This window comes from Synechococcus sp. R50.1 (assembly GCF_047462115.1).
Taxonomy (GTDB): Bacteria; Cyanobacteriota; Cyanobacteriia; order Thermostichales; family Thermostichaceae; genus Thermostichus.
Genome location: NZ_JANSIN010000007.1, coordinates 1 through 55934 on the forward strand (window position 1 = coordinate 1; position 55934 = coordinate 55934).

General features: G+C 59.0%; 55 protein-coding genes, 1 tRNA gene and 1 pseudogene (1 of these 57 running past the window's edge). 32 read left to right on the forward strand and 25 right to left on the reverse strand.

Going from position 1 to position 55934, the window contains the following annotated elements; all coding sequences use genetic code 11:
* The 3 genes and pseudogenes from NW870_RS03220 to NW870_RS03230 all read right to left on the reverse strand — a co-directional run.
* Window positions 1-134 (reverse strand): transposase (locus tag NW870_RS03220; RefSeq protein WP_414373953.1); only part of this gene is annotated, 134 nt, incomplete at its 3' end.
* A 734-nt stretch (window positions 135-868) separates the two neighbouring features.
* Window positions 869-1435: pseudogene (locus NW870_RS03225) on the reverse strand (IS607 family transposase); the annotation flags it as partial.
* 73 nt (window positions 1436-1508) lie between these two features.
* Complete coding sequence (locus NW870_RS03230) at window positions 1509-2891, reverse strand: nicotinate phosphoribosyltransferase (RefSeq protein WP_414373876.1); 1383 nt, start codon at window positions 2889-2891, stop codon at window positions 1509-1511.
* A gap of 318 nt (window positions 2892-3209) precedes the next feature.
* Between NW870_RS03230 and NW870_RS03235 the strand changes: the two genes are divergently transcribed.
* Window positions 3210-4280: an isochorismatase gene (locus NW870_RS03235; RefSeq protein WP_414373878.1), complete on the forward strand. Its 1071-nt coding sequence runs from the start codon at window positions 3210-3212 to the stop codon at window positions 4278-4280.
* A 49-nt stretch (window positions 4281-4329) separates the two neighbouring features.
* Window positions 4330-5667, forward strand: a complete 1338-nt coding sequence (locus NW870_RS03240) for an ATP phosphoribosyltransferase regulatory subunit (protein WP_414373879.1) — start codon at window positions 4330-4332, stop codon at window positions 5665-5667.
* Here the strand turns inward: NW870_RS03240 and NW870_RS03245 are convergent.
* The 5 genes from NW870_RS03245 to tsaB form a co-directional block, all read right to left on the reverse strand.
* Window positions 5642-6745 (reverse strand): DNA polymerase III subunit delta', encoded by a 1104-nt coding sequence (locus tag NW870_RS03245; RefSeq protein WP_414373880.1) that lies wholly within the window; start codon window positions 6743-6745, stop codon window positions 5642-5644. The genes NW870_RS03240 and NW870_RS03245 overlap by 26 nt on opposite strands.
* A 255-nt stretch (window positions 6746-7000) precedes the next feature.
* Window positions 7001-9349 carry a hypothetical protein gene (locus tag NW870_RS03250; RefSeq protein ID WP_414373881.1) on the reverse strand — a complete coding sequence of 783 codons (2349 nt, stop codon included), beginning with the start codon at window positions 9347-9349 and terminating at the stop codon, window positions 7001-7003.
* Window positions 9350-9800: 451 nt separating this feature from the next.
* Window positions 9801-10277, reverse strand: a complete 477-nt coding sequence (accB, locus tag NW870_RS03255; protein ID WP_414357898.1) for an acetyl-CoA carboxylase biotin carboxyl carrier protein — start codon at window positions 10275-10277, stop codon at window positions 9801-9803.
* A gap of 70 nt (window positions 10278-10347) precedes the next feature.
* On the reverse strand, window positions 10348-10905 hold the full coding sequence (gene efp, locus NW870_RS03260) for an elongation factor P (RefSeq protein ID WP_414335241.1): 558 nt from the start codon (window positions 10903-10905) through the stop codon (window positions 10348-10350).
* Window positions 10906-10941: 36 nt separating this feature from the next.
* A complete protein-coding gene (gene tsaB / locus NW870_RS03265) occupies window positions 10942-11649 on the reverse strand; it encodes a tRNA (adenosine(37)-N6)-threonylcarbamoyltransferase complex dimerization subunit type 1 TsaB (RefSeq protein WP_414357897.1) in 708 nt (235 codons plus the stop codon).
* 102 nt (window positions 11650-11751) lie between these two features.
* Here tsaB and psbA point away from each other — a divergent pair, with 102 nt between their 5' ends.
* Window positions 11752-12816: a photosystem II q(b) protein gene (gene psbA, locus NW870_RS03270; RefSeq protein ID WP_414351839.1), complete on the forward strand. Its 1065-nt coding sequence runs from the start codon at window positions 11752-11754 to the stop codon at window positions 12814-12816.
* Window positions 12817-12954: 138 nt separating this feature from the next.
* Window positions 12955-14091 carry a Holliday junction branch migration DNA helicase RuvB gene (ruvB, locus tag NW870_RS03275; RefSeq protein WP_414355682.1) on the forward strand — a complete coding sequence of 379 codons (1137 nt, stop codon included), beginning with the start codon at window positions 12955-12957 and terminating at the stop codon, window positions 14089-14091.
* 62 nt (window positions 14092-14153) lie between these two features.
* Here the strand turns inward: ruvB and NW870_RS03280 are convergent, their stop codons facing one another.
* Entirely contained in the window at window positions 14154-16847 is a 2694-nt protein-coding gene (locus NW870_RS03280; RefSeq protein ID WP_414373883.1) for a phycobilisome rod-core linker polypeptide, read from the reverse strand.
* A gap of 193 nt (window positions 16848-17040) precedes the next feature.
* Here NW870_RS03280 and NW870_RS03285 point away from each other — a divergent pair, with 193 nt between their 5' ends.
* Window positions 17041-19233 (forward strand): glycosyltransferase 61 family protein, encoded by a 2193-nt coding sequence (locus NW870_RS03285; RefSeq protein WP_414373885.1) that lies wholly within the window; start codon window positions 17041-17043, stop codon window positions 19231-19233.
* On the opposite strand, the gene NW870_RS03290 is transcribed toward NW870_RS03285, so the two are convergent.
* The 13 genes from NW870_RS03290 to nifB all read right to left on the reverse strand — a co-directional run bounded on the left by NW870_RS03290 (window position 19234) and on the right by nifB (window position 31121).
* A tRNA-Leu gene (locus tag NW870_RS03290) sits at window positions 19234-19317 on the reverse strand.
* A 156-nt stretch (window positions 19318-19473) separates the two neighbouring features.
* A complete protein-coding gene (locus NW870_RS03295) occupies window positions 19474-20628 on the reverse strand; it encodes an OFA family MFS transporter (protein WP_414373887.1) in 1155 nt (384 codons plus the stop codon).
* 184 nt (window positions 20629-20812) lie between these two features.
* Window positions 20813-21013 carry a putative nitrogen fixation protein NifT gene (gene nifT, locus NW870_RS03300; protein WP_414373889.1) on the reverse strand — a complete coding sequence of 67 codons (201 nt, stop codon included), beginning with the start codon at window positions 21011-21013 and terminating at the stop codon, window positions 20813-20815.
* Window positions 21010-21273: a nitrogen fixation protein NifZ gene (locus NW870_RS03305; protein ID WP_011430646.1), complete on the reverse strand. Its 264-nt coding sequence runs from the start codon at window positions 21271-21273 to the stop codon at window positions 21010-21012. The genes nifT and NW870_RS03305 overlap by 4 nt, the downstream gene beginning before the upstream one ends.
* Entirely contained in the window at window positions 21270-21419 is a 150-nt protein-coding gene (locus tag NW870_RS03310) for a hypothetical protein (protein WP_011432085.1), read from the reverse strand. The genes NW870_RS03305 and NW870_RS03310 overlap by 4 nt, the downstream gene beginning before the upstream one ends.
* Window positions 21409-22596 carry a homocitrate synthase gene (nifV, locus tag NW870_RS03315; RefSeq protein WP_414373890.1) on the reverse strand — a complete coding sequence of 396 codons (1188 nt, stop codon included), beginning with the start codon at window positions 22594-22596 and terminating at the stop codon, window positions 21409-21411. The genes NW870_RS03310 and nifV overlap by 11 nt, the downstream gene beginning before the upstream one ends.
* Window positions 22597-22849: 253 nt before the next feature.
* The gene (gene nifK / locus NW870_RS03320) at window positions 22850-24385 is read right to left on the reverse strand and encodes a nitrogenase molybdenum-iron protein subunit beta (RefSeq protein ID WP_414373892.1); all 1536 of its coding nucleotides are present in this window, start codon (window positions 24383-24385) and stop codon (window positions 22850-22852) included.
* Between the two features lie 65 nt (window positions 24386-24450).
* Complete coding sequence (nifD, locus tag NW870_RS03325) at window positions 24451-25914, reverse strand: nitrogenase molybdenum-iron protein alpha chain (RefSeq protein WP_414373894.1); 1464 nt, start codon at window positions 25912-25914, stop codon at window positions 24451-24453.
* Window positions 25915-26009: 95 nt separating this feature from the next.
* Complete coding sequence (gene nifH / locus NW870_RS03330; RefSeq protein WP_011430651.1) at window positions 26010-26888, reverse strand: nitrogenase iron protein; 879 nt, start codon at window positions 26886-26888, stop codon at window positions 26010-26012.
* Between the two features lie 277 nt (window positions 26889-27165).
* The gene (gene nifU / locus NW870_RS03335) at window positions 27166-28077 is read right to left on the reverse strand and encodes a Fe-S cluster assembly protein NifU (protein WP_414355673.1); all 912 of its coding nucleotides are present in this window, start codon (window positions 28075-28077) and stop codon (window positions 27166-27168) included.
* A 56-nt stretch (window positions 28078-28133) separates the two neighbouring features.
* A complete protein-coding gene (gene nifS, locus NW870_RS03340; protein ID WP_414373896.1) occupies window positions 28134-29333 on the reverse strand; it encodes a cysteine desulfurase NifS in 1200 nt (399 codons plus the stop codon).
* A 34-nt stretch (window positions 29334-29367) separates the two neighbouring features.
* The gene (fdxB, locus tag NW870_RS03345) at window positions 29368-29661 is read right to left on the reverse strand and encodes a ferredoxin III, nif-specific (RefSeq protein ID WP_414373898.1); all 294 of its coding nucleotides are present in this window, start codon (window positions 29659-29661) and stop codon (window positions 29368-29370) included.
* A gap of 23 nt (window positions 29662-29684) precedes the next feature.
* Window positions 29685-31121: a nitrogenase cofactor biosynthesis protein NifB gene (nifB, locus tag NW870_RS03350; protein WP_414373899.1), complete on the reverse strand. Its 1437-nt coding sequence runs from the start codon at window positions 31119-31121 to the stop codon at window positions 29685-29687.
* Between the two features lie 760 nt (window positions 31122-31881).
* Here nifB and NW870_RS03355 point away from each other — a divergent pair.
* The 14 genes from NW870_RS03355 to NW870_RS03420 all read left to right on the forward strand — a co-directional run bounded on the left by NW870_RS03355 (window position 31882) and on the right by NW870_RS03420 (window position 40851).
* Window positions 31882-32175 carry an Asr1405/Asl0597 family protein gene (locus NW870_RS03355; RefSeq protein WP_414355670.1) on the forward strand — a complete coding sequence of 98 codons (294 nt, stop codon included), beginning with the start codon at window positions 31882-31884 and terminating at the stop codon, window positions 32173-32175.
* Window positions 32176-32229: 54 nt separating this feature from the next.
* A complete protein-coding gene (locus NW870_RS03360; protein WP_414355669.1) occupies window positions 32230-32775 on the forward strand; it encodes a ferritin-like domain-containing protein in 546 nt (181 codons plus the stop codon).
* Between the two features lie 42 nt (window positions 32776-32817).
* Window positions 32818-33042 (forward strand): DUF2949 domain-containing protein, encoded by a 225-nt coding sequence (locus tag NW870_RS03365; protein WP_414373900.1) that lies wholly within the window; start codon window positions 32818-32820, stop codon window positions 33040-33042.
* A 3-nt stretch (window positions 33043-33045) separates the two neighbouring features.
* A complete protein-coding gene (locus tag NW870_RS03370) occupies window positions 33046-33405 on the forward strand; it encodes a Mo-dependent nitrogenase C-terminal domain-containing protein (protein WP_414355667.1) in 360 nt (119 codons plus the stop codon).
* Entirely contained in the window at window positions 33396-34802 is a 1407-nt protein-coding gene (nifE, locus tag NW870_RS03375; RefSeq protein ID WP_414373902.1) for a nitrogenase iron-molybdenum cofactor biosynthesis protein NifE, read from the forward strand. The genes NW870_RS03370 and nifE overlap by 10 nt, the downstream gene beginning before the upstream one ends.
* Window positions 34790-36127, forward strand: coding sequence for a nitrogenase iron-molybdenum cofactor biosynthesis protein NifN (nifN, locus tag NW870_RS03380; RefSeq protein WP_011432072.1), 1338 nt, complete (start codon window positions 34790-34792; stop codon window positions 36125-36127). The genes nifE and nifN overlap by 13 nt, the downstream gene beginning before the upstream one ends.
* 74 nt (window positions 36128-36201) lie before the next feature.
* Window positions 36202-36618: a nitrogen fixation protein NifX gene (gene nifX, locus NW870_RS03385; RefSeq protein WP_414373904.1), complete on the forward strand. Its 417-nt coding sequence runs from the start codon at window positions 36202-36204 to the stop codon at window positions 36616-36618.
* Entirely contained in the window at window positions 36615-37070 is a 456-nt protein-coding gene (locus tag NW870_RS03390; protein WP_414373906.1) for a NifX-associated nitrogen fixation protein, read from the forward strand. The genes nifX and NW870_RS03390 overlap by 4 nt, the downstream gene beginning before the upstream one ends.
* A 60-nt stretch (window positions 37071-37130) precedes the next feature.
* Window positions 37131-37394 (forward strand): CCE_0567 family metalloprotein, encoded by a 264-nt coding sequence (locus NW870_RS03395; RefSeq protein WP_011432070.1) that lies wholly within the window; start codon window positions 37131-37133, stop codon window positions 37392-37394.
* Window positions 37391-37756, forward strand: coding sequence for a nitrogenase-stabilizing/protective protein NifW (gene nifW / locus NW870_RS03400; protein WP_414355663.1), 366 nt, complete (start codon window positions 37391-37393; stop codon window positions 37754-37756). Before NW870_RS03395 ends, nifW begins: the two co-directional genes overlap by 4 nt.
* 42 nt (window positions 37757-37798) lie before the next feature.
* Window positions 37799-38098, forward strand: a complete 300-nt coding sequence (locus NW870_RS03405) for a 2Fe-2S iron-sulfur cluster-binding protein (RefSeq protein WP_414373907.1) — start codon at window positions 37799-37801, stop codon at window positions 38096-38098.
* Window positions 38099-38234: 136 nt separating this feature from the next.
* Window positions 38235-38504, forward strand: coding sequence for a ferrous iron transport protein A (locus tag NW870_RS03410; RefSeq protein ID WP_414373955.1), 270 nt, complete (start codon window positions 38235-38237; stop codon window positions 38502-38504).
* A 99-nt stretch (window positions 38505-38603) separates the two neighbouring features.
* Complete coding sequence (locus NW870_RS03415) at window positions 38604-38861, forward strand: hypothetical protein (RefSeq protein WP_011430669.1); 258 nt, start codon at window positions 38604-38606, stop codon at window positions 38859-38861.
* A 337-nt stretch (window positions 38862-39198) separates the two neighbouring features.
* The gene (locus NW870_RS03420; protein ID WP_414373909.1) at window positions 39199-40851 is read left to right on the forward strand and encodes a helix-turn-helix domain-containing protein; all 1653 of its coding nucleotides are present in this window, start codon (window positions 39199-39201) and stop codon (window positions 40849-40851) included.
* 28 nt (window positions 40852-40879) lie between these two features.
* Here the strand turns inward: NW870_RS03420 and NW870_RS03425 are convergent, their stop codons facing one another.
* A complete protein-coding gene (locus NW870_RS03425; RefSeq protein WP_414373910.1) occupies window positions 40880-41089 on the reverse strand; it encodes a TOBE domain-containing protein in 210 nt (69 codons plus the stop codon).
* Window positions 41090-41344: 255 nt separating this feature from the next.
* Here NW870_RS03425 and modA point away from each other — a divergent pair, with 255 nt between their 5' ends.
* Both modA and modB read left to right on the forward strand, forming a co-directional pair.
* Window positions 41345-42106: a molybdate ABC transporter substrate-binding protein gene (modA, locus tag NW870_RS03430; protein ID WP_414373912.1), complete on the forward strand. Its 762-nt coding sequence runs from the start codon at window positions 41345-41347 to the stop codon at window positions 42104-42106.
* A gap of 37 nt (window positions 42107-42143) precedes the next feature.
* Window positions 42144-43931 carry a molybdate ABC transporter permease subunit gene (gene modB / locus NW870_RS03435; RefSeq protein ID WP_414373914.1) on the forward strand — a complete coding sequence of 596 codons (1788 nt, stop codon included), beginning with the start codon at window positions 42144-42146 and terminating at the stop codon, window positions 43929-43931.
* 18 nt (window positions 43932-43949) lie between these two features.
* On the opposite strand, the gene cobJ is transcribed toward modB, so the two are convergent.
* Entirely contained in the window at window positions 43950-45848 is a 1899-nt protein-coding gene (gene cobJ, locus NW870_RS03440) for a precorrin-3B C(17)-methyltransferase (RefSeq protein ID WP_414373915.1), read from the reverse strand.
* Between the two features lie 76 nt (window positions 45849-45924).
* Here cobJ and NW870_RS03445 point away from each other — a divergent pair, with 76 nt between their 5' ends.
* Genes NW870_RS03445 through NW870_RS03460 form a run of 4 tightly spaced genes read left to right on the forward strand, consistent with a single transcriptional unit; the run spans window position 45925 to window position 48290 of the window.
* Window positions 45925-46605 carry a hypothetical protein gene (locus NW870_RS03445; protein WP_011432060.1) on the forward strand — a complete coding sequence of 227 codons (681 nt, stop codon included), beginning with the start codon at window positions 45925-45927 and terminating at the stop codon, window positions 46603-46605.
* Window positions 46606-46664: 59 nt separating this feature from the next.
* Window positions 46665-47129, forward strand: a complete 465-nt coding sequence (locus tag NW870_RS03450) for an FKBP-type peptidyl-prolyl cis-trans isomerase (RefSeq protein ID WP_414373917.1) — start codon at window positions 46665-46667, stop codon at window positions 47127-47129.
* 44 nt (window positions 47130-47173) lie between these two features.
* Window positions 47174-47800, forward strand: coding sequence for a 5-formyltetrahydrofolate cyclo-ligase (locus NW870_RS03455; RefSeq protein WP_414355657.1), 627 nt, complete (start codon window positions 47174-47176; stop codon window positions 47798-47800).
* A 31-nt stretch (window positions 47801-47831) separates the two neighbouring features.
* Window positions 47832-48290 (forward strand): FxLYD domain-containing protein, encoded by a 459-nt coding sequence (locus tag NW870_RS03460; RefSeq protein ID WP_414332474.1) that lies wholly within the window; start codon window positions 47832-47834, stop codon window positions 48288-48290.
* A gap of 3 nt (window positions 48291-48293) precedes the next feature.
* Here NW870_RS03460 and NW870_RS03465 read toward each other — a convergent pair whose 3' ends face one another.
* Window positions 48294-49568: an amidohydrolase family protein gene (locus NW870_RS03465; protein ID WP_414373919.1), complete on the reverse strand. Its 1275-nt coding sequence runs from the start codon at window positions 49566-49568 to the stop codon at window positions 48294-48296.
* A 401-nt stretch (window positions 49569-49969) separates the two neighbouring features.
* On the opposite strand from NW870_RS03465, the gene NW870_RS03470 reads away from it, so the two are divergent.
* The 7 genes from NW870_RS03470 to NW870_RS03500 form a co-directional block, all read left to right on the forward strand.
* A complete protein-coding gene (locus NW870_RS03470) occupies window positions 49970-50998 on the forward strand; it encodes a BMP family protein (protein WP_414373920.1) in 1029 nt (342 codons plus the stop codon).
* Entirely contained in the window at window positions 50970-52532 is a 1563-nt protein-coding gene (locus NW870_RS03475) for an ABC transporter ATP-binding protein (protein WP_414373922.1), read from the forward strand. The genes NW870_RS03470 and NW870_RS03475 overlap by 29 nt, the downstream gene beginning before the upstream one ends.
* Complete coding sequence (locus tag NW870_RS03480; protein WP_414373924.1) at window positions 52522-53571, forward strand: ABC transporter permease; 1050 nt, start codon at window positions 52522-52524, stop codon at window positions 53569-53571. The genes NW870_RS03475 and NW870_RS03480 overlap by 11 nt, the downstream gene beginning before the upstream one ends.
* A gap of 6 nt (window positions 53572-53577) precedes the next feature.
* Window positions 53578-54534, forward strand: coding sequence for an ABC transporter permease (locus tag NW870_RS03485; RefSeq protein ID WP_414373925.1), 957 nt, complete (start codon window positions 53578-53580; stop codon window positions 54532-54534).
* Window positions 54535-54600: 66 nt separating this feature from the next.
* Window positions 54601-55284, forward strand: a complete 684-nt coding sequence (locus NW870_RS03490) for a dual OB domain-containing protein (RefSeq protein ID WP_011432051.1) — start codon at window positions 54601-54603, stop codon at window positions 55282-55284.
* The gene (locus NW870_RS03495; protein ID WP_414373927.1) at window positions 55281-55898 is read left to right on the forward strand and encodes a DUF488 family protein; all 618 of its coding nucleotides are present in this window, start codon (window positions 55281-55283) and stop codon (window positions 55896-55898) included. The genes NW870_RS03490 and NW870_RS03495 overlap by 4 nt, the downstream gene beginning before the upstream one ends.
* Window positions 55895-55934, forward strand: partial view of a DUF488 family protein gene (locus NW870_RS03500; protein WP_414373928.1) — the 5' end (the start) only. 392 nt of this gene lie beyond the right edge of the window; the window shows 40 of its 432 coding nt (coding positions 1-40); it begins with the start codon at window positions 55895-55897; its stop codon lies beyond the right edge, outside the window. Before NW870_RS03495 ends, NW870_RS03500 begins: the two co-directional genes overlap by 4 nt.

The following is a 55934-nucleotide window of genomic DNA, read 5'->3' on the forward strand; positions in this document are numbered from 1 at the left end:
TTGCCATATCCTTCTGGGAGGTAGCGCCAAGGAGCACCGGAACGGGCTATCCAAAGAACTGCTTCAATAAACTGTTTACAGTTTGCTTCTTTCCCAATGTTAACTCTCTCTTCTGTCCGTAAAAAAGCCAATATCTTCTGCCGTTTGTTTTCATCTAAAAAACTAACTTCATCCTCTTTCCACCATAAATTATTCTCTCTATCTTAACATAAGATCAACACGACCTAAGTTCCTGATTTTTTGACGCAAGCGAAACGCTGCTTGCCGCATTCGCCTACGCTTTTGCCTCAGTGCCTGGCTCAGCCTCGATTGCAACTCATCCAGGTAGTGGCACAGCCGTGTTATCCGGCCAAAGTCGCCTTTGGCAATATCCACAAAACCTTCCCCATCAAACCCGGTGAGGAAAGTTCTCACCCCAGGGTCAAGCGCTATGATTCCCGTTGCCAACGAGCACTGCTCGTTCACAGGTTCAGGGAAGATGGCATACCACCTGTCTTTCACCCGCACTAGCTCAGTTCCATGTGCCCATTCTCTGGGCATCTCCTCGGATGCACGAAACGCCAAACCTCGGGTGAGTTTCGGATACCACGTCCCATTGCGAAAGTTGCCGGCGTTGAATTGCAGCGTATGCGACCTGTCCCGCACACTGCGAAACTTCGCGTCTTTGCTCCGGCGAAACGCCAACCACGCCTCGATGACCGCGTTCTGCTTGATGTGGCAGGGGGCGTCCTTCACCCACCGGGGCAGGTCGGAGTGCAGGATGATGTCCCGCAGCTTTCTGGCCGTTTTTGGGGCACCGTGCTGGCACTGATGGGCAATCGCTTGGTTGTAGCAATACCGGCACGCTGCTTGCCAGTGTTTCCACACCTTAGCCAGAGCGGGTTCGGGATAAATCCTGATCTTCCTGGATTGCGGTTATGACTACGTCACGCTTACGCGATCGGTACTTCCTGAGTCCGCTGAGCCGATGACTGAAGCCGTGCAAAATGGCAAGAATATCCTCAACCCATTCCTGTTGGGGAGAGTGGTCTTGGTGATTGAGAACCACGTTTGCGTCAGCGGAGCGGAGCTCTTTCTCGAACCCGTGTTGACGGCAGTACCAGGCAACAAGCTCAAATCCAAAGCGGCAGAGGCGGTCTTTATAGGCGACCACAAGTGTGCCGACATCTCCTGCACCGATTCGTTCCAGTAGGGCAAGGAACCGTGGTCTTTGGAAGTGGAGACCGCCGCCAATGTCTCCGACCCCTTCGGCTCCAGAATGGAGGCTAACCAATCGAGCAATCTGTCGCTCCAAGTCGGGTTTTTGCGCTCGGCTGATAACTCTGGCGTAGAGAACAATGTGCTTCTGCTTTCCGGGTAACTTGATGTAGCTATCGAGGTCATATCGCCTTGCTCGTCCTGAAGGTGTTCGTACTGCCGACGAGCAACTTCTTTGGGATTTACATATCGCGCCATGCTGAATACTATGTTCAGCATGGTTCAATGTTGCTTGGATTAGAATCCGCTCCTCAGGCAGTGCCCGCCGAGGCACAGTCCTGACCGAGGGTGTGGTCTTTCAACCGCTGCAAAGCGGCAGTCAGGGCTGTGGGCCAGGGATCCGGCTGGCGCAGTTGTCGCACCCCCTGGGGCAGGCGCAGCACAGAAGCGCGGCTGGTGCGGGCAATGGCTTCCAAATCCGGCAAGGGATCCAGCAGCAGCCCTTTTTCCATAACTTTGCGCAAGAGCGGTTCGTAGCCAGGAGGCGGGGGCTCGTCAGCATGGCCCAACAAGTCTCCTTCAGGGCCGCGAAAGATCTGCTTGCGACCGGGAAGGGTGGCTTTGGCAAAGGAAGCTTTGGCCACTGGGATCCCATTGATTTCCACCAATTTGTACACCCCGTTTACGCCTTCTCCAGTTACCAGGCGGGTGCCCACCCCATAACCGCTGATGGGGGCTTGGGAGCGATGCAGGCGCTCGATCTCGTATTCGTCCAAATCCCCACTGACGAACACCGGGGCGCCTTGAGGCAAAATTTGTTTCACCCGGCGAGAGAGATCTTCCAAATCTCCTGAGTCGATGCGCACCCCGCCGATTTCCCCGCGGGATCCCAGTTGATCCGGGCTTCCGGCTGCAAAAAGCTGGGCTGCCGTGCGCGCCCCTTGGATGGGGTCGTAGGTATCGATCAGCAGCGCAGCCTGGGGAAAGTAGCGCCGAAAGGACTGAAAAGCGCGGGTCTCATCTCCCGAAAGAGCGGCAATGGCCATCACCAGGGAATGGGCCATGGTTCCTGCCGGCTTGCGCCCCAATTTCAGGGCTGCCAAGACGTTGGAGGTGGCATTGAACCCTGCCGCCAGAGCCGCCCGGGCTGCCCACAGCCCCGCCTGGGGCCCAAAAGCTCGCCGGGTGCCGAACTCCAGCAAGATGGCCTCATCCCCTGCTGCATCGCGCATACGGGCCGCCTTGGTGGCAATCAGGGTCTGGTAGTTAAAGGTGGACAGCAGATAGGTCTCCACCAGTTGGGCTTGCCAGAGGGGGGCTTCCACCCGCAATAGGGGCTGGTTGGCGAAAATGGCCGTTCCTTCCGGCACCGCCCACATATCCCCCTCAAACCGGCAGCGGGCCAGCAGATCCCAAAAGCGCTCCGGCGCATCGGCGAAAATGCCCGTTTCCCGCAGTGCTCGCAAAGCCTCGGGGGCGAAGCTGAGCTGCTGCAGGTATTCCACCGCCTGGGTGAGCCCCATGGCAATCAGATAGCCATAGTCGGTGGGCAGCCGCCGCACGAACAGCTCAAAGGCAGCGGGCTGAGCCTCTAGCCCTTCCCCCACATAGCAAGCGGCCATGGTGAACTGGTACAGATCGGTTAGCAAGCCATAGTCTTGGGGCTGCAACGACGAGAAATCAGGGCTCAACATGAAAAAACCTCAAGGCAGAAGCCGATGGGGAGCGATGGGATCGAGCAGAGAGCTGTCGCCAAGGTTATAGTGAAACTTACCATAAGTAAGCCTGCCTGTCCGGGATCCACCAGAAGCACCGCAACCCCCGAAAAGCTCGAAAAATCGGTCTCAACAAGACGCCAAATCCAAACTTAGCCGAGAACACAGGCGGCCATCTGGACAAAACCTCTTCCCCAACTTATAGTGAAACCAACCATAAGTACCAGCCCGACTTCCTTTAACCTTAGATCAAGCTTGTGCAAGCCTGGTCAATCCAGCCCCCACCGGGAGAACGCCATGAATGCCACTCTACAGGAGCTAACGGTTGCGGCTCCAGCGGGCCTTCCCCCCCACTTTGATCCGGAGCGGGTGGGAGAGATTTGGCGCGTGCCCTACCAACAGCGGGCAGCAGAAGCCGAGCGCTGGGCCAAGGAGCAAGGGATCCCGCCGGCAGAGGCGGATCGGGTGCGGGTGGGCTTGTTGCTCATTGATGTGCAGAACACCTTTTGCATTCCCGGCTTTGAGCTGTTTGTGGCCGGTTCCAGCGGGTTGGGAGCGGTGGAAGATAATCGCCGGCTTTGTCAGTTCATCTACCGCAATTTGGCTTGCCTCACCCAGATCATTGCCACTCTTGACACCCACACGGCCATGCAGATCTTCCACCCCGTCTTTTGGGTGGACGCACAGGGATCCCATCCTGAGCCGGCCACGGCCATTTCGGCAGCCGATATCCGCTGCGGGCGGTGGCGGGTGAACCCGGCTGTAGCCGCCAGCCTGACCCAAGGGGATCTAACCCGGTTGCAGGTCTACGCTCTGCACTACGCCGAGCAGTTGGAGCAGGGGGGAAAATATCCCCTCATCGTCTGGCCCTACCACTCCATGCTGGGGGGGATTGGCCATGCCCTGGTGCCAGCGGTGGAGGAGGCGATTTTCTTTCACGGCATGGCCCGCTGCAGCCAGCCCAGCCTGCAGCTCAAGGGAGCCAACCCCTTGACGGAGAATTATTCCGTACTCAGCCCGGAGGTCTTGACCGGGCCGGAAGGGGATCCCATCGACGAGAAAAATGAGCTCCTCATCCACCACCTGCTGCAGTTTGATGCGCTGATCGTGGCTGGCCAAGCCAAAAGCCATTGCGTGGCCTGGACGGTGAGCGACCTGCTGCAAGAGATCCAGGCCACGGATCCCAGCTTGGCCAAGAAAGTCTACCTTCTGGAGGACTGCACCTCGCCGGTGGTGATTCCCGGCGTTGTGGATTTCAGCGAACAGGCGGAGGCCGCCTTCGCCCGCTTTGCGGAAGCAGGAATGCACCGAGTGCGCTCCACGGATCCCATCTGGGAGTGGCCTGAGTTTCCCCGGGATCCCAGCTGACCTCCAACATCCGGTATGATGCAGCAGGATCTTCTGCTGGAGCAGCCCTGTGTACGGTCGCGGTAGCGGTGCGGAGCACTCTCACGTCAGCGGTGCGGAGCGCCCTGAAGCCAGTTCTACCGTCTCCAGCAGCCTGCGCCCCCCCAGCGGTGCCCGGGATCTCCTGCCGCGGGAAGTACAACGGCGAGAGAAGCTGGAGGCTCAGCTGACCCGGGTTTTCCGGCGCCATGGCTACCAGCGCATCATCACTCCCACCCTAGAGCGGCTGGAAACGCTGCTGGCGGGGGGATCCATCCGCGCTGAGTCGGTGCTGCAACTGCGGGATGGCGAAGGGACGATGCTGGGGCTGCGCCCCGAGTTCACTGCTTCCATTGTGCGGGCGGCAGCCACCCGTCTAGCCGGTGGGCCTTTGCCGTTGCGGCTCTACTACCACGGCAGCGTTTTTCGCAACAGCCGGCGGGAGGAGGGATCCTACAGTAGCCAGGAGTTTTTTCAGTCCGGAGTGGAGCTGATCGGGGCAGGGGGATGGCTGGCAGATGCCGAGATTCTGCTGCTGCTGGCCGATTGCATTCGCTCGATCGGCATCTCTTCTTGTGTAAACGGGACGGAGGCCGCCTGGACGCTGCTGCTGGGAGATGTCAGCCTCACCGAGAGTTTGCTCAGCGCCGTTGCCCCCACGGCTCAAGCGGCAGTGCGCCGTGCCATTGCCCAGCTCGACTACGTTTACCTGGAATCGGCCCCTCTGCCGGAAGCCGCCCGCCAGATTGGCTTGCAGATTCTGGGGCTGCGGGGCCAGCCCGGCTCAGTTCTTTCTGACCTGGCTCAGTTGCCTGTGCCGCCTGAGCGGCTGCGGGATCTGCGGCAGCTCTGCCAGGTGCTGGAGGAACATGGGGTGCGGGTGGTGCTGGATCTGAGCTTGTTGCAAACCCTGGCCTACTACACCGGTATCGTTTTTCAGGCGGTGGCGAGCGGGGAGGTCATTGCTCTGGGGGGGCGCTACGACCGGCTGTACGCCCTCTACAGCCCTCAGCAGGCCAGTCGCGCTGGCGGCGGCACGGAATCCTCGCAGCCGGGGATTGGCTTTACCCTCCTGCCGGATACGCTGCTGCGGCTCTTGCCCCCCGATCCCCAAACCGAGGAGATGGGCTGCAAACGGTTGGTGGTGCCCCTGGTGCCGGCAGGGATCCCGGCGGCGCTGGCCTTGGCCGCCCGCTGGCGAGAAGAGTGCACCGCACCGCTGACGCGAACGGAGGCGGTGGAGCTGGAATTGCTGGATCGGGCCCCTGAAGAGATCGAAGCCTATGCCCGCCAATGTCGGATCCCGGAGATCGCCTGGGTACAGGCTGACGGCAGCTACCACATCACCCACCCAGACTGTTCGCGCTAGCGGGACGGAGTCCTTCGTTGGCCAGGTTGACTTCCCAACAGAGGCGTGGCTGCACCGATTGCAGCAGTTGTTGGCGAATGCGTTCCAATTGCCGGATGGCACCCCGTACCCCTGACGCGAGCGGCTGACGGGATCCCTGTGCCCAGAAATGCTGCTGCAAATAATCGATCAGCCACAGTTGGGTCGGCAGCTCCAAACCGGCCACCGCCCTGCCCAATTCCAACGCCTGCTGGAGAGAAGAGTGCCAGGGCCAACGTTTGAGTTCCTCAAGGAGCGACGGCGGGATCTGCCGTAGGTGCTGGTGGGCCAGCAGTGCCAAGCCGGGGCTGCCCTGGGCCAAGGCAATCAGCTCGGATCGAGGGATCCCTGCCAGATCTGGGCAACCCAACCCACTCAGCACCCGGTCGACCTCTTCTGGGCTGAGGCGGCGAAAAGGCACCATCTGGCAGCGGGACAACAGCGTCGGCAACAGCGAGGCCGCCTGGGGGGCGATGAGAACAATGTGGGCCGGGCCGGGCTCTTCCAGAGTTTTCAACAAAGCATTGGCAGCGCTTTCCGCCAAGGTTTCGGCTCCCTCCAGCACCACCACCGCTCCCGATAGCGGGGCGGAGCCCTTTCGCTGGGCTCGAATCGGCTTGCGGGCACAGAAGCGGGATACCCCCTGCACCTGCTCCAGGCGAATTTGGGGCGGCGCGCGCCGTTGCAAGGTTTGCGCCTCCGGGGAGTCTGCCGCGATCAGGCGGCCTTGGTGCAGGTAGGTGGGGCTGACCCAGTGGAGATTGGGATGGTTGCCCGCCAGCAGCCAATGGCAGTGGGAGCACTTGCCGCAAGGGATCCCGGAGCTGGATTCGCACAAGAGGGCCTGGGCAAACCAACGGGCCATCAGCTTCCGCCCCACCCCTTGGGGGCCCAAGAAGCAGTAGCTGGAAGTCACCCGCCCCTTCTCCAGGGCCGCCACGAGCAGCCGTGCCGCCATCTCCTGTCCGACAATGTGCTGCGGAGGCAAGACCTTCACCCGGTCAGCGGTCTCGGCGGCTGCAACTCCATTCGCGCTACTCGGACAGAGTCGTTGCATCATCTCAGCAGGAGAGGACGAGTTGACCTTCTTCCTGCCCTAAAGGGCAAGAATTCCTTCTAGGTCGCAGGATGATTCCTACTTCCTGGGCTACACCGCCCTTGCCAATGATGAGGGATGCCATGACCCCAACCACTGGGATGAACTCCCAGATACTTTCCCTGCTGACACTGCGCCCTATTCAAGTTGGCGGAGTTCAACCGGCACCATAACACAAAGCCGCCCTCAAGGGCGGAGCGCTAAACCCAGTTTTTTTGGTCAACCGTTGGCAGAAGCTGGCAGAAAATGTTTGCGAAAATACTGCAGCGTCTCCGGTCGCAATAACCCCCGCTCCACCAAGGGATCCCCCCAGTGGGGCGAAGATTCATCCATCGGTGGCAAGGACTCCAGCACTTCAGCAGCCAACAAGTCGGCAGCCTTGAGGAACTCTCCCACCGTGCGGCACCCCGACAAACGGGCAGAATACCCCCCATCCGCAAAGAACTTGATCGTGGTTGCCTTCAGGCCGGTACACTCGCCGATGACCGCGGTCAGCTTGCCCCCCGACTGTTGCCAGCGGCTGAGGATGTCTTGGATCTGGGGCCGATCCAGCAGGCCCGCCGCCTGTAAGTTTTGGAACAGATGCCTGGCCCATGGGGTGAGTTCTGCCAACAAGGGATCCGTCGGCGTATCCTCAGGAGTGTCGGCGTCGGTCTCGGGTTCCTCCGGTCTCCCCGTAAGGACTGCGTTTCGCTCACGCAAGCGTGCTGGCCCATCTTTGGCGGTTGAGCCAGAGAAGTTGGCTGCTCTCAACTGAGCCTGCGCTGCCTCGGCGATCAGCTTTTGCTGTTCGTAACTCACCTGCAGCAGACGGTTGCGATTCTGCTCAATCTTGAGATTCTCTTGCAGGGACTCCAGGCTCTGCCGATAGGCCGCCAGCAGCTCTCGCGCGTCTCGCAGTTCCACCGTCAAGTTGGCCTGCTGCTGTTGAAGGGCGCTGAGGCGGGATCCCGTGGTTTTCAGTTGTTGTTGAGCTTGCTCCAAGGCTTCTTGGCGGGCTTGCAGGGATCCCTCCAGTTGGACAATGCGCTGGTCGGCTTCGGCCTGTTCTGTCCTGAGCTGAAGGATCAGGGCTTGGCTCTGCTGTAGTTGCTCCTCCAGTTGGGCAATGTGCGCTTCGTAGTCACGGTTGGCTGCCATCAGCCGCGCCATTTCCGCTTGCAGTTGTTGTAGCTGCACCTGTAAGCTTTCCACCTGCTCTGGGGGAACATAGCCGGAAAGCCGCGCCATTTGGGCCTCGTGCTCTTGCTGTAACTGAGCGTAGCGCTCTTGCCACATCTGCAAAGCGGCCCTCAGCTCCGCAATCTGTTGCTCCAAGGCGGCAACCTGCTCTGGCCAGAAGGAATCCAGATGCCGGGATAGAGCAGCCTCTGACTCTGCAGCTTGCTGGGCAAGTTGGGCCTGCAACTGATCCCGCTCCGATCGGAGCTGCTGGATTTGATGAAGCGCTGCCTCCAATTGGGCGCGTAGGTCAGCCACAACGCTGCTGGGCACCGAGTCCAACTGGCGTTTCTGCAGAATCTGGATTTGCTCTTGCAACTGCTCCAGTTCCGACTGATAGCAATCTCGCTGGGTTTGCAACTGCCGCTGCGCCTTCTGCTCGGCAGCGCGGGCAAGGGCCAGCTCCGTTTCTAGACGTTGCAGTTGTTCCCGCCAAACCCGCAAATCCTGCTGCAGCGTAGCCTGGTGCTGGAGCTCCGCCTGCTGGAGACGAATGGTGGCTTCCAGTTTTTGAATGCGCTGCTGATACTGGTTTTGAAAATCGGCAATCTGCTGGTTCATGTTGGCCAGGATCCGATCCCATTCCTGTTCCTGGAGCTCGATTTGTAGCTGCAAGGCTTCCACTTGCTTGCGGTAGTCGGCCAAGGTGGCCGGTTGAGGCTCATCGGCAAAGGGATCCGAGGCCGCCGCAGCCAATGTTCCAGGGATGGGATCTCCCCCAACTGCGGATTCGAGACTCGATGGCTGAATTGTTCCCTCGCAAGGGATCTTGGCCTCTTCGGGTACAGCCAAATCCTGGGCCAGAGCTTCTCGGCCAGGAGTTGCCGCTCTTTGGGGGGTAAGCTGAACCTCGGGTTTGGGATCCCTGGCCAAAAAAGGCTGCAGCGCCTCCCACGCATTGGGGGAAGCCATCCGCTGCAGTTGCACCTGGACATCCAAGGCGCGATCCAAAATGGCGGGCTGTACCCAACCTTTCCAGGTGAGGATTTCCCCCAATTTCCGCCCATAGCGACGCTGTTGAGCCAGAGCAACCCGCAATTGCTCGAAATCCAAATGGCCCAGCGCCACCAAAATCTCTCCTAGAGAAAGGGACTGGCTGGGCAGGAAGCGGTAGAGATCAGCCAGAGTGAGCCAGCCGCGCTCGAGACACACTTCTCCCAACTTGAGGTGGTTTTGCTGTTGCTCTCGCAGAGCCTGAGCCAACTGGGATTGGGAGATCAGACCCGCCCGCAGCAAACGCTGTCCCAGCGGTAAGCTCGACTCAGCCCAGTCGGCAGCAGCACCCTTCCCTTCCAGAAAGGGGAATGGGGTAGAACCGCTCTGGGAGGAAGAGGAGCGCGGAGGCATCAGAAAGGTTCCCAGCTCAGGACTATATTTGTTGTTGCTGTACTCTAGCCTATTGCTCCACAGGATAGAGCATAAAGAGATGACAACGCCACATTGCCGTATTGGCATTGTGGTCGTTTCAGGTTAGGGTGAGATGCCTGGGCTGTTGAGAAAAGCCTTTGGCCGGGGGCATTATGGCTCCGCAACGCTGACGCGACAACGCGACCGACGTTTTAGGCGTGGGCGCAGTGTCCTAGTTTGAATTGATGATTTGAATTGATGAATTGAAATGGCCATAATCGGAATGGCCATAATTGTGGACATAACTGACAGACATCAATGTTGGCTCTAAAGCCAACTCACTTTCTTCCTGCTTGAGAGAGAAGTCAAGCTCACCTGGCCCCTCTCGGGAGCGCTGCACCGGCAAGGCAAAGGAAATTGGGTCGCCAAAATCCGGCTTCTCCCTTGCCCACTAACCCGTGGGATCCAACCGCATCAACACCTGCCCAAACTCCACCGATTGCCCATTGCTCACCAAAATCTCGGTCACCACACCTGCCGTTTCAGCCTCGATTTCGTTCATCAGCTTCATGGCTTCGATGATGCACAGGGTTTGGCCCTTGTTCACCCGTTGGCCGACCCGCACAAAGTCAGGTTCACCTGGAGCCGGGGCACTGTAGAAGGTGCCCACCATCGGCGCCGTCACGTCTATCCAATGGCTGGGGGTGGATTTAGGGGCAGCGGGAGGAGAGGGTGCTTCTACAGGAGCGGGAGGGGGAGGTGCGGGGGAGACAGCAGCCGGACTGGTGGGGGTGGGGGAAAGCTCAGCCGGGATCCCTTTGCGCAAGGTGAGGCGAAAATCTTTGAACTCCAGAGTTAGCTCGGTAACATCGCTCTCTTGCAGAGCGGCCAGAAGAAGCCGAATTTCCTGCCAATTGACGACATCCAAGGGAAAGTTCACTCCTGATGCATCACCTGTCCACAACGGAAATCCATAACCGGATAAGGAGAAGGAGAACTTACTCCCGGCCCAGATAGGTGTCGGTGCGGGTATCGACCCGAATCCGTTCCCCCACCTTGATGAACAAAGGCACCTGGATCTCGGCACCGGTCTCCAGCTTGGCCGGCTTGGTTCCCCCGGTTGCGGTATCTCCCTTCACCCCTGGATCTGTTTCCACCACTTCTAGAACGACCGTGTTGGGCAATTCCACATCGATCACCTGCCCATTCCAGCGCAGGATTGACACTTGCATGTTTTCTTTCAGATATTTCACGGCGGAGCCAATTTGGGCGGCGGTAATTGGAGCCTGCTCATAGGTCTCCATGTCCATAAACACCAAGTTGTCCCCTTCCGCGTAGAGATACTGCATCTCGACTTTTTCGATGGTGGCTGCGGGCAGGGTTTCACCGGCGCGGAAGGTTTTCTCCACAACGTTGCCAGTCTGCATGTTTTTGAGCTTAGTGCGCACAAAGGCTGCCCCCTTGCCGGGTTTCACATGCAGGAACTCGATCACCTTGTAGGGAGCTCCGTCAATTTCTACAGAGACGCCAGGGCGCAAATCGTTGCTTGAGATCATGTCAGCAGAGGGATCCGTTGCTTAGACTTCCCAATCTTACCGTGACGATGGGGCACTCCGTTCGCGCTGGGGAGGCGGAGTCCGATTCAGCCCTCTGAGATCAATCGGGGGCTGGCGACCGTAGAGGGGCAGCACCTCCTGCCACTGAGGGCGCAATCCGGCCCGAAAATCGGCGCGGGCCAATTCTGCCAACGCCACCACAGGTGCAGGATCCACAAAATCGGCGGCATTCACGGATAGAGCTTGCGGCCACTGTCGGAGAGTTGCCTGCCAAGCCTCTTCCTCCCAGAGCCGATCGGCCACTTCTGCAGCGACACCCTCTTCTGTCACCCGATACACGCCGCCATACCACTCTTCTCGTTTGGCGTCCATCTGCACCGCCACCGTCAAGGGCTGTGCCGGGGATCCCTGCCAGATCCACACATGGCGGGCTAGGACGGCCAAAGCCGAGTAGCCGAACACGGGGATGCGCAGTTGCTGGCCCAGCAGGCGGGCTACACTCACCCCCAAACGGCTGCCCGTAAAGCTGCCCGGCCCCAAAGCCACAGCGATCCCGGCTACCTGTGACCAAGCCTGACGGGCCAAGAAGTCTCTCAAGCAGGGGTGCAACTGCGCTGCCATCTCCCGATCCAGCCACCAGCTCTGGCTGCGGGGTTCTCCCAGCCCCGGCTCCAACGGCAGCAGGGCCAGGCCCAAAACGGGTGTGGTGGTGTGGATCCCTAACATCCACCGAGGGGCGGACACGATCTTTCTCCCTCCTTTTTGTATTGGGTGGTTGACGAAACTTAACGGATGTTTTAAGGTTAGGGTGTCAATCTTCGCACTTCCTCAGGGAAGTTTGTTCTCATGACTACTGTTATCCAACGTCGCTCAACCAGCAACGTGTGGGAGCAGTTCTGCGAGTGGGTCACCTCCACCGACAACCGCCTTTACATTGGCTGGTTCGGGGTGCTGATGATTCCCACCCTGCTGACTGCCACCACCTGCTTCATCATCGCCTTCATCGGGGCTCCGCCTGTGGACATCGACGGGATTCGCGAGCCTGTTTCTGGTTCTTTGCTGTACGGCAACAACATCATTTCTGGGGCTGTGGTGCCCTCTTCAGCAGCCATTGGCCTGCACTTTTATCCGATTTGGGAAGCCGCCTCACTGGACGAGTGGCTGTACAACGGCGGCCCCTACCAACTGATTGTGCTGCACTTTTTGATTGGGGTGTTCTGCTACATGGGCCGCGAGTGGGAGCTGAGCTACCGGCTGGGGATGCGTCCCTGGATTGCGGTGGCCTACTCGGCGCCGGTGGCAGCGGCCACAGCAGTGTTTTTGATTTACCCGATTGGGCAGGGGTCGTTTTCGGACGGGATGCCCTTGGGGATTTCGGGCACCTTCAACTTCATGCTGGTGTTTCAAGCGGAGCACAACATCCTGATGCACCCGTTCCACCAGTTGGGGGTGGCCGGCGTGTTTGGTGGGGCGTTGTTTAGCGCCATGCACGGGTCGCTGGTGACCTCCACCCTGATTCGGGAGACCTCGGAAGAGGAGTCCCAGAACCTGGGGTACAAGTTTGGGCAAGAGGAAGAGACCTACAACATTGTGGCGGCGCACGGGTATTTTGGCCGGTTGATTTTCCAGTATGCGTCGTTCAACAACAGCCGGAGCCTGCACTTTTTCCTGGCGGCGTGGCCGGTGGTGGGGATCTGGTTTACGGCGCTGGGGATCAGCATTATGGCGTTCAACCTGAACGGGTTCAACTTCAACCAATCGATTGTGGACAGCAACGGTCGAGTGGTGGGGACCTGGGCAGACGTGTTGAACCGTGCCAACCTGGGGATGGAAGTGATGCACGAGCGGAATGCGCACAATTTCCCGCTGGACTTGGCGGCGGTGGAAGTGGCGCCTGCGGTGCGTGGCTGATGGTCTGACCTGACGGCTTGACAAAAGCAGACGATCCCCTGGCCAATGCCGGGGGGTCTTTTTCTTTTTTTCTGCAGCAATCTTGCCTGGAGCTTTTCTGGGGTTAAATTGGGGCCATTGCCTCTGTGACTTAGGAACATGGCAATTATTTCTTCTCGAGATGCAGGCCAGAACGCTGAGAGCCCCAAGCGGCGGCAGCAAAAGTCTTCAGCCTGGAGAAAAGAAAGCGAGGAGTTGAGCCTTGCCGGGGAAAGGGAAGCGGATCCCTCTGCCCTGTTGCAGCCGCAAGCCCACCTCGGTGAAGCCCAGGAAGAATCGCTTCGCCCGCGCACTCTGGCGGAATACATCGGCCAGACGGAACTTAAGGAAGTGCTTTCCATTGCCATTGCAGCGGCCCGCGCTCGCCAAGAGCCCTTGGATCACCTGCTGTTCTACGGCCCGCCCGGCTTAGGCAAAACCACGGTGGCGGCAGTGCTGGCGGCAGAAATGGGATCCCAGTTCTACATGACCACCGCGCCGGCTTTGGAGAGCCCCCGCGACATTGCCGGGTATTTGGTGCGCTTGAAGCGGGGGGATGTGTTGTTTATTGACGAGATCCACCGCCTGCCCAAGGTTACAGAAGAATTGCTCTATCCGGCGATGGAGGATTTTCGTCTTGATATCACCATTGGCAAAGGTCGCTCTGCCCGCATCACCTCTCTGCCCTTGGAACGCTTTACCCTCATCGGGGCCACAACCCGCATTGGCGCCCTCACTTCTCCGCTGCGGGATCGCTTTGGCCATGTGCAACGGCTGCGCTTTTACGAGCCTCACGAGCTGGTGCAGATCGTGCTGCGCACGGCTCGCCTCTTGAATGTCTCCACCGATCCAGAAGGGGCTGCAGAGATCGCCCGCCGTTCTCGGGGCACACCCCGCATTGCCAACCGCCTGTTCAAGCGGGTGCGAGATTACGCCCAGGTGCGAGGGGACGGCCACATTAGCCGAGAAGTGGCAGCAGCCGCTCTGGAGCTGTTCCAGGTGGATCCTATGGGGCTGGATTGGACAGATCGCAAGCTTCTGACGGTGCTGGTGGAGCAGTTCGGTGGAGGGCCGGTTGGCTTGGAGACGATGGCCGCGGTGACGGGTGAGGATCCCCAAACCATTGAAGAAGTGTATGAGCCTTATCTGTTGCAGATCGGCTACTTGCAGCGTACACCCCGTGGCCGAGTGGTCACTCCCGCTGCGCTACGGCATTTGGGCTATGAAGCCCAATCCCCCCTGCCTTTGTGGAGCTAACTCGTCTCTCCCCTCACCCCCGACCCCTCTCTCACAAGAAAGAGAGCAGTTGAGAGCCCCATCTAGCTACGGTCATTGCCCACAGGGCTGAAGCTGGGCACCACCAGCTCGCGGTTTTGCTTGGTGAGACGACCGTACAGCTCCTGGGTGTTGGGGAAGTTGGCCGCCGGCAAGGTGGGGAAGCGGCGATAGGGCACCGTGTCTTCGCCGAAGAGATCCCGATATTCCTGGGTGTTCAGCAAAGCGCGCACAAAGGCTTTCACCCCCTGGGTGGCCAAGATCTGGTTGTACTTGCGGATCTCCTGCTGATTGAGGGGCGCACGGCCCAGAAAGTGCTTGGTGCCCAGCTCGATCACCTTGGTATTGGGATAGGGGGCATAGAACTCGGAGCGGTACAGCTCTGAACACCCCAGCGCCTCGATGAACTCCTTGACGGTGATCTCGCCGTTGCGCAGCTTGGACTCGGCGGAGCTGAGCTCGGCACTGATGTTGTAGATGTCCATATCCCGCTCGAAGACCTGCCGATAGGCGGCGCGGATGAGGTTGTTCACTTCCGCTTTGTTGGCCAGGCTGGTGAGCTTGAAGATGGGGATCTCTTGGCGTACCTTGGGCACCCCCTGCTGAGCCCGCCGCTGGATTTCCAGCTCGCCGGAAGGCATGTCCTGGGGCTGGCCCAACTTGACAAATAGCGGAATGTCCTCGTCGGTGCGAATGGGCTTGGTCACTGCCATGTCGGTGGAGCCGGGGCGCATCCGCCGCAGCGCCAGGCCGCCGGGGGTGAGGTAGCGCTCGTAGGGCACGATATCTTCCCCGAAGACCCGCTGGTACTCCTCGCCGTCCAAGATGGCATCCACCACCGCGTAGAACCCCTGCTTGGAGGCAATGTCAAACAGGCGGTTCATCTCTTGCCGTCCGTAGGTGGGTCGGCCCAGTAGCTTGCGGTGGATGAACTCGATGGCTTTGCAGACATACAAGCTGGACCAGTACTTGTTGCGGAAGAGATCCGACTTGGCCAGTTGGCGCACAAACTCTTTGACGGGAATTTCCCCCGACTCCAGCTTGATCTCCCAGCGGGTCAGCCGTTGGCCTTCGTAGGGCACATAGCCGTATACCTGTTGGTAGCAGGCGCGGATCACCGCCTGGGTGGATCCCTCGCTGCCGACAATGCCGGCCCGCACCCCCAGCCGTCGGCTGCGATCTCCCGGAGTCTGGGTGAGCTTGAAAACCTTCGGGCCAAGGCTGCCGGGATCCCCTGCTGCTCTGGGATTGGTGCGCTCGTTGGTGAGGGCAAAGCCGCGCCGGATGAGGATGCGCTTGACATCTTTGTTGAAGGGAGCAGGGCGGGCGCTGAGGGAACGGGTTTCCTTGGGGAAGATGGCCCCAAATTGGATCTCTAGCGGGTCATTGCCGGAGCCATAGGCATGCTGATCCGGCAGGGGCCGGTTGTAGCGGGCAAAGAGGGTAATGAACTGGGGCACCTTGCGGCGGGGGGCAGCGTAGTTGTAGAGGTCGAATTTGGCCCCCCAGTTGGCGCTGGTTTGCGCTTCTACCCCCAGCTTGCGCAGGTAGGGTACCGTCTCTTCGCCGAAGTAGTCTCCGTACTCGCGGCTATCCACCAGGGCGTCCACCAGGCCGGCCAGGCCCTTGCTGGAGATGATGGAGAAGTAGGTCTGCACTTCCTCGCGGGTTTCGGGAGCCCGCCCCAGGAAGTGGCGGAAGGCCAGCTCCACGACGCGGCTGTTGATGTAAGGCTCGTAGAACTGCTTGCGATACAGCTCCGATTTGCCCAGGCGGCGAATGAACTCCTTCATGGAGATCTCGCCGTTTTTCACCTTCGACTCCAGGTCGGAAAGCTTGAGGCCGTAGGCGCGGCGGATATCCCGCTCAAACACCTGTCGATAGGCGGCCTTGATGACTTCTTCTTTCTCGGCGTTGGACAGCCCCGGCTTCATGGCAAAAACGGGAACTTTTTCGGCAGCCAAGTTGTAAACCTGGGGTAGCTGCAGCCCTTGCAGAGGGATCCCGTCGGCGGTGCTGGCATTGCGCTGCCGCAGCTTGTCGGAAGGGGCGGGGGCGATGAACTCGCTCAGCAAGACATCGAAATATTGGTTGATGACGGCAACTGCTTCGGCATCTTTGCGGAAGTAGCCAGCCGCCGCCCGTTTCATCTCTTGAATGGCGACAATGGTGGCCTCGGCGGAGCAGGCATTTTCGATGATCTCCCGCAGGCCGCGCGTGTTGACGGCGATGATACTGGGATCCCCGGCCACCAAAGCGTAGGTGACGTAGCGCAAAAACCAGCTCAGATCCCGCAGCGATTTGCGCATGTTGGCAGCCCCGTAGCGGGAGATGTTGATGGGGCGGAAGTTGGGGGGAATCTCCACGCCGCTGGCGCTGAAGATGTTGCGGATGGCCTCGATGAATCCGCCGGTGGATTCCACATAGAAGGCAGTGCCCAGCTTGAAGGCTTCCTTCTCATCTTGAGTAACTTCGGGCCGCTCCAGATAGGCCATGGGCGAGCCCCCCGTGAAGATGCGGTTGGCGGCGCGACTGACGATGATTTCGGAGTTGGCTGCAATCACCTGGGCAATGTCCAGCCGTTTCAGGCCGCTGGAGAAAAAATCCTCGAGGCGATCCAACTCGGTGCGTCCCAGATAGCGATCCTGCTGTTCCGCTTGGGAGATGGTCGATACAGGCACGGTTTGGTACAGACGGGGGCTGGAAACGACTGCGCCAGCGGATACGTTGATACCCATCGATCTCTTAAACTCCGTTTTGATCGAAAAAACTGCCGACAAAGGCCGAGGACAGTGCCATCGAAGGGGATGAAGAGGCTGACCCGCGACCGGACAAGTATCCCTCTTTGAGCTGAGAAGGATCGCTGTCCGATCCCTGAATGGGAGGCCAAGCCTAGAATACTAGGGGCATGGGCCCAGAGGGGGAGGATTGTTGCAGTTTGTAACACTGTTTCTCATCCACAAAGACATGGCTCCCAACCCAGCTCTACCCTCCCATCTGTTGTCTTCCGCTTTTCTCCTTGAGGATTGGGAGCAGGGACATTACGAACGCGTTACCCAGGTTTTACAGCAACAGCTCGAGCAGGGATCCCCCTCTCCAGAGCTGTATTGGGAGCTGGGAGCCGCCTATCTCCTGCTGGGTCGGGAACTGGAGGCGCAGCTGGTGTGGCAAGAGGGCTTGGCGATGCTGCAAGCGGGGGGGGTGGCCGAATCCGAGGCCGTCTACCACCTGCTGAGGAGCTTGCAGGCTTTGGCGGAAAGCCTGTGGGAGAAGGGCCATTGGCCGCAGGCAGCAGCTCTGTATCGGCAGCTTCTGGAGTTGGGGGATGGACAGCTGGAGCTGTCTTCTGGCCAGGCTTTGGCTGCTCACCGCATTGGCCTGACCCAAGAGCGGAGCCGGCTGTGGGCTGCGGCAGCGGAGTGGTTTGAGCGGGCTTGCCAGCAGGATCCGACAGCGGCAGAGAGTTTTTGGCGCTGGGGCTTGGCCCTGATGAAGCTGGGCCGTTTGCGAGAGGCGATTTCCCCTCTGCAGGAGGCTGCGCGGCTGCGCCCTGAGTGGGGGGATCCCTGGGTACAGATGGGCTTGGCGTGGCTGGATCTGCGGGATCCAGTTCAGGCTGTGGGGTGTTTCCAGGAGGCTGAGGCGCGGGGCACCGGGACAGCGCAGCTCTACAGCTACTGGGCGGAAGCGGAAGTGCGGTTGGCTCACCCTGAGGCGGCTTGGGAGAAGGTTTGCCGAGCGGTGGCAGCGGAACGGAATTGGGTGCAGGCGTGGTGCGAGGGCAGTGGCAGAGAAAGCCCTCTGCGGTCTGGACTGGAGCAGGCATGCAGGGGAGAGGGATCTGCGAGGATCCCCGATTTCCTGTACTCGGCTTGGCGGCAGCGTTGGGCTCCAGAAGGCGTTGCCCTTCAAGCGGACTCTTTTTCCCAGAACACCCCCCCTACAACCGACTTCTGGCCGGTGCCAACCCAGGGTTACCTCACCACCCGGCAGTGGCATCAGGCCACGGGCGAAGGGGACTACCAACCCCTGGATCCGGTGGGGGTTCTCTGTCTGAAAGCGCCCCCTGCGGCTGATCCCGCCATTTTGCAAAAGTTGCGCCCGCAGCGGATCCCCTTGGCAGAGACCTTTGTCGCCCAGATCCCCCGAGGATCCGTCCACGTGGGCCACTATCCCCGCCACCTCTACGCCAGCTTTGCCAGCGGGGTGCTCACCCGCCGGGGAGAATTGCTCGCCGATCTATCCCTGAGCTTGCCGCCGCCGGAGTTCCTCGACTGGGACTACAGGCCAGATCACCTGCGACACCACCCCCTGCTGGGCTTGCCCCATCTCCCCCCACCGATCCCACTGGATGGCCCCGTTGCCCTTTTGCCCTTGGGGGCAGTTAATTACTTTCACTGGATGGTGGATATTCTGCCGGCCCTCGATATCCTGCAGCGGTCGGGCGCCCTGGAAAAGGACATCCCCATCTTGATCCACGGGTATCAAAGAAAGCCCTTTCAGGTGCAGAGCTTGGCTGCTTTGGGGATCCCAGCCGAGCGCATCCTCAGCTTTGAGCAGTTGGGGGGATCCCATCTGCAAGCCCAAAACCTGATCGTGCCCTCGGCAGGCGCTCCGGTGGGGTGTTTGACGCCTAGGGGATTGGAGGTGCTGCGGCAACTGGCCCAGCCGAGTTTATCCATTGACCCCTTACAACCGCGGCGAATTTACATCTGCCGTCGCTCTGCCCGCTGGCGGCGGGTGATCAACGAAGCGGAGGTGCTAGCCTGTTTGCACCCTTGGGGATTTGCACCGGTGCAAATGGAAACCCTTTCTCTTCAAGAGCAAATAGCCCTAATGCAAGGGGCAGAGGCGGTGATCGGGATCCACGGGGCGGGCCTAACCAACCTCGCCTTTTGTCAACCCGGCACCACCGTCATCGAGATCTTGCCCAGCAATGCAGTGCTTCCCTATTTTTGGAGTATTGCTCAGGTGGCAGGGTTAAGGTATTTCCCCTTGGTGGCGCCTGTTTGCGATCCGGCTTTGGTGGCTCTTCTTTCCAGCCCCGATTTGGATCGAGAAGATGCCTGGGTTCGGATCCCGGACTTGCTGAATGTGCTGGAACAGACAGGGATCAAGGGATGATGGGATCGGAGGGACTCGAACCCTCACGTTCTTGAGGAACAACGGATTTTAAGTCCGTAGCGTCTACCATTCCGCCACGATCCCAATCTGTCGGCAATAGCCGTACTACTCTACCAAACTGCTTGCCTTGGGGGGGCAAGTCTTTAAGTTGGTTCACCCAGCCCTGCAGTGGAGGGTATGAAGTAGGGGATTGCTGCCCCTGCTGATGGGATCCCTGCTGTGCCCGCTGGCTTGAAGCTCCTACAACTTCTCTTTCAAAAAAACGTTGGCCACCCAGATCCCCACCACCGCCAAGGCGGCCATCCCATAAAAGGTATAGCTATAGCTGCCCATCCTATCGCGAATTTGCCCCGCGATCATCGTTCCCACCAAGGCCCCAACTCCATAGGCGGTAAACACAATGCCGTAGTTCTGGGCGTAGCGTTCGGGATCAAACAAGCGCAGGGTCAGGGCGGGAGCCATGGCCAGCCACCCCCCCAGGCAAAACCAAAGCAAGGAAAAAGTTACCCAGTAGGCCAGAAGGGATCCCTGAGGAGGCAGGAGCATCAGCCCACAGGCCAGCAGGATCAGCCCATAGGAGCCCGTAGTGACCTGATGGGGATGTAATCGATCGGCCAACCAGCCAAACAGAGGACGGCTGAGCCCGTTGAAAATGGCGAAGAGAGCCACGCTGTTGGCAGCCGCAGGGGGATCCAGGCCGATCAGCTCTTCCCCCACAGGACCAGAAATCCCAATGGCGCTTAAACCAACCAGGGTGCCGATGGCATAGCAGATCCACAGGCCATAGAAGGAGGGGTTCCTCAGCAGAGGGAGAGAGCGCCGAGAAGTCAACGGAGAGCGATCTGGGCCATTCGTGGATTTTCTTGGAAAAGGTGAGGAAGGGATCCAATCGGGAGGAGGAAATCTCAGTTGGGTTGCGATCCCCAAGATCACCGCTGCAAAGAGGATCCCCAAAATCAGCAGCGTAGGTCGAACCCCCAGCGCCTCGATCAAGCGGTTGGCTAGAGGAGCGGTAAGCAGGGGGGATAGGCCAAAGCCGACAATGGTGGATCCCACGGCCAATCCCTTGCGATCCGGGAACCAACGGGCTGCCACGGCCATCGGCACCCCATAGGCAACCCCTACTCCGCTACCGGCAATCACCCCATAGCAGAGGGTGATCCACCCAATAGAAGGGGCAAAGCTGGCCAGCCCATAGCCCAAACCCACCAAGCTGCCCCCTAGAGCCAGTACTCGGCGGGATCCCCAGCGGGGGATGACAAACCCTGTGATGGGCATGAGGGTAGCGTAGAACACGAGGGCAACCGTGTAGGGCAGCAGGCTCTCACTGGCCCCAATCCCCAGCTCTGTTTCCAGGGGCTTGCGGAAAATGCTCCAGGAATAGACGGTTCCCAAGCAAAGAAGAACCAGGAGCCCCTGGAGGATGAAAAGCCATCTCCCCATATGGGCCGGTTGTCCATACAAAGTAACGGGGAATCCAACCCTTTTCATGGGTATCTAGAGCTTGTTGGAGCTGAGTTCAACCCATTCTCTCAGCCCTTTCGGGGATAGGCCAACAGAATTTTTAGCCAACCGTTGGCTAGAGGCGTTTGGCCTCTACCGTCCTGGGCAGAGACAAGGGATCTGGCAGCTCTGGGATGGACAATTCCCAACCGTTGCTCAAAGTAAAAATGGTTTCCCCGGCCTCTGAACGGGTGGCCACAACCGATTCTTCCAGATCTTTTTTGGGAACGTAGACCATCAAATGCCCGTAGGCACTTTCGTGCAGGATGACTTTCATAGCCCTTTCTCCACAAGTTCCAACTCTTGGGCACGGCACCCCACCACCAAGCCTTTGGCCAAGCAGTGGACGGCATAGACGTAAAACCGTTGTAGAAAGGTGCCAATGGAAATCACGTAACCTTCGTCGCCCGGAACGGCCAAGATTTTCCCCACCGGCTGGCCGAAGAAGGTGCCATCGTTGCGGATGACCTTACGGATGCGGACTTTGTCGCCCAGCTCAAATTGGGGAGGGCGATCCAGCTCCAGTTCGTCGCTCATGGGGTACCTCCTGTGATTTCTGCCAGCACCTGACAAAGCTCTTGGCGGGTTAGGCTGCGGCCTACTTGGCGCGCCCGTCGAGACACGGCTGCCAAAATGGCCTGAGATTTGGAAGTTTCCTTTCCGGACAAGCGGTTAGACAACATCGGGATGGCTCTCCTCTGGGATGGGTTCTGGAGTGTGTTGCGCCCATTGCGTCAGCGTTGCGCGGCAATAACGGGCCAGTTCCGCCGGTGGGATCGGATGCTTGCAGTGGGTGACGTGCTGCCGCACCTGTTCCAGGAGCTTTTCCAGTTGGCCAGGTGGGATCTGCTCGACAGGGATCCCCTGTTCCTTGAGGATTTGCAGCAGCAAATGCCGGCCGGAGTGTTTGCCCAACACCAGCCGCCGCTGGCCGCCCACGGCTTCTGGTGGGAAAGGCTCATAGGTCTGGGGATCCCGCAGCACTCCCGCCGCATGAATGCCCGACTCGTGGGCAAAGGCGTTGTCACCGACGATGGCCTTCCAGGGAGGTAGGGGAGCACCGCTGGCCCGCGCCACCTGTTGAGACAGCTCCCGCAGACGGCAGGTATCCACCCCAACATCGATCCCCAAGGTGTAGCGCAAAGCCATCACCACCTCTTCCAAGGGGGCATTGCCGGCCCGTTCCCCCAAGCCGTTGACGGTGGTGTTTACCGACTGAGCGCCGGCGCGGATTCCGGCCAAGGCATTGGCAGTGGCCATGCCCAGGTCGTCGTGGGTATGCATCTCCACAGGGATATCGATGGCCCGCACCAGACGGCGAATCTGCTTGTAGGTGCTAAAAGGATCCAAAACGCCCACCGTATCGCAGTAGCGGAAGCGCCGACAGCCCCAGCTTTGGGCCATTTGGGCCAACTCGATCACCTGCTCCAGGGGGGTGCGGCTGGCATCTTCTGCCCCCACCGAGACCCACAGCCCTTGCTCCAAGGCCATCTCCACGCATTGGCGCAACTGTCGCAGCAGCCGAGGGCGATCCCCTTGGAACTTGGCAGCGATTTGCCGATCCGAGACCGGCACGGAGATGTGGATCCGCTTGAGGCCGCAACGAATAGAGGCGAGGATATCGCTGGGCACAGCCCGGTTCCACCCCAGCAGGTGGGCCCGCAGCCCCAGGCTGAGCATGGCGCGAATGGCTTCCGTTTCCACGGCGCCCATGGCCGGGATCCCCACCTCAATTTCGGGTACGCCAATGGCATCCAAGAGGGCGGCAATGGAGATCTTCTCGGGGATTTGGAAGGCTACCCCTGCTGCTTGCTCCCCATCGCGCAGGGTGGTGTCGTTGATGGTGATAGAGGAATTCATGGGATCCATCCTCCAAGACCTACGGCCCGCCTAGGCAATCGGTAACCGTCGATGGTGCTCCGCACCGCTAGCGGGACCCCGGTTGCGTCAGGGCAATCATGTCCAGGGTAGAAAGCTCAACCAAGTTGCCGCAGAATTCATCAGATTCCTGTAAGGCTTGGCTGTTCCTCTTAGCGGGGTGGAGTCTTTGGAGCAGGGGATCCTTGACAAAGTCCGACAAAGTCCGGCCTTTGGGATCCCGCTGCTCTGGCCATCAACGAATTAAGTCGAAGGAGATGTCGGTTTTGCCGGGGATGATGCTGCGCCGATCTGCCTCATCCAGAATGGTGTTGACAATCCAGTTAAGGAGGTTGAGCGCCCCCACATAGCCATAGGTGGGGTAGCGGTGCAGGTGGTGGCGGTCGAAGATGGGGTAGCCGATGCGCACCAAAGGTGTGCCCGTATCCCGCCACAGGTATTTGCCGTAGGAATTGCCGATCAGCAGATCCACCGGCTCGGTGAACATCAGAGAGCGCAGATGCCAGAGATCCTTGCCCCCCCAGACGGTTGCCCCCTGTCCATAGGGACTGGAGGCCAGCAGTGCCCGCGCCTCGGCTTCGAACTCCTCGTTGCTGTTGGTCACCACCACATGGATCGGCTCCGCTCCCAGCTCCAGCAACAGGCTGAGCAAGCCCATCACCAGATCCGGATCCCCGTACAGGGCTACCCGCTTGCCGTGGATCCACGCTTGGGAGTCCGTGAAAGCATCCACCGCCCGGCCCCGTTCGATCTCCAGCTCGGCGGGAATGGGCTTGCCCGTTAACTGGGATAGCTGCATCAAAAACTCATCCGTGCCCCGAATACCCACTGGCCGCGCCGTCAGGGTGGGCCGACCCGAGGCCTCTGCTAGAAACTCCAGGGTCTTGGGCGTGGTGTAGCGCTGGAAGGAAAAAGTAGCCTCGGCGTTGAGGCATTGGGCAGCCGCCTCCAAAGGGGTTCCTCCGGGATACATGTGGAAAGTGCCGTCGTTGGGCGAATCCAAATAGTCGGAGTTGTCCGCCAGCAGGGTCAGCGGGATCCCGAATAAGCCGAAGATGCGCTTGATCTCCCGCAAGTTGCCCATGTAGGTATCGAAACCGGGGATGACGTTGATGTAGCCATTGCTACCTGTGCGGCCCACCGGCTCGGTGAGGGTGCTGAGAATGCTCTTGAGCATGTTGTCATAGCCGGTGATGTGGGATCCCACAAAGCTTGGCGTGTGGGCATAGGGCACCGGGAAGTTGTGGGGAATAACTCCCTCATTTCTGGCCGTGGTGATGAAGGCTCCCAGGTCATCCCCGATCACCTCCGCCATGCAGGTGGTGCACACGGCGATCATCTTGGGCTTGTAGAGGGCGTAGGCATTTTCCAGTCCCTCGATTAGGTTTTTGAGGCCGCCAAACACCGCCGCATCTTCCGTCATCGAGGTGGAGACCGCCGAAAAGGGCTCCTTAAAGTGGCGGGTGAGATGGGTGCGAAAATAGGCCACACACCCCTGGGATCCATGGACAAAGGGCAGAGTTCCCTCAAAGCCGACAGCGGCGAAGATGGCCCCCAAGGGTTGGCAGGCTTTGGCGGGGTTTACCGTCAGGGCCTCCCGTTGAAAGTTTTTCTCCCGGTATTCCCAAGATTTTGTCCATTCGGCCACCCGGGCCACTTCTTCCGGGGAAGGGAGATCTTCAAAGGTTTGCTTGCACTGCAGAAGCGCCTGATATTCCGGATCTTGAAACAGGCGGGCGTGATCTTTGATGTCTTGGATATCTTGCGGCATGGTCGGTCTCCTAATGAGGGGCAGGGGAAGGAAGGGCCGTTGGCGTCTGGGATCCCGGCGGCAAGCTAAGACTTCCAGGGGGCTTTGACCAGATCCCAGGTGGGGCTATTCAAGGCCAGATCCATATCGCGGGCGAACACGGCAAAGCCGTCGTAGCCGTGGTAGGGGCCGGAGTAGTCCCAAGAGTGCATCTGGCGGAAGGGCAAAGCCATCTTTTGAAAGACGTACTTCTCCTTGATGCCGGAGGCGATGAGATCTGGCTTCAACCTCTTGGCAAATTCTTCAAACTCGTAGCCGGACACGTCATCGTAGATGAGTGTGCCATCGTCGATGTACTGGGTGGTGCGCTTGTAGTCGTCGCCGTGGCCGAATTCGTAGCCGGTGGCAATCACCTCCATGCCCAGCTCCCGGAAGGCCGGGATGACGTGGCGGGGCCGCAGTCCGCCCACCATCAGCATCACCCGTTTGCCCTCCAGGCGGGGACGATACTTGGCAATGATGGCCTCGCTCTGGGGCTTGTACTTGGCGATCACCTGCTCCGCCTTGGCCTGGATGGTCTCGTCAAACCGCTGGGCGATGGCCCGCAGCGACTTGGCAATTTGGGTGGGGCCAAAGAAGTTGAACTCCAGCCAGGGGATCCCGTAGGTTTCCTCCATGTGGCGGCAGATGTAGTTCATGGATCGGTAGCAGTGGATGAGATTCAGCTTTACCCGGGGGGCAAGCAGCATCTCGTTCCAGGTGCCATCGCCGGAAAACTGGGTCACTACCCGCAGGCCCATCTCCTCCAGCAAAATCCGGGAAGACCAGGCGTCGCCGCCGATGTTGTAGTCCCCAATCAGGGCCACATCGTAGGGGCCGGGCTCAAAGTTGAGGGATCCCTCCTTCGCTTTCTTGTCAGCAATGGGCAAAACCCAGTCCCGCACCGTATCGTTGGCGATGTGGTGGCCCAGGGACTGGGAGACCCCCCGAAAGCCTTCGCAGCGCACCGGTACCACCGGCTTGCCAATTTCTTTGGAAACTCTCTTGGCCACTGCCTCGATGTCATCCCCGATCAAGCCGACGGGGCATTCGGACTGGATGGTAATGCCTTTGGCCAAGGGGAAGAGTTCGCTGGCTTCCACCAAGAGTTTGGCCAGTTTTTTGTCCCCCCCAAACACCACATCCCGCTCCTGAAAATCGGAGGTGAACTGCATGGTGCCGAAGGTGTTCACCCCGGTGATTCCCACGTAGTAATTGCGCCGTCCCGACCAGGAGTAGTAGCCGCAGCCCACGGGGCCGTGGCTGAGGTGGATCATGTCTTTGACCGGCCCCCACACCACCCCCTTGGAACCGGCATAGGCACAGCCGCGAGTGGTCATGACGCCGGGGATGGATTTAATGTTAGATTTTACTCCGCAATCTGCTTTGCCCTCGTCATAGACGTTGAGGTGCTTAGCTCTCTTTTTCTGAGCTTTTTCGGGGTAGGTTTCCAGAACCTCCGTTACGATTTTCCGGGTTTCCTCTTTGAGGGTACTTTTCAGAGTAGTCATGAGAACCTCAGCTATTGGGTGTCATGGATAAAAGCCACAGTGCGAAGGGGGGCTGAGGGAGGAAACCAGCTACCCCCAGCCCGTCTTTTCGGGGATCAGACAGGGGCCAACTCTTTTTCGGTTTTGCCGATGAGGTGGGCGATTTTCTGGTCGTCGTCCAAAACGCCGAACTCTATCAACAACTGCTCCAGCTCATCCATAGAGATGGGGGTGGGGATCCTCAGATCCGTGTTGTTGATGATCTTTTTGGCCAAGGCCCGATACTCGTCAGCTTGGTTGCAGTCGGGGGAGTACTCGATCACCGTCATGCGGCGCAATTCTGCGTGCTGAACCACATTGTCGCGGGGGATGAAATGCAGCATTTTGGTGTTGAGCTTTTCGGCCAGAGCTTCGATCAGCTCGATCTCGCGATCCACTTTGCGGCTGTTGCAGATCAGGCCACCCAAACGCACGCCGCCGGAGTAGGCGTATTTCAGCACGCCGCGGGCGATGTTGTTGGCCGCATACATGGCCATCATTTCGCCGGAGCAAACAATGTAGATCTCTTGGGCCTTGCCCTCCCGAATGGGCATGGCAAAACCGCCGCAGACCACGTCCCCCAGCACGTCGTAGCAGACAAAGTCCAGATCCTCGTAGGCACCGTTTTCTTCCAAGAAATTGATGGCGGTGATGATGCCTCGTCCGGCACAGCCAACACCAGGCTCGGGGCCACCAGACTCCACACAGCGCACCCCTCTGTAGCCGGTGAGAACCACTTCTTCCAGCTCCACGTCTTCTACGGATCCCCGCTCAGCAGCCAGGTGAAGGACGGTGGTCTGGGCTTTGCAGTGCAACATGAGGCGGGTGGAATCGGCTTTCGGGTCGCAGCCGACGATCATGATCCGCTGCCCCAATTCGGCCATACCGGCAACGGTATTCTGACAGGTGGTGGATTTGCCGATACCGCCTTTGCCGTAGAATGCAATTTGTCTCATGGTTCAGTTCTCCTAATGAAGACTTGAGGAAAAACTTGAGGGCGACTTAAGGGTTAGAAATCTCTTGCCAATGGGCGCAACTGGTCGCATTAGCGAGACGGGATCCTTACTGCAAAGGATTTCAGCTCGCGGGAAGGCAGCCTTGGATCCCTTGGAATCCAAAAGCAAACTGGTTGAACGGTGGGGCTCTCCCGAATCGAGGCAGGAGATGGGGGAAGCGACGGGGAGTAACAGTGGGGCAGATCATAGGGCTCTCAGGCTTATCGAGAATGGGGAACTAGAGGGCATGCACGGTTAAGGTGGGCCACACCTGTTCTTGCAGGCGGGTTTCGATGAGCAACCGCAGGGTGTTTTGCTGGCTGGGGCAGGTGGTGCAGGATCCCTTGAGGCGCACCCACACCTGATCCCCTTCCAGGTCGTAAAGCTCCACATCGCCGCCATCGGCCAACAGCAGCGGGCGAACTTCCTCCTCCAGGACGGCCTGAATGCGGGCGATCTTTTGCAAGGTGGTGAGGGGAGAGGGAGCAGCGGGAGAGGGCTCTGTCTGGTTTTGGGAGTTCCCTTTTGAATTTCTTGAATCTTCTGAAGGGGTTGCGTCAGTCTCGGCCAGAACAGCGGCGATCAGGTCTTCAATCTGGGCCAGGCAGGAACCACAGCCACCACCCGCTTTGCTGTAGGCTGTTACTTCCTCAGCGGAGGTGAGGTGGTTTTCCCGGATCAAGCGGCGGATCTTTTGCTCGCTGACGCCAAAGCAGGAGCAGACCAAAGCGCTGTCATCATCCGTGTGGTCAGGCAGAGGAAGGCCGCGATAGCTGTAGATGGCTGCCTCCAGAGCCTCTTGCCCCATCACCGAGCAGTGCATCTTGGCGGGGGGCAGGCCGCCTAGGTAGTCAGCGATTTGGCGGTTGTCGATCCGCAGGGCTTCATCCAGAGTGAGGCCGGTGATCAGCTCCGTCAGAGCCGAGGAAGAGGCGATGGCGCTGGTGCAGCCGAAGGTTTGGAAGCTGGCAGCTAAAATCCGCTCGCTAGCCTCGTCCACCTTTAAGTAGAGCCGCAGGGCATCGCCGCAGGTGATGCTGCCCACTTCTCCAACCACCACCCGAACACCGGGCTCGGAGCTGGGATCCATCGCCCCTTGGTTTTTGGGGTGGTAGAAGAGTTCCAAAACTTTTTCGCTGTAGTCCCACATGGCTGGATCCTGAGTTGAGGATGCGAACGGTCGAGGGAAGATGAGTTTGAGGGGGGTCAGCGGCGAGCCAGTTCCCGCTCCTGCTGTTGCAGCCAGTCTTCCGCCTCGTGGCTGAAGGGGGAGATGGCCCGCAAATGCTCGATGATCCCCGGCAAAACCTCCAGCACCCGCTCCACCTCTGCCGGCTGGGTAAAGCGAGAGAGGCTGAAGCGGATTGAGCCGTGCAAAACGGTGTAGGGCAGGCCCATGGCCCGCAGCACATGGGAGGGCTCCAGGGATCCGGAAGTGCAGGCGGAGCCGGAGGAGGCGCAGATGCCGTATTTGTTCAGCCAGAAGAGGATCGCTTCCCCTTCCACGAACTTGAAGCCCAAGTTGGTGGTGTTGGGCAGCCGCTGAGTGGGGTGGCCGTTAACCTGGACATCCGGGATCCGCTGTAGCAAGCCCTGCTCCAAGCGATCCCGCAGCAGCCGCTCATGGGGATCCCCGAGGTGGGCTTGGGCCAGCTCAGCCGCTTTGCCCAGAGCGATGATGCCCGGCACATTTTCCGTCCCGGCGCGGCGGCCTCGCTCCTGATGCCCTCCCAGCAGCAACGGACGGAAGCGCAAGCCCCGCCGCACATAGAGAGCGCCGATCCCCTTGGGGGCATGCAGCTTGTGCCCGGAAAGGGTGAGGAGATCCACCGGCAGGCGCTGCAGATCGAGAGGGATCTTGCCCACCGCCTGTACTGCGTCCACATGGACAACAGCCCCATAGCTGCGAGCCAGGGATCCCACCGCCTCGATGGGGAAAAGCACGCCCGTCTCGTTGTTGGCGGCCATGCAGCTCACCAGGGCAGTATCGCCGGTCAGGGCTGCTTCCAACTCCAGCAAGTCCAGGCAGCCTTGCTCATCCACCGAGAGGTAGGTGACGCGGTAGCCTTGTTTTTCCAGGTGCTTGCAGACGTTGAGCACCGAGGCGTGCTCTACCTGCGTGGTGATGATGTGGCGCTTCTGGGGTTGGGCTGCCAAGGCTGCATAAATGGCCGTGGTGTTGCCTTCGGTGCCGCCACTGGTGAAGACGATCTCCGTCGGGTCGGCTCCCAGAAGGGCTGCCACCTGTTCGCGGGCTTGGTTAAGGGCACGCCCCACCTGGCCGCCAAAACTGTGCATCGAGGAGGGGTTGCCGTAGAAGGTCTGCAAATAGGGCAGCATCGCCTCCAGAACCAGGGGATCCACGGCGGTGGTGGCGTTGTTGTCCAGGTAGATCACAGGGTTCATACAGGCTCCGGTACAAGATAGGGGTTGGGCAAAGTTAAACGGCTTGCGGAGCGTGGGAATGGCACTGCTTTGGGCAAATGCGGGCGCAAGCCTGACAGCCGATGCAGAGGGCAGCGTTGAGGATGGTCATCACCTTACGCTCGCTTTCCTCTTCCTCTTCGTTGTCGACAAACTCGCCGTCTTCGTTGAGGGCTCTGAGGGCAAACACACCACGGCCACAGACTTTGAGGCAACGGCTACAGCCGAGGCAGCGGGTGATATCCAGGCTTTCGATAAACTGTGGGATCCAGGGCAGTCCGCCTTTGGTGAGAGCAGTTGCAGTAGCCATAGCCAAGCTCCAAAGCGAGATTTTTAGGATCGGGGAGATTTGCTGTCCAAGGTCTGGTTGACCAACCAGGTGCGGTAAAACTTGAGGGCCACCGTTTCAATGAGGTCGTAGTCTTCCACCACTTCGATGCCGGCCTCGCGAATACGCTTCATGGGGCAATCGCCGATCTTGGAGACCAGCACGGCTCGGCAATCCCGGATGAGATCCAGGATTTGCTCTAGGTTGTTGTCCTCCCCGGATCCCCCGTGGCAGTACTGCGGGATCTTGCGGTGGCCGACAAACTGCGCCCCACGGGCGTTGACCTCGTAGATCAAAAACTCCCGCGCATGGCCGAAGTGGCGATTGACCAAGCCACCGCCTTTGCTGGCCACGGCCACCAGGATGGAGGGGCTGTCGGGAGGCAGGTCGGCTGTCCAGTGGGTCGGGGCTGCCTGCTGCTGAGCTTGCAGTTGGGCAATGCTTGCCTGGACCTGGCGGCGTTTTTCGGGGTCGTACTCGGGGGTCATCTGCATAAAGCGCTCCTTGGTGAACTCTTGGCTGCGGTCTTCCCCCAGAAGGCCCACCGCGTCCGCCCGACACTGGCGACAGTGGCGCATCATCCGCATGTTGCCGGAGCACCGATCTTGCAGGGCTTTCAACTCCTGAGGGGTGGGGCCCCGCTGGCCGATGAGGCCGAAGTAGGTGCCGTGTTCAGGCGCCGAGATCAGGGGCATGATGTTGTGCAAGAAAGCCCCTTTCTCCTGGATCACCCGGTTCACTTCCAAGAGGTGGGTGTCGTTGATGCCGGGAATGAGAACGGAGTTGACTTTGCAGAGGATGTCTGCCTCCCGCAGCAGATCCAGGCTTTCCATCTGCCGTTCGTGCAGGATGCGGGCTGCCTCCACCCCTCGAATGCGCTTGCGCCGCCAGCGGATCCAGGGGTAGATCTTGGCTCCGATCTCTGGATCCACCATGTTGATGGTCAGGGTGACGTGGTCGATGTTCAGCCGTTTGATCTCGTCGATGTAGTCCGGCAACATCAGGCCGTTGGTGGAAAGGCAAAGCTTGAGATCCGGAGCTTTCTCGGCAATGCGGGCAAAGGTCTCGAAGGTTTGCTTGGGGTTGGCCAAGGGATCCCCAGGCCCAGCAATGCCCACCACCGTCAGTTGCGGGATCTTGCCGGCAATCACCAGCACTTTGTGGGCGGCTTCCGCCGGGGTAAGCAGCTCGCTGACCACACCGGGCCGGCTCTCGTTGGCACAGTCGAACTTGCGGTTGCAGTAGTTGCACTGGATGTTGCAGGCGGGGGCTACCGCCACGTGCATGCGGGCGTAGTGATGGTGAGCTGCTTCGCTGTAGCAGGGATGGGTGGCGATGCGTTGCTGCAGATGAGGGGGGAGAGCCTGGCGGGGGCTGCTGCTGCAAGCGCAGGCCGATGGGAAGGGGGATCCCTGGCGGGGCGGAGTTGAAAGGGGCGGCATAGTGGGGTCAACCAGGGGATAGAACGTTACTGGCGGTTATATCAACCGCCCTCTGCCCGCTCCGTTGCACTCAGCCCGGTAGAACTGATCGAGTTTATTGGCTTTGTACTCAAGACCTGCAAAGCCTGATGGCAGGCCAAATCCAACTTTTTTTAGGGGTCAAGGGTCTGGTTTTTCAAGGCCGGGGATGCCGTATTTTGACCCAAAGGGGCGGGGGATCCGGCTGTGGGGAGGATCCCCGGAATCCCTGATTCGACAAGGGCTTGGGGCAATGCTTAAGAAATACTAAAAATCTGCTCAGATGCACTCAAGCGCCGCAGCCTCGGCTGCGTTTTGCATCAATTGCTACGATTTAATATCGTATCAGCCCAAAAGTGTATTGAAAATAGCCGTTTGAGTTTGAGGAAAGATCCCCCTGGGGCAAAGTCCTCGCCAAGGAAGTGAAGACTATTGCGGCGGCAGGCCGTCGGACTTTCTTGTTGTGACAGGGGGGATGTACTCGCTCAAATACCCATACCCTTCCCCGAAAATACTGGATCCCTGCGGGCAAAAGACTCAACCCCCTGCCCTCAGAAAAACTTTTTTTGCCCTCTGGGCCAAGCTTCCAGGGTTTGAGTACATCGGCAATAACTCAATCAATCCTGATCGCCCGCTGCCAAGCCTGAGCCACCGCAGCCGCTTGCTATAAGCGGGGGAACAGAAACCCAACGGTTCTGCCCCTCTGTTGAGACTCGCCCCCTGCTTCCCAACCGGTGAGCTTATGTCCCCCCTTGTTTCTCCCCCACCGAAAACGGCTGAAGTGCTGCAGGTGCCCCGTTGCGATCGCTGGCGGATTCTCTACCGTCTGCAGGAGCTGGATTTGACCTGTGGCTGTACCCCGACCGGCCAACTGTGGGTGATGATTCGCACCCCCACCGAAGCCCTCCTCGTCCACAGTGTGCTCCGCCTTTTCACCCTCAACCGCTCTGGCTGGCTGAGTTGGTTGGATCGCTGCTGGTCTCTCCAGACCTGGGATCCCCCTGAGAGACATTCGGGATGGGACGAGCGCCCCTGAACCTCCGCCGTTTGCCTTCTTGCTTCTCCTGTTCACCTCGTTTTGGTAGCGCCAATGACCACTCCATCCCCCTCAACTCGCTCCTTCCAACAAGTCCGAGACAACCCCGTTCACCTGGGACGGGAGATCACGGTTCCCATCTGCGAGGGCCTCAACCTGGCTTGGGCCAGTCTTCAGGGGCTGTATTTGCAGTATCTGAAGCACCATCTGGTTGTCGAAGGAGCAGAGTTCTACTCAATTCACCAATTTTTCAACGAAAGTCTACAGGAAGTTCAGAACCACGCCCATGAGGTGGGGGAGCGCCTGAACGGCCTAGGTGGGATCCCGGCCTCCAGCTTTGCCAAGCTGGCGGAGCTGTGCTGCTTCAGCCCGGAAGGGGACGATGCATTGGCCGTGCGGCCCATGCTGGAAGCGGATTTGCGGGCCGAGCAAAGCCTGATCGATCTGCTGCGTCGCCAGGCGGCTCTGGCGGAAAGTGTTGGGGATCGCGCCACCCGTCACCTCTACGAGCAGATTTTGCTGCAGACAGAAGAACGGGCCTTTCACCTGGCCCACTTTCTCGCTGCCGACAGCTTGGTTTTGGGCTTGTCCCCACCCTAGCCTGCCCATTCACGCCCACCTCTCGTTTTGGGAGACTCTGCCATGCTTACCCCCGATCGGGCGCCGCTGCTCCAGTTTTTGCAAGTCGAGCTTGGGATCCCGGAATCCGCCCTCACCTTCGCCCTGAAACGGCATGGGTGTGAACAGGGCCCCCTGCCGATGATCCTCTGGCATTACGGGCTGATTTCTTTGGAGCAACTGGAGCAGATTTTTGAATGGTGCGCTCTACGTTCCCTTGTTATAAGTCCTACCCATTCGGAGGTTTAAGCCATGACTTATCCCTACCCTTCTCTTCCCTATCCCAGAGTCGGCAACCCTTTGGGATGGCTCGGCCTGGTTTTTAACCCAATTTTCAGATCTGCCCTGCAGTGGCCACGCCGCTGGCTCAACAGCATTGAAATTCGCGGATCCCGGCAGGCCCGTTGGATTTGTCGTTTGATCCCGGCTTCCTGTCCCTTTGAGCGGGATATCCGACTGGGATCCCGCACCGTCCACATTCCGGCCCTCTGTCGCATCAACCCCCTCTACGAGGAGATCATCGCCCTGCGGCTACGGGCGGCGGCTTATCTGGCCGAAGCTGCGGCTCAACCCCAGCCCCCCTCTTCTCAGGAGATCCCATCATGCCCATGATCAGCCGAACCAAAGTGGCGGAGCTGCTCAACGAGACCGCCTGCGAGCACAACCACAAGAAAGACGGCAAAGGCAAAAACAAGGTCTGTGCCGAGCAGGCCAAGCCCGGAGGAGCGCAGGGAGGCTGTGCCTTTGATGGGGCCTCGATTGCCCTGGTGCCGATTACCGATGCCGCCCATCTGGTGCATGGACCGATCGCCTGCAGCGGCAACTCTTGGGGGACGCGGGGCAGCCTCTCTTCCGGCTCCCGACTCTATCAGGTGGGCTTCACCACCGATCTGAGCGAGAACGAGATCATCTTCGGAGGGGAGGAGAAGCTGTTCCAGGCCATCTGCAACTTACAGGCCAAATACCGACCTGCCGCCATTTTCGTCTATCTCACTTGTGTGACTGCCCTCATTGGGGATGATGTAGAGGCGGTGTGTCAGCGGGCCAGCCGCCAGCTTGGGATCCCGGTCATTCCGGTGAATGCGCCCGGCTTTGTGGGCAGCAAAAACTTGGGTAACCGTCTGGCCGGAGAAGCGCTGCTGGACTATGTGATCGGCACGGCCTCCCCGGAATACACCACCCGCCGCGACATTAACCTCATCGGCGAGTACAACATTGCCGGCGAGCTGTGGGATGTCTTGCCTCTGTTTGACGAGCTGGGGATCCGCATCTTGGCCAAGATCACCGGCGATGGCCGCTACCACGAGATCTGTACCGCCCACCGGGCCAAGCTGAACGTTCTCATCTGCGCTAAAGCCTTGCTCAATGTGGGCCGCAAGATGCAGGAGCGCTACGGGATCCCCTACATCGAGGCTTCCTTTTACGGGCTGCAGGAGATGAACCACTGCCTAAGGGCCATTGCCCAAGGGCTGAAGGATCCGCAACTGCAGGAGCGTACCGAGGCCCTCATCGAGCGAGAAACTCGCGCCGCTGAGGCGGCTTTGGCCCCCTACCGGCAGCGGCTGGCGGGCAAACGAGTTGTCCTTTATACCGGCGGCGTGAAAAGTTGGTCGATCATCTCTGCTGCCCGAGATCTGGGGATGCAGGTAACGGCCACCAGCACCCGCAAAAGCACCGAAGAAGACAAAGCCCGCATCCGCGAGCTGCTCGGCCAGGATGGCATTCTCTTGGACAAGGGCAGCCCTCAAGAGCTGCTCAAGGTGGTGGAGCGCACGAAAGCGGACTTGCTCATCGCCGGCGGACGCAACCAGTACACCGCCCTCAAGGCCCGCATCCCCTTTCTGGACATCAACCAGGAGCGGCACCACGCTTATGCCGGCTATCGCGGCCTGGTGAACTTGGCGCGGGAAATCGATGCTGCCCTCCACAGTCCCATTTGGGAGCAGTTGCGACGGCCTGCCCCCTGGGAGACCTCAGCAGCAAAGGAGGTGGGAGGATGGCCCAGTTGATTCAAGAACGCAAGCCCCTCAGCGTCAACCCCCTCAAACTCAGCGCTCCGCTGGGGGCGGCCCTGGCCTTTCTGGGGATCAAGGGCTGTCTGCCCCTCTTCCACGGTTCCCAGGGCTGCACGGCCTTTGCCAAAGCGCTGCTGGTACGCCATTTCCGCGAGGCCATTCCCATGTCCACCACTGCCATGTCCGAGGTGGACACCATCTTGGGAGGCGAGGAGAATGTCGAAGCTGCCATTCTCACCTTGGTGGAGAAGGCCCAGCCGGAGCTAATCGGCCTCCTCACTACCGGCCTCACGGAAACCCGCGGCGACGATATGCCGCGCATCCTGCGGGAGCTGCGCCGGCGCCAGCCGCAATTGCAGGATCTGCCCATCGTGTTGGCCTCTACGCCTGACTTTAAAGGATCCCTGCAAGACGGCTATGCCATCGCCGTCAACAGCTTGGTCAGCACCCTGCCGGAATCGCCGTCGGGATCCGTCCGCCCTGCCCAGGTAACGGTGCTGTGCGGGCCTGCCCTCACCCCTGCCGACGCCCAGGAGATCAAAGAAATGGCGGAGGCTTTTGGCCTAGAGCCGATCCTGGTGCCGGATCCCGCGGGTTCCCTGGACGGACACTTGGGCACCGGCTTTAGGGCGACCCCAGACGGCGGCACCACCCTTGAGCAATTGCGCCAGCTCGGGCGTTCCGGCCTCACCATAGCTGTCGGCGAGAGCATGCGCCCTGCCGCTCAGATCCTGGCCCAGCGCTTTGGCACCCCCTATCGGGTTTTCCCCCACCTGACCGGTCTCAAGGCTGTGGATCCCTTTTTGGCAACCTTGGCCGATCACAGCCAGCAGCCGGTGCCCTCTCGCTACCGCCGCCAGCGCAGCCAGGTTCAAGATGCCCTCCTGGATTGCCACTTTTTCTTCGGCAACCAGCGGATTGCCTTGGCCCTAGAAGCCGATCTGCTCTGGGGGTGGGTGGACTGGCTGCTGGATATGGGCTGTCAGATCCAGGCGGCCATCAGTCCCACACCGGATCCCCACTTGACCACCCTTCCCATTGAGGCAGTGCGGGTGGGAGATCTGGGGGATCTGGAGGAGCTAGCACCCGGGGCTGACCTGCTGGTGGGCAACTCCCACGTGGCGCGCCTGGGCAAGCGGCTGGGGATCCCGGTGCATCGGATGGGGATCCCCATCTTCGACCGGCTGGGGGCCAACCACCTCTGTCAGGTGGGCTATCGCGGCACCCTATCCCAACTGTTTGCTGTCGGCAACCTGCTGATGGAGCAGGAGGAAGCCCGTCACCCCAGCCCACCCCAGGTTTCTGGGCATGGATTCTAAGGGATCCAGAGCTTCGAGCTAGATCCCCCTAGCTCCCCTAAACCCTCAAGTTCACGGTTCTAAGGAGAACGCCTATGCAAGTGGCCTTTACAACCCGCGACGGCAAGCACGTCAATGCCCACTTTGGCTGGGCCAACCAGATCGACCTCTACGAAGTCACCCCCGAAGGCTACCGATTTTGTAAGACCCTCACCTTTGGGGGCAACTTGGAGGCAGATGGCAACGAGGACAAGCTGGTGCCCAAGCTGCAGGCTTTGGCCGATGTCACCCTCATCTACGTGGCTGCCATTGGCAGCAGTGCCGCCGCCCGCCTGATCAACCGCCGCATCACCCCCATCAAAGTGCAGTCGGAAGAAGAATCCATCGAGAGCTTGTTGCAGCGCCTGGTAACCACCCTGCACAATCCTCCCCCCTGGCTGCGCAAAGTGCTCTTGGCCGAGCGCGTCAGCAGACCGGAGTCCTCAACTCCAGTTGTGGAGGCTCAGCCATGACCGTCACCCCTCTCTCTCCCTCGACCAGCCCCATCTTGCAAGAGATCGTTCGCCAGATGCGGGCGGCGGATCCCTACGGCACCTACCGCGCCTGGAGTGATGAGTTGCTGCTCAAGCCCTTTGTCGTCACCAAAGCCCAAAAACGCCAGATATCCCTCGAAGGGGAGGTGGATCCCGGGGTGCGGAGCCGCATTCTCATCTACTACCGCGCCATTGCCGCCCTGATTGAAAAGGAAACGGGCCTCCTAGCTCAGGTGGTGCTGGATCTCAACAGCGAAGGCTTTGGTTGGGTGCTGGTCTTCTCGGGGCGGCTGTTGTTGGTGGTCAACACCCTGCGAGACGCCCATCGCTTCGGTTTCGAGTCTCTCGAACAGCTCACTGAAAAAGCTACTGCCCTTATCGACAAAGGGATCCAACTGGCCCGAACCTACCCCGAGGTGGGCCGGCTGTAGCCGCCTGCCTCCCCTTTTGTCTGTGCAGCAATTTCTTTAGCCATCAGGAGTGCCTTGCCCATGTTGAATGAGAGTGACGTTGAGAATGTTGTGAACGGCCTGGATTTCGAGCCCTTTGAACACCTGTCTGCCGACCAGCTCCGCACCGAGATCAAACGACTAAACAGCAAAGCAGGCCAACTGAAAATGGATCTGCACGATCTGGCCGAGGGGCTACCCGACGGGTTCGAGCGACTCCCCGACTTGGCAGCCCGCACCTATGCCCTGTTTGCCCGGCTGCACACCCTCAGACAACGCTTGAAAACCCTGGAGACCTGCCGATGAGTTGGAACCACAACCGCCGTTGGAAAGACTTCCAAGCCCTAGTCAATGCCGAGGATTATTTCGCTTTTTTCGAGCTCCCCTACGATCCGCGGGTGGTCAACGTGAATCGCCTGCATATCTTACGCAAATTCGCTCAGTATCTAGGCCCTCTGGAGTGTTTCCAGGGCAGCGAAGAAGAGCGATTGGAGCAAGCTCGGCAAGCGCTGGAAAAAGCGTACCAAACCTTTCTCACCTCTACTCCGCAGCAGGAGAAGCTATTCCGAGTCTTTCAAGACTACGGTTGTCCAGATGCTGTCGGCGGCTGTGCCGGCTGCAGCTCTTTGGGAGAGCGGGGCGAATGCAGCCCTGGGATCCCTGCCTAAGATCTCTTGTTTACCCCTCGTCAGCTCTCTGGAGACTCCATCATGGCTACCTACACAGTTCACTTGGTTAACCTAAAACGACAGCTTGATACCTATATCTCAGTAGATGAAGATTCAACCATCCTAGAAGCGGCTGAGGATCAAGATGTGGACTTGCCCTCTTCCTGCCGCTCCGGTAGTTGTTCCTCTTGCGTGGCCAAAGTGGTAGAAGGAGAAGTCGATCAATCGGAGCAAACCTTTCTGGATGAGGAGCAAATAGCCAAAGGATTTGTGCTGCTCTGCGTGGCTAAACCTCGCTCCAATTGTACGATTCGCACTCACCAGGAAGCTTACTTGGTTTGATAGATCGCTGCTTCCAAGCTGCTCGCAAATGGACTCGGGCAAGGCTCAAATGGCCTCTTCTAAGATTAGGGATCCCTATATGTTGGCACCGCCCACCGTCCCTAAGATCTCAATAACCATATCTCCTCTCCAACTCATGAAGGTTGGAGAAGAAGGTCGCATCTACCAACTGCGCGGATCCGAAGCTGTTTGCACCCAATTGCAGCAAATGGGTCTCACTCCAGGTACCTATCTCCAGGTTATCCAACGTCACCCTGAGTGGATCCTACTCCTACCCAGTGGCCAACTTTCCCTTCCTGCTCATTTAGCTAAACCCATCTGGGTTTACATGGATCCACGTTGCGCCTTGATGTCTACCCAAGAACCGAATAAGAAAACAATCTTAAATTTGCCAAGAGCCTTCTAAAATGTAGTCTATTTACCCAATTTTTAACCTGTAATGAGGGACACTCAAAGTAAGGGAAGCTCATCTCTTCATAACCTATCTTGATTTGGGAGCAAAGCCATGAACACCTGTTTGTTGCACCTGGGCTCCATCCTTAAAGCTGCTGAAGAGCTTAGCCTTGTGGAAAAGCCTTTCCCCAAGTTGCAACACATCCAACTCTGCACAGGACTAAGCCCAGAGGAAATCGTGCGGGCGCTGGAGCTAGAACCCAATCCCTTGGGTTGGCATCTGGAGCCAAGCCACAACCTGGCCGATGAATCGGCGTATTGGGTGGGCGGACGACCTTGTGTCGGCTTGGTTATTGAGCGTTTTGCCTGACACTTGCTGCAGTTCGGATCCCCAAAAGGCTCTCAAGGGGGAGGAGTAGCCTGCAAAGCCATCTCAAAAGTTCACTGTAAACATTAGAAGTTAAGAGAAAACAAAGCTTTCCAGAAGGTTCACCCTAGACCAAATCTCCCTGGCCTGCCGGGGATCTTTTGAGGTATCTTTCAATCCAGTTCACGAATTGAGGAAACTGACCTTAAACTAAGGTCTCTCGCCGGGCTGCCACGGCTTTGCGAGGAAGGTCTCCATGGCCGGGTTTAGGGTTTTGCAGATGCGATAGCAGGTGTGAACGAGGGAGAGCTACAGGGAAACGTTATGGAGTTTGAGGGCTATGGCTTATCAAATCTCAGGGGATTGTATCGGTTGCAACGCTTGTGTAGATAGCTGTCCTACGAAAGCTATTGTTGTTCAGGATGGGGAATACTGGATTAATCCTCTGTTGTGCAATGACTGCGAAGGTTTCTTCCCAGAACCTCAGTGCGTTAGCCTGTGTCCCGGTTCTGCCCCGCAGCCTTATGAAGCCATGAAGGGGCGCAACCGCACGGTCACGGCCCGCATTCGCAGCAGTCCACCTCTATTTTTGAACGGCCATAGCCAGGCTTTTGCTTCGTCAATTGTGGTCTGGGAAGCTTGCAATTTCCTATCTCAATTTCAATCTCTCAATCTGCAAAAGCAGGGAGATAACCAGGTTTGCTATCAGAAATCTGTTGGCCACAACCAGGGATCTCTGACCCTAACTCTATGTTTGGACGGGATCCCACAAAGTGCTCCGATCGATGTGCGAACTGCCTGTTTGCATCTTATTTTTGCTGCCTATGCCGCCGGGTTGGATAGCCCCTGGAAGGAATCCTTTGTTTTCACCGACTCACAATTGGAGTCCTATTTGGGCTGGGATAAACGTAAAGATCTGAGCAAGATGACCCGTCTCCACCTGTTCATGACCTGGATAGAGCAGCTCTGTCGGATTCAAGTCTCCATCGATTGGCCGGATCAGGGGCGGGTGAAGGGGTTTTCGGTACCGGCTGGCCCTCTGTGGAGGCTGCTCAAGATGCATCGCCACTTTCAAAAAGATGAGCAGGGCTGCAACCATCTGGTGGGCCTGACTTGGGCGATTCAGCCCGGCGAATGGACACGGTACTTTCTCAATCGACAAGGGTGCCGCCAGGGGCAAGCCTTTTATCAGTACAGCAGCCTGCCCCTATCCCTGCTGCAGGCCGTGATGAGCCATTGGCAACACCATGAAGGAGCCATGCGCCTGCTGCTGTGGCTGTTGTTCAAAGTGAGGATGGGGCGGCAACAGCGTCTGACGGTGCCCACCCTGATGCGAGTGGCCTACGGGGAAGAGCGACTGCAGGAAGCTTATCTCAATCTCCAAGAACGCAAACGGCTGGTGCGCACCTTTGAAAGCGATCTGGAGGTTCTCAACCACTACGGCCTCAAGCCGGAGTTCGATCCCCTCACCTATCCTTCTTCCATTCAACCCCTGTGGGCTCGCCTGGAAGCTGTGCCCGAGGATGCGGACGAGGCATTGAACTTTTGGATTGAAGATGCCAACAACGGTGGCTTGCTGACGGCTGCCGGGCCGCGGGGCAAGTGGGGACTTTTGATGCAGGCTCGCATTCAGCGGTTTCATCCGCCCTCCGACTGGCATCGTCGAGTAGTTCAAGAAGCCAGATCCCCAACCCGAGAATCGGGATCTCGGCGGCAGCGTAGGGCAAAGTCTGCGCCTGTTGCAACAGACTCGGATCTCCCTGGCCCTCCCGAAAACCCAAAAGACTTCCCCTCAAGCAAAGCTTTGCGTGGAGCGGATATCTCGGCGGCACGCCAGCAAAAGGGAATCAGCCAGCGGGAATTGGCCCAGAGGCTGGGGCGCAGCCAGAGCTGGGTGCGGGATGTAGAGAATGGGCGGCTTCAGATCAGCCTAAACGATCGCCAGCGCCTTATCAAAGCCCTGTATTTGGATCCCAGGCAACAGCAAGTCTAGGCCAGTCACTCAATTTGCTAATCCACCACTAATCCACGGCGATGACCACATCTGAGGCTTTAATGGCAGCATACGCTTCTTTTCCAACTGCTATACCCAACCGTTCGGCAGAGTGCTTAGAAATAATGGCTGTTATTTCTATGCCTGGTGCAACTTCCAGAACAATTTCGGCATTGACCATGCCCACCTGGAAGCTTTTTACAGTTCCTTTAAACAAGTTGCGAGTGCTGATTTGCATGATTTCTCCTTTGTTGAACAAGCAGAGCAACAGGGGTGTTGACCGAACTGAACAAGAGAGGAGCTTGCCGGATGGTCATTCAACACCGGTTTCAATACTATCAGATGCTTATCGTTGCCTCTGGGGAGGAAGGGCTGCCAATAGTCTAGATTATGTATCTTAAAGATACAAACTGCAACCTCTAATGGTCAAAGTACCGAGCGATTGGTGGATTTTCCTGTTCTGAAAGTCGTCACGGGTCAAAGAAGAATGGCTATGAAACGAAGAACTGCAATGTTATTCCTGGGGATCCTGGCCGCTCTGGCTTTGAGGTGGGGGTCGGCTCCCGGCTTGGCGCAATCTCAGCCCATTTTGGTGGGGGCTGCGGTGAGCTTGCAACCGGCTTTAACGGAAATCGACCGGTTGTTCACCGCCCGCTATCCCGACATCAAGGTTGAGTACAACTTCGCCAATTCCGGCTCTCTCCAGCAACAGGTGGAGCAGGGGGCTCCTTTGGACGTGGTATTTTTCGCAGCCGCCTCTTTTATGGACGCCCTTGCCCAGCAAAACCTGCTGGTGGCAGGATCCCGGCGGGATCTTCTCAGCAATCGCATGGCTCTAATTGTGCCTGCCAATGCCAGAACCAAGGTTCAGGATTTTGCCGACTTGGTGGCGGAAGAGATCCGGGTTCTGTCCATTGGGGATCTGCAGGCCATGCCTGCCGGACGCTATGCCCAGGAAATTCTCACCGAGGCGGGGGTGTTTGAGACGCTGCGGCCCAAGATGGTGTTTGCCAGCACGGTGCGGGAAATTTTGACGGCGGTGGAGCAGGGCAATGCCGACGCCGGGATCCTGTTTACCTCGGATGCTCAGCTTTCAAATCGGGTGCGAGTAGTGGCTACGGCGGATCCCATTACGCCAATTATCTACCCGGTGGCATTGGTGCGCGATACTCCCGCCGGACAGTCTTACTTGGAGTTTTTAACCTCAGAAGAAGCAGCAGAGGTGTTTGTGAAGTACGGCTTTATCCGCCTGTGAGGGATCCCTCTGCAATGGCGCGGATGAGTTACTCCAAATGAGCGACTACGACCTATCCCCGCTTTGGATCTCCCTACGGATTGCCGGCTTGGCCACAGCTATCACCTTTGGGGTGGGGACGCTGGCGGCTTACGGGATGTTGCACTACCGAGGTCGCTGGCGCTCTCTCATCGAGGCCCTCTTGTTGGCGCCGCTGGTGTTGCCGCCCACCATGGTGGGCTTCCTGTTGCTGCTGCTGTTTGGCCGGCGAACCCTTCTGGGACAACTTTTGGCCTCGCTGAACTTGTCGGTCATCTTCACCTGGTATGCCGGGGTGATCACGGCAGCGGTGGTGGCCCTGCCCCTGATGTACCGCACGGCCCTGGGAGCTTTCCAGCAGATCGACCCGACGCTGGTGGCGGCAGCCCGCACCCTGGGAGCAAGTAGGGCCAAGATTTTTACGCGGGTGCTGATCCCACTGGCCTTGCCGGGGATCCTAGCGGGGGTTACCCTCAGTTTTGCTCGCGCTCTGGGGGAGTTTGGCGCCACCTTGATGCTGGCAGGCAACATCCCAGGCCGCACGCAAACCCTGTCCATGGCCATCTTCTTTGCCGTTCAGGCGGGGGATATGCGGGGGGCGGCCATCAGCTCGGCCCTGGTCTTGGGGTTGTCCTTGGGGGTGATGACGGCAGTTAACCTTTGGTTTCAGCGACAGCCCTGGCAGCGACCTCCCTCTCGTCCTCTACAGGTTCTCACCAGAAGGGATCCGGATTTCTCAACTCCGGCCCCTCGCCTCTGGGTGGACATTGACAAGAAGCTGCCCCAGTTTGAGCTGCAGGCGCAACTGAGCTGCGACGGGCGGCCATTAGGACTGCTGGGGGCCTCTGGATCCGGCAAAAGCCTACTTTTGCGCTGCATTGCCGGGATCGAAACCCCGGATGGTGGGCGCATTTTGCTCAACGAGCGGGCGTTGTTTGACGCCGAACAGGGGATCCGGCTGCCTCCGGCTCAGCGACGGGTAGGGGTGATCTTCCAGAACTACGCTCTGTTTCCCCATCTCACCGTCGCCCAGAACATCGCTTTTGGGATCCCTGCGGGCTTGAGCGAAGCGGAAAAACAAGAGCGGATCCAGGCCCAGCTGCGGTTGGTCAAGCTGAAGGGCTGGGAAAACCGCTATCCCACGGAGCTCTCCGGAGGACAGCAGCAGCGGGTGGCCCTGGCGCGAGCCTTGGCTTCTGAGCCGGAGATCTTGCTGCTGGATGAGCCTTTTTCTGCTTTGGATGCCCACCTGCGCAGCCAACTGGAGCAGGAGATGGGGGAAATCCTAGCGGGCTACAAGGGAGTCACGCTTTTGGTAACCCACAACATTGAGGAAGCCTTCCGCCTCTGCGGGGATCTGGCTGTAATGGAGCAGGGGCGAATCATTGCCCAGGGGGACAAGCGTCAGCTATTTGAGGCTCCCCCCTGCCTTAGTGTGGCGCAACTGACGGGTTGCAAAAACATCTCGCGGGCCAAGCTCCTGGGCCCTCAACGGGTGCTGGCCTTGGATTGGGTCTGTGAGCTGCAGGTACAGGGATCCCCAGCGGGAGAATACATCGCCATCCGCGCCCACCACCTCACCTTCCGGCCCGACGGGAAGCTGCCCAACACGTTTCCCGCTTGGCTGGTGAAGTGGAGCGAGACCCCCCACCGGCTGACCCTCTTCTTTAGGCTGGGCGGTCCTCCTGCCCACAGCCAGGACTACCACCTGCAAGCCGAGGTGTGGCGGGAGCGCTGGCGAGAGGTGGAAGGTTGGGGATCCCCGTGGTGGCTGCAGTTGGATCCCCGGCATCTGATGGTGTTTTGAGTCTGGGCTTAACACCCGTCAAGTGGGTTCTTCGCCCAGGCAATAGCCCCGCGGGGTAATCAGCCGGTCTCCATGGCGAAAGGTCTGAGAGTTGCCGATAAAGACCAGGGTGAGCATGTCCACCTCCTCTGGATCCAGCTCCCCCAGGGTGGTAAGGCGGAGAGTTTCGCCAGGGCGGTAGAGGTTGCGGGCCAAAGCCACGGGGGTATGGGCGGGTCGGGCCTGCAGAAAGATCTGTAGAGCCTTGAAGAAGGGATCCACCCGCTGCCGGGAGCGGGGGTTGTAAAGGGCCACCACAAAATCGGCAGCTGCAGCCGCCTGCAGGCGTTTTTCGATCACCGGCCAAGGGGTAAGCAAATCCGAGAGGGAAATGGCGCAGAAGTCGTGCATCAGCGGAGCCCCCAGCCGGGCAGCAGCCGCCTGGAAGGCAGAGATCCCCGGCAGCACCTCCAGAGAAGGGCGGATCCCATCCCAGCCAGAGCGGACCAAGCACTCCAACACTAGCCCCGCCATGCCGTAAATGCCCGCATCCCCCGAAGAAATCACCGCCACCTTCAGCCCCTGCTGCGCCCAAGCGATGGCCTGTTTGGCCCGCTGCAGCTCTTGGGTAATGGGAGAGGCCTCCCGGATTTGGCCGGGGTGCAAAAGGGGATCCACCAGATCCAGATAAAGCTGGTAGCCAACAACCACATCGGCCTGAGTTAAAGCCATACGGGCAGCCAAAGTCAATTGACCCAGATCCCCAGGACCAGTGCCGATGAGCCAGAGGTGGCCGCTGCGAGGGGAATACTCCTGCGCCGCGCGGGCAATGGCCAGGGTGCAGGCCCCTTCGGTTTCTGACGTGAAGACCTGCTTGGGGCAGAGAAGAGTTGCCTTCCCCTCCGCAACGCAAGAGGGCCTCTCAAAAGCTCGGTCACCTCTTCCCCAGATCTGAGCCGCCAAAAGAGCAGCCGCCTCGGCTACGGAGGGAGTGCCCACCGCCTGCCGAACGGCCTCCGAAGGGTGGGGAACCGGGATCCCAGCCAAAGCCTCTGCCGGGAAAAACTCAATGGGCCAGCCATAGGCTTGGGCCAGCTCCAGAAGACCTGGCTCGTTTTGCTTCAGCTCCAAGGTGGCCAAGCCGGCAATGGCCTCGAACGCCAGCCCATGGGCCTGCAGCAGGCGGCGCAGGGATCCCTCTAGCCAAGCGCGGGTGGTGCCCCGCTCGCAGCCCACCCCCACCCACAGCACCCGCGGATGCCAGTGCACTGTCGGGATCCCCGTGGGAGGGGAGAGGTATTCCCCAATCCAGATCTGGGCAACGGGATGGGGAGGAGAGGAGGCCACTAGGGGATGATCTGCCGGCCAAGCTTGTCGCCAAAGCCGCGTGCCGCAGGTCTGGTGAACGGCCACCGGCTCTCCCCGCGTCAAGGCGGCTGCCACCCCGTTCCAATCTCCAGCGCCCCGCCGCCAGCCGTAGGGATCCCCCAGCAAATCCAAAGGCGGGATCCCCAGCCCCTCGGAAGCAGAGGTGAGAACCGGCTGGGCTCCCAAGGTAGCGGCCACCTGCCGCGCCAGGGCATCGGCCCCCCCCACATGTCCCCCGCACAGGCTAATAGCCCAGCGACCGGCTTCGTCCACCACCACCACCGCTGGATCCCGCTGCTTGTCCTGCAAGAGGGGGGCAATGAGCCGCACCACCGACCCTGCGGCCAAGATGAAGAGACAGCCCTGCACCTGGGGCCAGGTTTGGGCAACGGCTTCTGCTAGGGAGCCTGGCGCTGTGGGATCCTTGGGATCCCCGTAAGCCTGCCAGGGGGAGGGCAGCCCCTGCGGGTCAGCTTTGCTCCAGCAGCTCACCTCCTTGCCCAAGAGCGGGATCAGAGAGTTGGCCAACCGGCGGGCGCGCGGGCTGGGGGCAAACAGAGCAAGCTTCATCGAGCGTGGGCCAAGGCCAGGATTCTCCCCGGATCCTATACTGGACATAGAGCCACCCGCGAAGGGACAAGTGCCGATGGTCATCCCACCTGGACTGATGCTGCCCCTAATCCCCCTGGAGGTTTTGCTCTCCACGAAGGGGCTGATGTTTTTGCTGCTATCGGCCTATGGGGGGGCCATGTGGACATTCTTAAGCGGCGCTCCCCGCGTCCACACCATCATCGTGCCGGACTTGGAGCAGGCCAGAGGGTTTTACGAGAAGGTGTTGAAACTGCCGGAAGCGGAGCTGCCCCTGCAGTACTACTACGGCTACGAGCAAAGCATGGTCGGCTACAGCCTAGGATCCGCTTACTTTCCAGGGGATATTGGCCTCAGTCCCCGCTTCGATGCCAAAGCCCGTCCCACCTCTGGGCCCACCCAATTGGATACCCCCGGACTTTGGTACCAACTCTCCGACAATGTTCAATTGCACGTGATCCCTGGCTCTACAGATCCCTATGCGGGGTCCGGTTCCTACGGCAACGCCTCTAGGCCTAGCTCCTCATCTGCTTCTGCTTACGGGACTGTACCGGCAGCGGGCCGCAGCAGCGGCGTTCGCTATCGCCATGTCAGCTATGAGCGGGAGTCCCTTAAGGCCCTTCTGAAGCGAATCAACAAACAAGGGATCCGCAACAGCATTCGCTCCGAGAAGCCCTTCGTCTTTTGGGTGCGGGATCACCAGGGTCAGATTATCGAATTTGCCGAACTGAAAGGCTGACGGGATCCCCTAAGATTGTTAAAGGAAAGCCAAAAGTCGGCGGCGGGGGGATGCCAACGATGAAACGGGTGCTGCTGCTGGTGCTGTGTTTGCTGTGGCTCGGGGTGTGGGGCGGCCAGCCGGCCGTGGCTCTGTCGCGGGCCGAAGACAATCCGGTGGTGAGCGTGCAATCCCCAGCCAAGGACTTCATCACCACCGAGTCGGGATTGCAATACTACGACATCACTCAAGGCAGTGGGCCTTCGCCTCAGCCGGGGCAAACGGTGGTGGTCAACTACGTGGGCAAGCTACAGGATGGCACCATCTTCGATAGCTCCTACAAGCGCAATCAGCCTTTTATCTTCACCTACGGAGTAGGGCAGGTGATCCGTGGCTGGGAGGAAGGGCTGGCCACCATGCGGGTGGGGGGCAAGCGCTACTTGCGCATTCCGCCGGAGTTGGCCTATGGCAGCCGCGGGGCAGGCGGGGTGATCCCCCCCAATGCCACCTTGGATTTTGAAGTGGAGCTCCTGGCCATCCAGTAGATTCAGATCTCGCAGAGACCGAATATCCAGGCGGCATTGGGCTTGTGCAGGAACTCCCTTCCCCGGAACTGTCTTCTTCTTGGCGGCCCAGTTCTCTAGCAGCAGATCCTGCCCTAGAAAAAGCTCGCCTGCGCCAGCATTTTCGCCAGGTGCGGCAGGGGTTGGACAGATCCCTTATCAGTCAAAAGGTAGTGGCTCACTTGGCTTCTTGCCCCCAGCTCTTGGCTGCCAAAACCATCCTGGCTTACGTAGCTTTTGGCTCCGAGGTAGATCTGGGATCCCTGTTTGCCCTTTTTCCAGAGAAGCAGTGGGGGATCCCCCGTTGTCTGCCGCGGCGGCAAATGCAGTGGCACCGCTACCAGCCGGCTGAGCTTGTCCCCAACTGCTGGGGCTTGCTGGAGCCTTCTCCCGGCAGCACAGTTATCGACCCTGGCAAGGCGGATTTGATCCTGGTGCCTGCCCTGGCCTGCGATCGTTGGGGAAGGCGTTTGGGCTATGGCGGCGGCTATTACGACCGCTTTTTGGCCGCTTTGCCGGATCCCAGTGTGCCCAAGTGGGGCATCCTCCCCCAAGCCTGCTTGCTGGAGCAGCCCCTGCCTCAGGATCCTTGGGATCAGCGCCTGGATGGGATCCAAACCGAGGAGAGGTTCTACGAGACGGGGATCCCCTAGACTAAAGAGGGTGGGCCTTGGAGGAAAAACGATGAGCCAAGTTTGGAAGCCGGCGCAGTGGCTAACCCAAAAGCTGCGTCTTGTCTGCATGAGCTTTGGCTGTGTGGCATTGGCGGTGCTCTTGATGGGCTTTGGGGCGATCCCCCTGCAACTGAAGGATCTCCACGTCACCCCCTGTCCCGATACCCCCGAATACACCAACCTGGTGACCAGCAACGGCAACCCCATACCGGCCAGGTGCCTGTTCGTCGAAGGCACAGTGGTCAACCGCTCCAAAAATACCCTGCTGAACGCGGATGTCTTCGGTCGGCTTTACGATGCCAACGGCAACGAGGTTCTGCCGGAGCGTACCCGTCTGGGGGCCATTGCAGAAGTTCCTCCCGGCGAGAGCCCCTTTTCGATTCGCATCTCGGTGCCCATAACCAGCCCCCTGCCCCTCACCCTGGAGCAATTCAAGGCCAGCGGCTTCAGCGGTACCGTGCGTCGTTAACGTCTAAAGCTGGCGGCTGAACTCCACCTGGGTGGGGCGCTCAGGCAAATGGAGCTGGGCAACCACAGGCGGCGTTTGGGCGATCAGCCGGCCCCGGCGGAAGACATACAGGCAAGCCGGTTTCAGGCGAATGGCTTCGACGGCATCGGCGGCCTGGAGCACCACCAGATCGGCGTAGCAGCCGGGTTCCAGGCCGTAGCCTTCCAACCCCAGAATGCGGGCCGGGTTTTCTGTTACCGCCAAAAAACACTGGCGCATCTGCTCATAGCCAGTCAGTTGGGCGGCGTGGATGGCCATGTGGGCCACCTCCAGCATGTTGCCGCTGCCCAAAGGGTACCAGGGATCCATCACACAGTCATGACCAAAGGCCACCGTCAAGCCTGCGGCCATCAGCTCGGGCACCCGGGTCAGCCCCCGTCGCTTGGGGTAGGTATCGTGGCGACCTTGGATGACCATATTGACCAGCGGGTTGGCGATCACCCCCAGCTCTGCCTCGGCCATCAGGGGGATCAGTTTGCTGACGTAGTAGTTGTCCATCGAGTGCATGGAAGTTAGATGGGATCCGGCTACCCGCCCCTGCAAGCCCAGCCGCAGCGTTTCGTAGGCCAAGGTTTCCACATGGCGCGAAAGCGGATCGTCGGTCTCGTCGCAGTGCAGATCCACCCGCAGGCCGCGCGCCGCAGCAATCTCGCACAGGGCCCGCACCGAAGCTGCTCCCTCGGCCATCGTCCGCTCGAAGTGGGGGATCCCGCCCACCACCTCCACCCCCAAATCCAGAGCCTTCTCCAGAAGCTGCACCGCCCCTGGCGAGCGATAGTAGCCATCCTGAGGAAAGGCCACCAGTTGCAAATCCAAGTAGGGAGCCACTTTTTGCTTGACTTCCAGCAGCGCCCGCACCGCCAACAGGTTGGGATCGCACACATCCACATGGGTGCGGATGGCCAGGATCCCACGCGCCACTGCCCAGTCGCAATAGGTCAAGGCCCTCTCTATGACTGCCTCGGGGGTCAACAGCGGCTTCAACTCCCCCCAGAGGGCAATCCCTTCTAGCAAGGTGCCCGACTGGTTGACGCGCGGGATCCCATAGGTGAGGGTGGCATCCATGTGAAAGTGGGCATCCACGAAGGGGGGCGACACCAAGCGGTTGCTGACATCAATTTCTTGGGGGGCAGTGGCTTGTAAGTTGCTTTCCAGAGCCACAATGCGATCCCCCTGGATACCGATATCGATTCCCTTGCGGCCATCCGGCAAATTGGCCCGGCGCAAAATGAGATCCATATGTTGTGGCTATTTGTTTGAACTTAGGATGGAAAGAAGCAACTACAGTTGACTGAATGATAGGCCAAATCAGATAAAGATGTCTTAAATTACCTCAAAGCCCGAATTTAGGAAACCAGTTGATTGGGTTATTGCTCACTTTATAAAAGAAGGCTGTAGTCCCCAACAGCATCCGGTTGTGCAAGATATCAACCAAGTAGTCAGAGGGATAATCTATCGAGAGCTGATTTGAGAGGACTTGGCCCTTACATCCATTCCAACCGTCAGCGAAACTTCGTTGTCCATTACAAACAAGCTCCTTCTCAAAAAATTGTATTTCAGGATACATATTTTCAGGGATCCCCCCCTTAGGATAAGCCGAGCAGTAACCCGATCTCGAAGTAACTTCAACAGAAGCGACTATGGCACGTTTAGAACTCTCCCGGCGGGACTTCTGCCTGCGTTCTGGGGCTTTCGTGGCTGGCTTGATGGGGAGCCGCTGGTTGGTTCGCGATGCCGCGGTGGCTCAAGGAACCAAGCTGAAGGTGGCCGGGGTTTATACGGTTCCCATTGAGCAGCAGTGGGTGAGCCGGATCCATAAAGCCTTGATGACCGCCCAGAAGCGGGGGGATATTGACTATACCTGGTCAGAGTCAGTTTCCAACACCGACTACCCACGGGTGCTGCGTCAGTATGCCGAGAGCGGCGTCCAACTGCTGGTGGGTGAGGTCTTTGGGGTGGAGCGGGAAGCGCGGGAGGTGGCCAAAGACTATCCTAGGGTCAGCTTTTTGATGGGATCCAGCCTCAAGCCGGATCCTGCCCTGAGCAATTTTGCCGTGTTTGACAACTACATCCACGAGCCTTCCTATCTGACGGGAATGGTGGCCGGGGGGCTGACGCGCTCCAAAATTATCGGCATGGTGGGGGGCTATCCCATTCCAGAGGTGAACCGCCTCATGAATGCTTTTATGGCAGGGGCGAGGGAACTGCAGCCGGAGGTGAAGTTTTTGGTCACCTTTATCGGCAGTTGGTTTGATCCCCCCAAAGCCAAAGAGGCGGCTTTTGCCCAAATTGATGCCGGGGCGGATATTCTCTATGCGGAGCGCTTTGGGGTCTCTGATGCTGCTAAGGAGCGGAAGATGTTGGCCATTGGCAATGTGATTGATACCCAGCCGGACTACCCAGAAACGGTGGTGGTCAGCGCCCTGTGGCACATGGAACCCACCATCGACAGAGCCATTGCCGCGGTGAAGGCCGGAGAGTTTAAGGCAGAGGACTACGGGATCTACAGCATGATGAAATATGGGGGATCCAGCCTCTCCGACTGGGGAACCTTCGCCGACAAGGTTCCGGCTGAACTGAAAGCTAAGGTGATGCAGAGGCAGGCAGAGATTCTGGCAGGGTCTTTTGTTGTAGCCATCGATGACAGCGAACCCAAGTCCACCCTCTGACGCGCCTTTGGCTCTGAAGGTGGTGGGCATCACCAAGCGCTTTGGCGCTCTGCTGGCCAACGACCAGATTGATCTTGAGCTGCGGGCCGGGGAGATTCTGGCCATCTTGGGGGAAAATGGGGCGGGCAAAACGACACTGATGAACATCCTGTTTGGGCACTATGTTCCCGATCAGGGTCAGGTGTGGGTGTTTGGTCGGCCCCTCAAGCTGGGATCCCCGGCGGCTGCCCTGGCGGCAGGGATAGGCATGGTGCATCAGCATGTGGTCTTGGCCGATAATCTGTCGGTGCTGGACAACATTCTTCTGGGCACTCAGCCCCTGTGGCACCTGTGGTCTCGGCGGCGAGAGGGACGGCGGCGCATCCAAAAGCTGGCCGAGGAATTGGGGTTGGCCGTGGATCCCGAGGCCCTGGTGGGATCCCTGACCTTAGGGGAGCGGCAGCGGGTGGAGATCCTCAAGGTGCTGTATCGAGGGGCGCGGATCCTGATTTTGGATGAGCCTACGGCGGTGTTGACCCCACCGGAAATTGAGCCGTTTTTTCACACCCTACGGCAGATGGCCGGTCGCGGGCTGGGGATCCTGCTGATTTCCCACAAGCTCCAGGAGGTGATGCGCATCAGTGACCGGGTGATGGTGCTGCGCTCAGGGCGGGTGGTGATGGCGGGCAAGACGGCTGAGATCCATCCCACAGCTCTGGCGGAAGCGATGGTGGGGCAGCGGTTGGCGGCGGTGGTCAAAGCCCCTTTGTCTCCGGGGGAGACGGTCTTAGAGTTGCAGCAGGTCTCCTGTCGGGTGGGGCAGCAGCATCTGGAGCAGGTTTCTTTGACGGTGCGGCGTCACGAAATCGTGGGTATTGCTGGGGTGGCGGGCAATGGGCAATCCGTCCTGGCAGATCTGATCTGCGGGGTGATCCGGCCCCACCAAGGTCATCTGCATCTGTATGGCCGAGTCCTGCGGCTGATCTCTCCTGCTGAGATGGTGCGGCAAGGCATGGCTCGGATCCCGGAAGACCGCCACAAGACCGGACTGATCGGTTCCCTTAGCCTGTGGGAGAATTGGGTGATCGAGCGCTATCGGGATCCCGAATTCTCGCGGTGGGGGATCCTGCGTCACCGGCAAATCTATCAGCAGGCTCACACCTGGCTACAGACCTACGATGTGCGGGGGCTCCAGAGGGGGGATCCGCGGCAGGCGCTCCAGATGCCAGTGCAACTGCTGTCCGGCGGAAATATGCAAAAAGTGATCCTCTCGCGGGAGCTGTGTCGGGATCCCCAGGTGATTGTGGCTCACCAACCGACGCGGGGACTGGATCTGGGGGCTGTGGCCTATGTGCATGCCCAACTTCTGGCAGCAGCCCGGGCTGGAGCCGGGATCCTGCTCATTTCCGAAGACCTGGATGAATTGCTGAGTTTAGCGGATCGAGTGGCGGTGCTCTATCGCGGTCGGCTTTCCTCGGCAGTCCCGACCCAAACCACAACGGTGACCGCCTTGGGGTTGCGTATGGCCGGGCAGGAGGTGGCCGATGCGTGTTGAACCTCGTTCCACTGTGCCCCTTTGGCTGATCCTGAGTGCGCCGATGGCAGCCATTGTCCTGGCTTTCCTCTCCTGTAGCCTGCTGATCCTGTGGACGGGATCCCCGGTTTTGGCAGCCTATGGAGCTTTGCTGCGGGGAGCGGTGGGATCCCCCTTTGCCCTAAGCGAGACCTTGACTCGGGCCGTTCCTCTGATCCTGACGGGATTGGCGGTGGCGGTGTGTTTTCGGGCCAAGTTGTGGAACATCGGTGCGGAAGGCCAGTTTTATGGCGGGGCTCTGGTTGCCAGCCTCTTGGGCACCGGTGGGCTTTTGCTGCCGCGCCCATGGTTGGTGTTGGTGCTGCTGCTGGCGGGCTGGATTGCTGGAGGGCTGCTGCTGTGGATCCCGGCCTGGCTCAAGACCCAGTTCCAGGTGGACGAAGTGGTGACCACCCTGCTGCTCAATTTTGTCATTCTTCTTGGGATCAGCTATCTCCTGGAAGGCCCCCTCAAAGATCCTCTGGCTCTGGGTTGGCCCCAAGGTCGTGCCCTTGTGGATGCTGCCCTACTGCCGCGGCTGATCCCCCGCAGTCGTCTCCACGCCGGTTTAATCATCGCCCTGCTTGCTGCCCTGGGGGTGTGGGGGCTGGAGCAGTTCACCGTTTGGGGCCTAGAAATGCGAGCCGTAGGCGCGAACCCGGAAGCGGCCAGGTTTCTCGGCATCCCAGTCCGGAGAGTTATTTTATATACCTCACTGCTGGGAGGGGGGCTGGCAGGCTTGGCGGGAGCTTGTGAACTTCTCGGGCTCAAGGGCTATCTCACCTTGGATTTATCCCCGGGCTTTGGCTACACCGGCATTGTTGTTGCCCTGTTGGCCCAACTGCATCCCTTGGGGGTGGTGGGGGCGGCGGTCTTCATTGCCGGAGTTTATGTAGGGGCGGATACCATGGGGCGTAGCTTGGGCGTTCCCACCTATCTTGCCGATGTCATTGTTGCTGCTGCCCTGCTGTGGATGTTGGTCTGCATGGGATTGGCCCGTTATCGTCTGCGCTGGGACTGAGCACCCGTGTCTGCACTCCTGAGTCTAATCAGCTTAATCAGCACCACCAGCTTTTGGGTGGCCACCCTGCGCATTGCCACTCCCTTGCTCTTTGGCACTTTGGGCGAAGTCCTCTGTGAGCGGGCCGGCGTTCTCAATTTGGGCATCGAAGGGATCATGACCCTGGGGGCCATGACCGGTTGGCTGGTGGTCTATCAGGGATCCGGATTGTGGTGGGGCGTAGCCTTTGCTGCCGTCCTCGGTGCAGGTGTGGGCTTGATTCACAGCCTGTTGACCGTCCGCCTTGGGGTTTCCCAGCACGTCACCGGCATTGGCATTACCCTCTTGACCATCAATGCTGCCTATTTTGTCTATCGCATGGCCCTGCCCCAGGTCACCTCTCCCCCCAAAATCGTCCCCTTCAGTCCTTGGCCGATCCCCGGTCTCTCCAGCCTGCCCTTTCTGGGAGAAACCCTGTTTACCCAGCCGCCCCTCACCTACCTCGGCCTTCTCCTGGTGCCCCTCATGGCCTACATCCTCTACCGAACTCCGCTGGGCCTGGCCGTGCGCATGGTTGGAGAAAATCCCCAGGCTGCCGCTTCCCAGGGGATCCCGGTCTATGCCGTTCGTACCGGAGCGGTGATGGTGGGCAGCGCTCTTATGGCCGTGGCCGGTGCTTTTTTAACCCTCTCTGCGTTCGATGCGTTTTTCTTCAATATCGTCAATGGGCGGGGGTGGATTTGCATTGCTCTGGTGGTTTTTGCCGCTTGGGATCCCTGGCGAGCCTTGGCAGGGGCATTGTTGTTTGCTGGATTTGATGCCTTGCAATTACGCCTTCAGCAGCTTTGGGGCAGCCGGATCCCCTATCAGTTTTTCTTAATGTTGCCCTATCTGCTCAGTATTATGGCGTTGATTTTGGTCTCTCGCCGTGCCAAAGCGCCCCGCGCCCTTTTAATCCCCTTTCGCCCTGAAGAACGGATTTGACTACTGGACTTTCAAGAAGCCGAAAATTACTCCTATTGAGCCTTTGCCCTTGCCCCAGAAGCCTGTATGTCTTACGTCAAGACGATTGTCTGTTTCGCCAACTCCAGAAAAATGGCCGGTCGCTGTATTGCCGGCAAGGAATGGCAGAACGGAGAGCCAGGAGAATGGGTGCGTCCTGTCAGCAGCCGCCCGTCACATGAGGTCTCTGAACATGAGAGGTACTACGAGAGCGGTGGCGACCCAGAACTTCTTGATATTCTCTGTGTCTCTTGTGATACACCTCAGCCACTACCTCACCAGAGGGAGAACCACGTTATCAATCCAAAGCACCGCTGGAAAAAAGTTGGCCACCTGCCTTGGGAGGATATCAACAGTTGGCTAGACAACCCTGAGAATCTCTGGGGCACTGGCGAGAGCAGCTATGCTGGGTGGAACAACCGGTTAAGTGTCGGGCGAGAAAGCGGAGTTTCTCTTTACCTTGTACCGGTCGAGCATTTGCGTCTGTTGGTTGGTTACAAGGCACCAGGATACCCGAATTCTAAGCGTAGAGTGCGCGGCGAGTTTGTATACAAGGGAGTAAAATACTGCATGGATGTTACCGATCCTGTGATTGAACGGGATTTCCTAATGGGCGAAGACGGTCAATATGACATCCCCGATCCGGTGCTGTGTGTTAGCCTTAGCGATCCCTACTTGGGCTATTACTACAAGCTGATAGCGGCTGTTCTCTACTCAGGTCGACTCATATGAAATCAGAGATCTACACGATTGGTCACTCAAACCACGAGATTGATTTTTTCATAGACTTACTGCGCCAGTACAACATCACCGGTATTGGCGACGTTCGCTCACGTCCATATAGCCGTTACGTCCCTCAATATTCACAAGAAAAGTTGAAAAGTGCTTTAGCGGCAGCAGGTATTGCTTACGTCTTTCTGGGCAAAGAATTGGGAGGACGTAGCGAAAATCCGAGCTGCTATGATCAGGGTAGGATTCAGTATGAACGACTGGCAAATGAGCCAGCCTTCCTCGAAGGGATCGACCGTCTGATCCAAGGTTCTAGTCGGTATCGGATCGCACTGATGTGTGCTGAGAAAGACCCTATTGAATGTCATAGATCGTTGCTGGTGGCGCGTAAACTTTTTCAAAGTGGGATTCCGGTCAACCACATCTTGGCCAATGGCTCTTTGGAGACTCATGAGGCTCTAGAATCTCGTCTTCTTGCCCTTTGCAAACTTCCAGAGGGGGACTTGTTTAGAAGTCGGGAAGAGTGTATAGCCGAAGCCTATCTCATTCAAGGCAGGCGTGTCGCCTATCGAGATGAGAAAATGTCAAAAAATGATGAGCGGAGCGCGAGGCCATGAAGATATTTACGATAGGGTTTACGAAGAAAAGTGCAG

Bases quoted from the DNA above. Each gene is read 5' to 3' on its own strand.
- NW870_RS03230 (WP_414373876.1), bottom strand. From the start codon at position 2,891: ATGTTGAGCCCTGATTTCTCGTCGTTGCAGCCCCAAGACTATGGCTTG.
- NW870_RS03235 (WP_414373878.1), top strand. From the start codon at position 3,210: ATGAATGCCACTCTACAGGAGCTAACGGTTGCGGCTCCAGCGGGCCTT.
- NW870_RS03245 (WP_414373880.1), bottom strand. From the start codon at position 6,745: ATGATGCAACGACTCTGTCCGAGTAGCGCGAATGGAGTTGCAGCCGCC.
- NW870_RS03250 (WP_414373881.1), bottom strand. From the start codon at position 9,349: ATGCCTCCGCGCTCCTCTTCCTCCCAGAGCGGTTCTACCCCATTCCCC.
- efp (WP_414335241.1), bottom strand. From the start codon at position 10,905: ATGATCTCAAGCAACGATTTGCGCCCTGGCGTCTCTGTAGAAATTGAC.
- psbA (WP_414351839.1), top strand. From the start codon at position 11,752: ATGACTACTGTTATCCAACGTCGCTCAACCAGCAACGTGTGGGAGCAG.
- ruvB (WP_414355682.1), top strand. From the start codon at position 12,955: ATGGCAATTATTTCTTCTCGAGATGCAGGCCAGAACGCTGAGAGCCCC.
- NW870_RS03280 (WP_414373883.1), bottom strand. From the start codon at position 16,847: ATGGGTATCAACGTATCCGCTGGCGCAGTCGTTTCCAGCCCCCGTCTG.
- nifT (WP_414373889.1), bottom strand. From the start codon at position 21,013: ATGAAAGTCATCCTGCACGAAAGTGCCTACGGGCATTTGATGGTCTAC.
- NW870_RS03305 (WP_011430646.1), bottom strand. From the start codon at position 21,273: ATGAGCGACGAACTGGAGCTGGATCGCCCTCCCCAATTTGAGCTGGGC.
- NW870_RS03310 (WP_011432085.1), bottom strand. From the start codon at position 21,419: ATGTTGTCTAACCGCTTGTCCGGAAAGGAAACTTCCAAATCTCAGGCC.
- nifV (WP_414373890.1), bottom strand. From the start codon at position 22,596: ATGAATTCCTCTATCACCATCAACGACACCACCCTGCGCGATGGGGAG.
- nifK (WP_414373892.1), bottom strand. From the start codon at position 24,385: ATGCCGCAAGATATCCAAGACATCAAAGATCACGCCCGCCTGTTTCAA.
- nifD (WP_414373894.1), bottom strand. From the start codon at position 25,914: ATGACTACTCTGAAAAGTACCCTCAAAGAGGAAACCCGGAAAATCGTA.
- nifH (WP_011430651.1), bottom strand. From the start codon at position 26,888: ATGAGACAAATTGCATTCTACGGCAAAGGCGGTATCGGCAAATCCACC.
- nifU (WP_414355673.1), bottom strand. From the start codon at position 28,077: ATGTGGGACTACAGCGAAAAAGTTTTGGAACTCTTCTACCACCCCAAA.
- nifS (WP_414373896.1), bottom strand. From the start codon at position 29,333: ATGAACCCTGTGATCTACCTGGACAACAACGCCACCACCGCCGTGGAT.
- fdxB (WP_414373898.1), bottom strand. From the start codon at position 29,661: ATGGCTACTGCAACTGCTCTCACCAAAGGCGGACTGCCCTGGATCCCA.
- nifB (WP_414373899.1), bottom strand. From the start codon at position 31,121: ATGCCGCCCCTTTCAACTCCGCCCCGCCAGGGATCCCCCTTCCCATCG.
- NW870_RS03355 (WP_414355670.1), top strand. From the start codon at position 31,882: ATGTCCCCCCTTGTTTCTCCCCCACCGAAAACGGCTGAAGTGCTGCAG.
- NW870_RS03360 (WP_414355669.1), top strand. From the start codon at position 32,230: ATGACCACTCCATCCCCCTCAACTCGCTCCTTCCAACAAGTCCGAGAC.
- NW870_RS03365 (WP_414373900.1), top strand. From the start codon at position 32,818: ATGCTTACCCCCGATCGGGCGCCGCTGCTCCAGTTTTTGCAAGTCGAG.
- NW870_RS03370 (WP_414355667.1), top strand. From the start codon at position 33,046: ATGACTTATCCCTACCCTTCTCTTCCCTATCCCAGAGTCGGCAACCCT.
- nifE (WP_414373902.1), top strand. From the start codon at position 33,396: ATGCCCATGATCAGCCGAACCAAAGTGGCGGAGCTGCTCAACGAGACC.
- nifN (WP_011432072.1), top strand. From the start codon at position 34,790: ATGGCCCAGTTGATTCAAGAACGCAAGCCCCTCAGCGTCAACCCCCTC.
- nifX (WP_414373904.1), top strand. From the start codon at position 36,202: ATGCAAGTGGCCTTTACAACCCGCGACGGCAAGCACGTCAATGCCCAC.
- NW870_RS03390 (WP_414373906.1), top strand. From the start codon at position 36,615: ATGACCGTCACCCCTCTCTCTCCCTCGACCAGCCCCATCTTGCAAGAG.
- NW870_RS03395 (WP_011432070.1), top strand. From the start codon at position 37,131: ATGTTGAATGAGAGTGACGTTGAGAATGTTGTGAACGGCCTGGATTTC.
- nifW (WP_414355663.1), top strand. From the start codon at position 37,391: ATGAGTTGGAACCACAACCGCCGTTGGAAAGACTTCCAAGCCCTAGTC.
- NW870_RS03405 (WP_414373907.1), top strand. From the start codon at position 37,799: ATGGCTACCTACACAGTTCACTTGGTTAACCTAAAACGACAGCTTGAT.
- NW870_RS03410 (WP_414373955.1), top strand. From the start codon at position 38,235: ATGAAGGTTGGAGAAGAAGGTCGCATCTACCAACTGCGCGGATCCGAA.
- NW870_RS03415 (WP_011430669.1), top strand. From the start codon at position 38,604: ATGAACACCTGTTTGTTGCACCTGGGCTCCATCCTTAAAGCTGCTGAA.
- NW870_RS03420 (WP_414373909.1), top strand. From the start codon at position 39,199: ATGGCTTATCAAATCTCAGGGGATTGTATCGGTTGCAACGCTTGTGTA.
- NW870_RS03425 (WP_414373910.1), bottom strand. From the start codon at position 41,089: ATGCAAATCAGCACTCGCAACTTGTTTAAAGGAACTGTAAAAAGCTTC.
- modA (WP_414373912.1), top strand. From the start codon at position 41,345: ATGAAACGAAGAACTGCAATGTTATTCCTGGGGATCCTGGCCGCTCTG.
- modB (WP_414373914.1), top strand. From the start codon at position 42,144: ATGAGCGACTACGACCTATCCCCGCTTTGGATCTCCCTACGGATTGCC.
- cobJ (WP_414373915.1), bottom strand. From the start codon at position 45,848: ATGAAGCTTGCTCTGTTTGCCCCCAGCCCGCGCGCCCGCCGGTTGGCC.
- NW870_RS03445 (WP_011432060.1), top strand. From the start codon at position 45,925: ATGGTCATCCCACCTGGACTGATGCTGCCCCTAATCCCCCTGGAGGTT.
- NW870_RS03450 (WP_414373917.1), top strand. From the start codon at position 46,665: ATGAAACGGGTGCTGCTGCTGGTGCTGTGTTTGCTGTGGCTCGGGGTG.
- NW870_RS03460 (WP_414332474.1), top strand. From the start codon at position 47,832: ATGAGCCAAGTTTGGAAGCCGGCGCAGTGGCTAACCCAAAAGCTGCGT.
- NW870_RS03465 (WP_414373919.1), bottom strand. From the start codon at position 49,568: ATGGATCTCATTTTGCGCCGGGCCAATTTGCCGGATGGCCGCAAGGGA.
- NW870_RS03470 (WP_414373920.1), top strand. From the start codon at position 49,970: ATGGCACGTTTAGAACTCTCCCGGCGGGACTTCTGCCTGCGTTCTGGG.
- NW870_RS03475 (WP_414373922.1), top strand. From the start codon at position 50,970: ATGACAGCGAACCCAAGTCCACCCTCTGACGCGCCTTTGGCTCTGAAG.
- NW870_RS03480 (WP_414373924.1), top strand. From the start codon at position 52,522: ATGCGTGTTGAACCTCGTTCCACTGTGCCCCTTTGGCTGATCCTGAGT.
- NW870_RS03490 (WP_011432051.1), top strand. From the start codon at position 54,601: ATGTCTTACGTCAAGACGATTGTCTGTTTCGCCAACTCCAGAAAAATG.
- NW870_RS03495 (WP_414373927.1), top strand. From the start codon at position 55,281: ATGAAATCAGAGATCTACACGATTGGTCACTCAAACCACGAGATTGAT.